General features: G+C 70.4%; 39 protein-coding genes and 2 pseudogenes (1 of these 41 running past the window's edge). 20 read left to right on the forward strand and 21 right to left on the reverse strand.

Annotated features, from left to right (window positions below; all coding sequences use genetic code 11):
• Positions 1-26: the start of a saccharopine dehydrogenase NADP-binding domain-containing protein gene (locus ABZX85_RS21220; RefSeq protein WP_355870620.1), read on the reverse strand. 1,156 nt of this gene lie to the left of the window's left edge; 26 of the gene's 1,182 nt are visible here — the first part of the coding sequence; its start codon is at positions 24-26; the stop codon falls past the left edge of the window.
• Positions 27-220: 194 nt separating this feature from the next.
• Here ABZX85_RS21220 and ABZX85_RS21225 point away from each other — a divergent pair, with 194 nt between their 5' ends.
• On the forward strand, positions 221-808 hold the full coding sequence (locus tag ABZX85_RS21225; protein ID WP_355870622.1) for a TetR/AcrR family transcriptional regulator C-terminal ligand-binding domain-containing protein: 588 nt from the start codon (positions 221-223) through the stop codon (positions 806-808).
• A 35-nt stretch (positions 809-843) separates the two neighbouring features.
• Here the strand turns inward: ABZX85_RS21225 and ABZX85_RS21230 are convergent, their stop codons facing one another.
• Positions 844-1,317 carry a helix-turn-helix domain-containing protein gene (locus tag ABZX85_RS21230; protein ID WP_355870741.1) on the reverse strand — a complete coding sequence of 158 codons (474 nt, stop codon included), beginning with the start codon at positions 1,315-1,317 and terminating at the stop codon, positions 844-846.
• Positions 1,318-1,463: 146 nt separating this feature from the next.
• Here ABZX85_RS21230 and ABZX85_RS21235 point away from each other — a divergent pair, with 146 nt between their 5' ends.
• Complete coding sequence (locus ABZX85_RS21235; RefSeq protein WP_355870625.1) at positions 1,464-2,477, forward strand: NADP-dependent oxidoreductase; 1,014 nt, start codon at positions 1,464-1,466, stop codon at positions 2,475-2,477.
• Positions 2,478-2,785: 308 nt separating this feature from the next.
• Positions 2,786-3,697, forward strand: coding sequence for an alpha/beta hydrolase (locus ABZX85_RS21240; RefSeq protein WP_355870627.1), 912 nt, complete (start codon positions 2,786-2,788; stop codon positions 3,695-3,697).
• A gap of 212 nt (positions 3,698-3,909) precedes the next feature.
• Here ABZX85_RS21240 and ABZX85_RS21245 read toward each other — a convergent pair whose 3' ends face one another.
• On the reverse strand, positions 3,910-6,417 hold the full coding sequence (locus tag ABZX85_RS21245) for an FtsX-like permease family protein (protein WP_355870630.1): 2,508 nt from the start codon (positions 6,415-6,417) through the stop codon (positions 3,910-3,912).
• A gap of 37 nt (positions 6,418-6,454) precedes the next feature.
• A complete protein-coding gene (locus ABZX85_RS21250) occupies positions 6,455-7,228 on the reverse strand; it encodes an ABC transporter ATP-binding protein (RefSeq protein WP_355870633.1) in 774 nt (257 codons plus the stop codon).
• 456 nt (positions 7,229-7,684) lie between these two features.
• On the opposite strand from ABZX85_RS21250, the gene ABZX85_RS21255 reads away from it, so the two are divergent.
• The 3 genes from ABZX85_RS21255 to ABZX85_RS21265 all read left to right on the forward strand — a co-directional run bounded on the left by ABZX85_RS21255 (position 7,685) and on the right by ABZX85_RS21265 (position 10,152).
• Positions 7,685-8,164, forward strand: coding sequence for a VOC family protein (locus ABZX85_RS21255; RefSeq protein ID WP_355870636.1), 480 nt, complete (start codon positions 7,685-7,687; stop codon positions 8,162-8,164).
• Positions 8,161-9,189, forward strand: coding sequence for an alcohol dehydrogenase catalytic domain-containing protein (locus ABZX85_RS21260; protein WP_355870639.1), 1,029 nt, complete (start codon positions 8,161-8,163; stop codon positions 9,187-9,189). Before ABZX85_RS21255 ends, ABZX85_RS21260 begins: the two co-directional genes overlap by 4 nt.
• Positions 9,190-9,387: 198 nt before the next feature.
• Positions 9,388-10,152, forward strand: a complete 765-nt coding sequence (locus tag ABZX85_RS21265) for an IclR family transcriptional regulator (protein ID WP_355870642.1) — start codon at positions 9,388-9,390, stop codon at positions 10,150-10,152.
• Positions 10,153-10,162: 10 nt separating this feature from the next.
• Here the strand turns inward: ABZX85_RS21265 and ABZX85_RS21270 are convergent, their stop codons facing one another.
• The 3 genes and pseudogenes from ABZX85_RS21270 to ABZX85_RS21280 all read right to left on the reverse strand — a co-directional run bounded on the left by ABZX85_RS21270 (position 10,163) and on the right by ABZX85_RS21280 (position 14,115).
• The gene (locus tag ABZX85_RS21270; RefSeq protein ID WP_355870645.1) at positions 10,163-10,612 is read right to left on the reverse strand and encodes a cupin domain-containing protein; all 450 of its coding nucleotides are present in this window, start codon (positions 10,610-10,612) and stop codon (positions 10,163-10,165) included.
• Between the two features lie 178 nt (positions 10,613-10,790).
• Positions 10,791-10,927: pseudogene (locus tag ABZX85_RS21275) on the reverse strand (IS5/IS1182 family transposase); the annotation flags it as partial.
• Positions 10,928-11,220: 293 nt separating this feature from the next.
• On the reverse strand, positions 11,221-14,115 hold the full coding sequence (locus ABZX85_RS21280) for a glycosyl hydrolase (protein ID WP_355870648.1): 2,895 nt from the start codon (positions 14,113-14,115) through the stop codon (positions 11,221-11,223).
• A gap of 217 nt (positions 14,116-14,332) precedes the next feature.
• On the opposite strand from ABZX85_RS21280, the gene ABZX85_RS21285 reads away from it, so the two are divergent.
• The 3 genes from ABZX85_RS21285 to ABZX85_RS21295 all read left to right on the forward strand — a co-directional run bounded on the left by ABZX85_RS21285 (position 14,333) and on the right by ABZX85_RS21295 (position 18,839).
• Complete coding sequence (locus tag ABZX85_RS21285) at positions 14,333-16,012, forward strand: CocE/NonD family hydrolase (RefSeq protein ID WP_355870651.1); 1,680 nt, start codon at positions 14,333-14,335, stop codon at positions 16,010-16,012.
• Positions 16,013-16,665: 653 nt separating this feature from the next.
• Positions 16,666-17,484 (forward strand): LuxR C-terminal-related transcriptional regulator, encoded by an 819-nt coding sequence (locus ABZX85_RS21290; RefSeq protein ID WP_355870654.1) that lies wholly within the window; start codon positions 16,666-16,668, stop codon positions 17,482-17,484.
• Between the two features lie 134 nt (positions 17,485-17,618).
• A complete protein-coding gene (locus tag ABZX85_RS21295; RefSeq protein WP_355870657.1) occupies positions 17,619-18,839 on the forward strand; it encodes a histidine kinase in 1,221 nt (406 codons plus the stop codon).
• Between the two features lie 312 nt (positions 18,840-19,151).
• Here the strand turns inward: ABZX85_RS21295 and ABZX85_RS21300 are convergent, their stop codons facing one another.
• Positions 19,152-20,444 carry a family 1 glycosylhydrolase gene (locus ABZX85_RS21300; protein ID WP_355870659.1) on the reverse strand — a complete coding sequence of 431 codons (1,293 nt, stop codon included), beginning with the start codon at positions 20,442-20,444 and terminating at the stop codon, positions 19,152-19,154.
• A gap of 579 nt (positions 20,445-21,023) precedes the next feature.
• Here ABZX85_RS21300 and ABZX85_RS21305 point away from each other — a divergent pair.
• A complete protein-coding gene (locus tag ABZX85_RS21305; RefSeq protein WP_355870662.1) occupies positions 21,024-21,980 on the forward strand; it encodes an alpha/beta hydrolase in 957 nt (318 codons plus the stop codon).
• Positions 21,981-22,386: 406 nt separating this feature from the next.
• Here ABZX85_RS21305 and ABZX85_RS21310 read toward each other — a convergent pair whose 3' ends face one another.
• A complete protein-coding gene (locus tag ABZX85_RS21310) occupies positions 22,387-23,403 on the reverse strand; it encodes a LacI family DNA-binding transcriptional regulator (protein ID WP_355870664.1) in 1,017 nt (338 codons plus the stop codon).
• 98 nt (positions 23,404-23,501) lie between these two features.
• Positions 23,502-23,705: a hypothetical protein gene (locus ABZX85_RS21315; RefSeq protein WP_355870666.1), complete on the reverse strand. Its 204-nt coding sequence runs from the start codon at positions 23,703-23,705 to the stop codon at positions 23,502-23,504.
• A gap of 190 nt (positions 23,706-23,895) precedes the next feature.
• On the opposite strand from ABZX85_RS21315, the pseudogene ABZX85_RS21320 reads away from it, so the two are divergent.
• Positions 23,896-24,431, forward strand: a pseudogene (locus ABZX85_RS21320) (DUF6745 domain-containing protein); the annotation flags it as partial.
• 14 nt (positions 24,432-24,445) lie between these two features.
• On the opposite strand, the gene ABZX85_RS21325 reads toward ABZX85_RS21320, so the two are convergent.
• The gene (locus ABZX85_RS21325) at positions 24,446-24,970 is read right to left on the reverse strand and encodes a hypothetical protein (RefSeq protein ID WP_355870668.1); all 525 of its coding nucleotides are present in this window, start codon (positions 24,968-24,970) and stop codon (positions 24,446-24,448) included.
• 357 nt (positions 24,971-25,327) lie between these two features.
• Between ABZX85_RS21325 and ABZX85_RS21330 the strand changes: the two genes are divergently transcribed.
• A complete protein-coding gene (locus tag ABZX85_RS21330) occupies positions 25,328-26,272 on the forward strand; it encodes a GNAT family N-acetyltransferase (RefSeq protein ID WP_355870671.1) in 945 nt (314 codons plus the stop codon).
• Between the two features lie 131 nt (positions 26,273-26,403).
• On the opposite strand, the gene ABZX85_RS21335 is transcribed toward ABZX85_RS21330, so the two are convergent.
• Both ABZX85_RS21335 and ABZX85_RS21340 read right to left on the reverse strand, forming a co-directional pair.
• Entirely contained in the window at positions 26,404-28,680 is a 2,277-nt protein-coding gene (locus ABZX85_RS21335; RefSeq protein WP_355870673.1) for a M4 family metallopeptidase, read from the reverse strand.
• Positions 28,681-28,974: 294 nt separating this feature from the next.
• Positions 28,975-29,244, reverse strand: coding sequence for a hypothetical protein (locus tag ABZX85_RS21340; RefSeq protein WP_355870675.1), 270 nt, complete (start codon positions 29,242-29,244; stop codon positions 28,975-28,977).
• 164 nt (positions 29,245-29,408) lie between these two features.
• On the opposite strand from ABZX85_RS21340, the gene ABZX85_RS21345 reads away from it, so the two are divergent.
• A complete protein-coding gene (locus ABZX85_RS21345; RefSeq protein ID WP_355870678.1) occupies positions 29,409-33,065 on the forward strand; it encodes an SdrD B-like domain-containing protein in 3,657 nt (1,218 codons plus the stop codon).
• 65 nt (positions 33,066-33,130) lie between these two features.
• On the opposite strand, the gene ABZX85_RS21350 is transcribed toward ABZX85_RS21345, so the two are convergent.
• The 7 genes from ABZX85_RS21350 to ABZX85_RS21380 form a co-directional block, all read right to left on the reverse strand.
• On the reverse strand, positions 33,131-35,170 hold the full coding sequence (locus tag ABZX85_RS21350; RefSeq protein ID WP_355870680.1) for a discoidin domain-containing protein: 2,040 nt from the start codon (positions 35,168-35,170) through the stop codon (positions 33,131-33,133).
• 195 nt (positions 35,171-35,365) lie between these two features.
• Complete coding sequence (locus tag ABZX85_RS21355) at positions 35,366-37,048, reverse strand: helix-turn-helix domain-containing protein (protein ID WP_355870682.1); 1,683 nt, start codon at positions 37,046-37,048, stop codon at positions 35,366-35,368.
• Positions 37,049-37,177: 129 nt separating this feature from the next.
• Positions 37,178-38,092, reverse strand: a complete 915-nt coding sequence (locus ABZX85_RS21360; protein ID WP_355870685.1) for a YceI family protein — start codon at positions 38,090-38,092, stop codon at positions 37,178-37,180.
• Positions 38,093-38,177: 85 nt separating this feature from the next.
• The gene (locus ABZX85_RS21365) at positions 38,178-39,242 is read right to left on the reverse strand and encodes a maleylacetate reductase (protein ID WP_355870687.1); all 1,065 of its coding nucleotides are present in this window, start codon (positions 39,240-39,242) and stop codon (positions 38,178-38,180) included.
• 5 nt (positions 39,243-39,247) lie between these two features.
• Complete coding sequence (locus ABZX85_RS21370; protein WP_355870690.1) at positions 39,248-40,138, reverse strand: intradiol ring-cleavage dioxygenase; 891 nt, start codon at positions 40,136-40,138, stop codon at positions 39,248-39,250.
• Positions 40,139-40,151: 13 nt separating this feature from the next.
• Positions 40,152-41,894: an FAD-dependent monooxygenase gene (locus tag ABZX85_RS21375; RefSeq protein WP_355870692.1), complete on the reverse strand. Its 1,743-nt coding sequence runs from the start codon at positions 41,892-41,894 to the stop codon at positions 40,152-40,154.
• Between the two features lie 120 nt (positions 41,895-42,014).
• On the reverse strand, positions 42,015-42,530 hold the full coding sequence (locus ABZX85_RS21380) for a MarR family transcriptional regulator (RefSeq protein WP_355870695.1): 516 nt from the start codon (positions 42,528-42,530) through the stop codon (positions 42,015-42,017).
• A 145-nt stretch (positions 42,531-42,675) separates the two neighbouring features.
• Here ABZX85_RS21380 and ABZX85_RS21385 point away from each other — a divergent pair, with 145 nt between their 5' ends.
• Complete coding sequence (locus tag ABZX85_RS21385; RefSeq protein ID WP_355870698.1) at positions 42,676-45,711, forward strand: beta-N-acetylglucosaminidase domain-containing protein; 3,036 nt, start codon at positions 42,676-42,678, stop codon at positions 45,709-45,711.
• A gap of 60 nt (positions 45,712-45,771) precedes the next feature.
• Here ABZX85_RS21385 and ABZX85_RS21390 read toward each other — a convergent pair whose 3' ends face one another.
• Positions 45,772-46,548 carry an SIS domain-containing protein gene (locus ABZX85_RS21390; protein WP_355870701.1) on the reverse strand — a complete coding sequence of 259 codons (777 nt, stop codon included), beginning with the start codon at positions 46,546-46,548 and terminating at the stop codon, positions 45,772-45,774.
• Positions 46,549-46,702: 154 nt separating this feature from the next.
• Here ABZX85_RS21390 and ABZX85_RS21395 point away from each other — a divergent pair, with 154 nt between their 5' ends.
• The 6 genes from ABZX85_RS21395 (at position 46,703) to ABZX85_RS21420 (ending at position 56,096) form a co-directional block, all read left to right on the forward strand.
• On the forward strand, positions 46,703-47,587 hold the full coding sequence (locus ABZX85_RS21395) for a MurR/RpiR family transcriptional regulator (protein WP_355870704.1): 885 nt from the start codon (positions 46,703-46,705) through the stop codon (positions 47,585-47,587).
• Positions 47,588-47,684: 97 nt separating this feature from the next.
• Entirely contained in the window at positions 47,685-51,944 is a 4,260-nt protein-coding gene (locus ABZX85_RS21400) for an NEW3 domain-containing protein (protein ID WP_355870707.1), read from the forward strand.
• Positions 51,941-52,675, forward strand: a complete 735-nt coding sequence (locus tag ABZX85_RS21405) for a peptidyl-prolyl cis-trans isomerase (RefSeq protein WP_355870710.1) — start codon at positions 51,941-51,943, stop codon at positions 52,673-52,675. Before ABZX85_RS21400 ends, ABZX85_RS21405 begins: the two co-directional genes overlap by 4 nt.
• 150 nt (positions 52,676-52,825) lie before the next feature.
• Positions 52,826-54,199, forward strand: a complete 1,374-nt coding sequence (locus tag ABZX85_RS21410; protein WP_355870713.1) for an extracellular solute-binding protein — start codon at positions 52,826-52,828, stop codon at positions 54,197-54,199.
• Between the two features lie 2 nt (positions 54,200-54,201).
• Positions 54,202-55,212: a sugar ABC transporter permease gene (locus ABZX85_RS21415; protein WP_355870716.1), complete on the forward strand. Its 1,011-nt coding sequence runs from the start codon at positions 54,202-54,204 to the stop codon at positions 55,210-55,212.
• Positions 55,209-56,096: a carbohydrate ABC transporter permease gene (locus ABZX85_RS21420; protein ID WP_355870719.1), complete on the forward strand. Its 888-nt coding sequence runs from the start codon at positions 55,209-55,211 to the stop codon at positions 56,094-56,096. The genes ABZX85_RS21415 and ABZX85_RS21420 overlap by 4 nt, the downstream gene beginning before the upstream one ends.
• Positions 56,097-56,225 lie beyond the last annotated feature (129 nt).

Raw genomic sequence — 56,225 nt, forward strand, 5'->3', positions numbered from 1 at the left:
CCGGCACCAAGGAAAAGGACCTTCATGAGCTTCTTTCCGTAGCTGGAACCCTTACTAATGGCACGGTAGGAGTCATTAAGGCGCGGACACAACCGACCGGGAGACCATGGAGGCGTGCTTAATGTCACACCACCTGCCATTTGCTCGACTGCGTCAACCAGCGAGTCGCCCGCGCCACCCCTCGCCGAGTGGGAGTGCGAACCGTCCTTACGATGGGGTGGTGGACCAGAACGCAACGCCAGCGCCCGCGACCCAACGTCCCGGCGGCCGGACGGAACGCAACCGGCAAGCGGTCCATGGCGCGGTCCTCGAACTGCTCAAGGACCACGGGCCGTCGTTCACCTACCACGACCTCGCGGAACGATCCGGCGTCAGCCGACGCACTCTGCACCGCCGATGGCCGGATCGCACCGAGCTGATCGCCGAAACGTTGCGTGCGGACTACGGCCGGCTCGAGGTGCCCTTCACCGGCGACGTGGCCACCGACCTGCGCGAGTACGCACTCCGCTTTCGCGACTTCGCCGCTCGGCCGACATCGGTACTGGTCGACGGGCTTGCCGCTCTCGCTCCCGACGCCGAACTGGCGCACCTGAGCAAAGCGTCGTTCGAACAGTCCACGGCTGATGTACGCGCGATCCTCGCCGACGCCGCACAGCACGGCCGGCTCTCCGCGGAGGTCGACCTCGACACCATCCTGAACATGCTGATGTCGCCGATCGTGGTCAGCTGCTCGATACTGCGCGAGCCGCTGACCGACGACGAGGTCACCACCCTCGTCGAACACGTGCTGCGCGCCGCCAGCGCCTGAGCCGGACCTGTCGGGGAGCGCATACCGCGCTCAGCTCATCCGGCGGGCTTCATGCGAAAGGCGGGGCCGGGAACGCTTTCGATGTCTTCCGCCTGCACCGCATGGCCTTGTTCGCAGCGGATCTCGACGTCGACGTGCGCGCCACATGCGCGGTGCCTCGCGAGCACGGCGGGCCCTTCAGGGTCGGCACGGTATCGGTCACCCCACTGCAAGAGCCCCAGCACGGCTGGGACCAGATCCATGCCTTTGGGGGTGATCACGTACTTGGGCCGGCTCCGGGAGCCAGGCTCCTGGTAAGTCTCGGTGGCGAGAATCCCCTCGTCCACGAGCATGCGCAGCCGCGCCGCGAGGAGGTTGCGAGGACAGCCGAGGACCCGTTCGAAGTCGCCGAAGCGGGACGAGCCGTACCAGACCTCGCGCAGGATCAGGATCGTCCATTTCTCCCCCACGACCTCAAGGGTCCGCGCGATCGAGCAGTTGGACACGTCCCGGTCGAGACGGGGGTCCATTCCGGCATCCTGAACAGCTTCGGTCCACGCGCTCATGGGGTGATCCTAGCCCCACCTGAGTTTACTTATACATACTCAGCCAGTAGCGTCATGTCGGCGCGGGACGCGCATCGACCACCGAGAAGACCCCCAGTAAGGCGGCCGGCATGAAGGCATTCGTCGTCGAGAAGTACGGCAAGGACGGCGCACGCGCCGCACAGGTACCCGAGCCCACCGTCCAGGACCGCGATGTCCTGGTGCGAGTGAGCGCCGCCGGCGTCAACCCGCTGGACAAGATGGTCCGCGACGGGGAGTTCAAGCACCTCCTGAAGTACAGGCGCCCGTTCGTGCTGGGCCACGACGTGGCCGGTGTCGTGGTGCGGGTCGGCCCCGCCGTACGCGGCTTCAAGGCCGGCGACGAGGTCTACGCCCGTCCGCGCGACCTGCGGATCGGAGGTTTCGCGGAGTTCATCGCCATCGACGAGGACGACGTCGCGCCCAAGCCGGCGTCACTCACCCTCCAGGAGGCAGCCGCCGTGCCTCTGGTGGCCCTGGCCGCCTGGCAGATCCTCGTCGACCGGGCTCACCTGAAGCCGGGCCACAAGGTGCTCATCCACGCCGGCGCCGGGGGCCTCGGATCGACCGCCGTCCAGCTCGCCAAACACCTCGGCGCCACGGTGGCAACGACAGCGAGCACCGACTCCGAGAAGCTGGTCAGAAGCCTCGGCGCCGACGTCGTCGTCGACTACACCAAGGAAGACTTCTCGAAGACGCTGTCCGGCTACGACCTGGTACTGGACTCCCTGGGCGGGGCGAACCTGGAGAAGTCGCTGACCGTGCTGAAGCCCGGCGGCCTGGCCATCGGGGTCGCCGGCCCGCCGGACGCCGATTTCGCCAGACAGCTGGGAGCCCCTTTCCCCCTGGGTGCCCTCATGAACGCCCTCAGCCGTAAGGTCCGAAAGCAGGCCGAGGCACTTGGCGTGCACTACGAGTTCTTCTTCATGCGGGCCAACGGCTCCCAGCTGCGCAAACTCAGCGCCCTGTACGACAGCGGGGAGCTCCGTCCGGTCGTCGACACGGTCTTCCCGTTCGACCGGATGCCCGAGGCGATGGCATACGCCGAGCAGAGCCGAACCAGGGCCGGCAAGGTCGTGGTCTCCATGACACCCGACCACGACTGACCGGACCGTCCACAGACGTCTACCCCACCTTGTCGCCTCCGGAGCACCGCGAGTCGTTTCCCTGCCGGGTGATGCCCTGCTCCGCACCAGGCGCTCCCCACCCGCCTCCTCGCCGCACGACCTCACACATGAGTTCCGCGCGGTGGGACCCGGCGTGCCGGAGGTTCCGGGAATCGCGACCAGCCCCGCGTGATTCCGACCTCATCTGAGTTTACTTTTCTATACTCAGCTCATAGCGTCGTGACCGGCACAACAACCGGTCCCCCGCGAGCAGCGAGCGTGGCACCGAACCGCGAAGGAGCACCTCCATGGGAGCAAGCCCGCAGGCACAGCAGTTCGCGCAGTTCCTCGAAAGTGTGAGCGCGAAGGCCGCGACGCCGGGCCTCGACCTCGCCGTGATCCGCGACATCGTCGAGACGAACCACCGGGCATCGGCCGAACCGGAAGGCGTCACCTACGCCGAAGTCGACGCGGGCGGTGTCCCCGCCCTGTGGTGCGTTCCCGAGGACGCCCACCCCGACCACGCGCTGCTCCACTTCCACTTCGGCGGATCGGTCACCGCCTCGATGCACTCGGACCGCAAGGCCGCCGGCCACATGGCCAAGGCCGCCGCCGCCCGCTCCCTCGTCGTGGACTTCCGCCTGGCACCCGAGAACCCCTACCCGGCACAGCTCGACGACGCCGAGACCGCCTACCGATGGCTGCTCTCACAGGGATACGAGCCGCGGAACATCGGCAGCACGGGCCACTCGATCGGCGGCACTCTCGCCGTGATGCTGCCGCTGCGCCTGCTCGCGAAGGGTGAGGCGACCCCTGGCGCGGTCGTCAGCGTTTCACCGTGGACCGACCTCACCCTCCGGAACGCGTCGGTGGACGAGAACGAGGGCAACGACAAGATGCTCAGCAGAAGCATCCTCGAACTCTTCCGGGCATCGTGGCTGCAACAGCCCGGAGTGGACTTCGCCGCCCCCGAGATCAGCCTCGTGAACGCCGACCTGACCGGTCTGCCGCCCACCGCTGTCCACTACGGCGAACACGAGACCCTCGCCGATGACGGCGCCCAGCTCGCCCGCCGCCTCGCTGACTTCAAGGTCACCTCCGAGGTCCACCCGCTCCCTGAGGGACAGCACTCGTTCATCCTGGGCGCGGGACGCGTGCCCGAAGTCGACCTGGCCATCCAGCAGATGGGCCAGTGGCTGCGCCGGCACCTGGGTGCCTGAGCAGGGCCGAATGCGGCGGCGGGGCCTGTCAGCCGGAGCACTCGTGCAGCTCGGCGTGGGGCACGGCGACCGTGTGATCGCACACCCCGCCCTGCACAGCGCCTCGACACCCTGTACCGGCATCGCCCGGTAGGCCGGCGAGGCCCGCCCGAGCCACGACCGTACGGCCGTCGACGGTGTGTCTACGGCCGTACGGAGACTCGCTCGGGCTCCTACTCGGTCTTGATGGCGGTGAGCATGTTCATCCGGGCCGCGCTGCGGGCCGGCCACATGGCGACGAGCAGGCCGACGAGGGCCGCCAGCAGCAGGAAGAGTCCGAACCGGTCCCACGGCAGGGCGAAGGCGTATCCCGGTATCTCGTTCTTGGTGACCTCGCAGACCGCCCAGCCCAGGAAGGTTCCGACCGTGATTCCGACCGCCGCGCCGAAGAGGGAGATGACCACGGACTCCAGCTGGATCATCCGCGTCACACCCTGCCGGTCGAGTCCGACGGCGCGCAGCATGCCGACCTCCCGCTGTCGTTCGAAGACCGACATCGCGAGGGTGTTCACGACCCCGAGCACCGCGATGACCAGGGAGATCGCCAGCAGTGCGTACAGGACGTTCAGCACGGTGTCGAAGGCTCCGCTGAACTCCTCGCGGATGGCCTGCCGGTCATCGATCTTGATGCCCGGGCGTCCGGCGAGGGCGTCGGCAAGCGCCTTCGCGTTCGTGCTGCCGTCCGCCTTGAGGTACGCCTTCGAGAAAGTCGCAGAGGTGGCGTTCGGATCGATGACGTCGGCGGAGACGACGAGCGGCATGACGACTTCGTTGGACTCGAAGACGGCTCCGACGGTCAGCTTGCGGCTCTTGTCGGAATCGCCGTACACCGCCGACAGGGTGTCGCCCACTTTCCAGCCATGAGCCCGTGCCTCGTCCTCGGCGACGGCGACCTGTCCCTTCGCGAGCGCGTCCTGCGAGCCTGAGACGACCGGGAGACGGAGGGTCTTGTCGAAGTCCGCCGGGGTGACGGCGGAGACATCCTCCTGAACGCCGTCGAGTTGCATCCAGGACTGCTGTTCCCGCGACACCGTCGTGACGCCGGGGACCTTGCGCAGTGCGGCAGCCACCGAGGTGTCCAGGCCCGTGCCGCTGTCCGTGACCATGTAGTCCGCCTTCACGATGTCCGTGGTCATCCTGTCCGTGGACTGGCCGACAGTGGTGGCGAGTACGGTCAGGGCGCTGACCAGCGTGAGGCCGATGGCCAGCGCGGAGGCGGTGGCGCCGGTGCGGCGGGGGTTACGTACGGCGTTCTGGCCGGCGAGTTTGCCGGCGACCCCGAAGCCGGCCCGCAGCAGCGGCTGTACGGCCGCGATGACGGGCCGGGACAGCAACGGGATCAGCACGAGGACACCGGTCACGGCGAGGAAGGCGCCGAACCCGACGAGCGCCCTGCCCTGGGAACCGCCGGCCCCCGCACCGGCGACGACGATCGCCATGCCGAGCAGTGTGATGACGCCGCCGAACAGGTTCCGTATCAGCAGGGACCTGGTGGCGGCGGGCAGATGCGCGCTGCCGATCGCCGCGACCGGCGGGATCTTCGCGGCGCGGCGCGCCGGCAGCCAGGCGGCCAGCATGGTGACCAGGACACCGACAACGGCCGCGACCAGGAGGGTCGTGGACGTCACGACCAGCGGCCCGTCCGGGTTCTTCGTGCCGAAGACACCGACCGTGGAACGCGCCACGGCGGCCATGGCGGCACCGAGTCCGAGCCCGGCGGCGGCGCCCGCGGCGCCGACCACCATCGCCTCGATCAGCACGGACCGGGTGACTTGCGTGCGGGATGCGCCGACCGCGCGCAGCAGAGCGAGTTCACGGGTGCGCTGGGCGGCCAGCATGGTGAAGGTGTTGGCGATCAGGAAGACGCTGACGAAGAGCGCGATGGCGGCGAAGGCGAGCAGCATCGTACTGAGTGTCGACGCGTCGCCCGCACCTCCCTTGGCCCTCTCGTCGGCGAGTTGCCGGCCCGTCTTGACGTCCGTGTCGTCCGGAAGCAGTTTCCTCAGGGTGGAGGCGAGTCCGGTGTTCGACGTACCCGGGTCGGCGGTGACGGTGACGTACTCGTAGAAGCCGGGTTCGAGGAAGAGCCGCTGAGCGGTCGGAGTGTCGAACAGCGCCAGACTGTCGCCCAGGGCCACCCCGGTGTCGTCGGTGGTGAAGATGCCAGAGAGTTCGTACGTCTTCACCGGCCCCCTGGAGGCGACGCGCACGGTATCGCCGACGTGGTAGCCGCCCTTCTCCGCGGTGTCCTTGTCGAGAGCGACCTGGCCGGGTTCGGTGGGCCCACTGCCGTCGGTGAACGCGTAGAGCGGGTCCTTGCCGTCCTTCCCGGGCGCGAAGTTGGCGCCCATGCCGGACGATCCACTGCCGATGAACTCGCCGTCCTTGTCCGCGACTCCGGCGATCCCGTCGACCCGCCCGGCGGCTGCGGCGACCCCGTCGAGCCGGGCGATCTCGTCCAGCGCTTTCCCGCTGAAGCCGGGGAGGGAGGGGTCGTAGGAGCGGACCTCGACGTCCACGTGGGCGTAGCTCTTGGCCGCCTGGTCGCGGTAGCCGCCGCTGAGGGTGTCTTTGAAGATCAAGGTGCCGGAGACGAAGGCGACGCCGAGCATGACGGCGAGCACGGTCATCAGCAGTCTGGCCTTGTGCGCGAGGACGTTGCGCAGGGCTGTGCGGAACATGGTGATGTGATCCTGATGAGGTGAGGGGAGGGACGGCTCAGGTGGTGCGGAACCTGGGGGCGTCGAAGGACTTCATGAGTTCGAGGACCCCGTCCGCGGTGGGTTCGTGGATCTCGTCGACGATCCGCCCGTCCGCGAGGAAGACGACCCGGTCCGCGTAGGAAGCGGCGACCGGGTCATGGGTCACCATGACGACGGTCTGCCCCAATGCCCTTACGGAGTCACGCAGGAACCCCAGGACCTCGGCACCCGCACGCGAGTCGAGGTTGCCGGTCGGCTCGTCCCCGAAGACGATGTCCGGCTTCGACGCAAGCGCCCGGGCGACGGCCACGCGCTGCTGCTGGCCCCCGGAGAGCTGGGCGGGACGGTGAGTGAGGCGGTCCGACAGGCCGACCATCCGGATGACGCTGTCCAGCCATTCCTTGTCCGGAGTTCGGCCCGCGATGTCCATCGGGAGCGTGATGTTCTCGAGCGCGGTAAGGGTCGGCAGCAGGTTGAATGCCTGGAAGATGAAGCCGACCCTGTCCCGGCGGAGTCTGGTGAGCTGCCTGTCCGTCAGGGCTCCCAGCTCGACGTCGCCGATGCTGACAGAGCCGGAGGAGAAGCTGTCCAGCCCGGCCACGCAGTGCATGAGCGTGGACTTCCCGGACCCTGAGGGCCCCATGATCGCGGTGAACCGGGACTGCCCGAAGCCGACACTGACCCGGTCGAGGGCGACCACTTGGGTATCGCCCTGCCCGTAGACCTTGGACAGGTCGGTGGCGCGGGCGGCGAGGGTGGGAGTGCGGGGAACGGGTGGCGACGTGGTCACGAGGTGGTGCTCCGATCGGGGACGCGGACAGCCAGAAGCGCGCCTGCGGCGTGTCTGGTGGGGTACTCCTTCATCCTCCGGTCCGTGACGGTCCGCGCGTATCGGCCGAATGACCGACTACCTGAAGCTGACGGCCGAACGGGTCTGGTAATCCTCAGGTATAGCCATGCGTCAGCTCAGAGGATGACATGCAGGAGGAGCCGCTCAGGAAGGGGGAAAAGTCTCCGGCAACGCCGAACACGCCGCAAGGTCCACATAGTGGCTACTGACGTGTCGCTTTCTCACCCTCCGGTCGATTCACCGGCAGATGAACGCGAACCGTTGCAGAATCCGACGCCGGAGGGCTAAAAGATATAGCGCCATGGAGTGACGCAAGATCACATGCCTCTCCGTGACCCCGAATAGAGACGAATACGAACAGCGGGAACCAACGTTCCAGCGCACAGGAGAAAGAACATGCCAACCGCACACATCTCACATGTCGCCCTAGGAGTTCGTGACGTCAGTCGCACGCTGCCGTTCTGGACCGAGGTCGTGGGATTGCACGTGACACTGGACACGATCGAGGAGGCCCCCGGTATTGACGGAATCGTCCGGCGCCGAGCGGTGTACCTCAGACAGCGAGAAGGCGCTCGCGAACCGTTCATCGTGCTCGATGAGCTCCTGGACAAAACCGCTTCTGGGGAAGCCAGGGCGATGTTCGACATCGGGGTGCATCACTTCGGCTTCTGGGTGGACGACGTCGACCGGATCGCACAACGGATACACGCGGCGGGCATCAAGCCCCTCGCCGGTCCCGTCGACCTCGGCAGCGAGCGGTACGGCGAGAAGACCGGCACCTTCGTGCGGACCCTGCTGGTCGCCGACCCGGAGGGCAACACGATCCAGTTCGATCAGCGGATCGCCGATGACCGGCATGATCGGAGCGCCTCGTGAAAGCGGTACGGACAGGGCCCGATATCGGCATCGCGATACGTGAGGTCCCGATCCCCGAGCCGGGGCCCGGCGAGGTGCTGGTGCGCGTCGCCGGGGCCGGTCTCTGCCACACCGACTGCATGGTCTCCCGCGCGCCGTCCCACTACCGGCCGGACGGGACGTCGTTCACCCTCGGCCACGAGACCGCCGGCACGATCGCCGCGCTGGGTGAGGGTGTCCGTGGTCCGGCGACAGGACAGCCGGTCGTCGTGCACGCCGAGTGGGGATGCGGGCAGTGCGGGACGTGCCGGGCAGGCGGCGAGCGGTTCTGCCCTGCGGTGCGGCCGGCGGCGGGGGCGGGCCTGGGATTCGACGGGGGTCTGGCCGAGTACATCCTCGTCCCTGCCGCCCGCAACGTCGTGCCGATCCCCGAAGGACTGGACCCGGTCGACGCCGGTCCGTTCGACGACGCCGGCCTCACGCCGTACCACGCCATCCGCACCTCGATGCCGTGGCTGGAGGCCGGCTCGGTCGCGGTGGTCATCGGCGTCGGCGGCCTGGGGCATGTCGCCGTCCAGATTCTCCGCGCTGTTTCGACCGCCAGGATCGTGGCCGTCGAGAAGGACGAGCGGCGTCGTGAGTTCGCCCTCGAACTCGGCGCCGACCTCGCGTTCGACCCTCTCGATGACGCAGCAGCCCGGATCAAGGCCATGAGAAGGGACGGAGCCTCGTTCGTGATCGACCTGGTCGGCACCGACGAGACGCTGTCGCTGGCCGGCAGCGCGGCGGCGATACAGGGGAAGGTCGTCTGCATGGGCGCCGGATTCGGCTCCTACCCGTTCTCGATGACGACGTTCCCGTGGGAGTGCGTACTACAGAGCACGTACGCCGGCGAGGCATGGGAACTTGAGCGACTCCTGCACATGGCCGCCGCCGGCCGAGTGCGTATCCACGCCGATCACATCACGCTCGACGAGGTGCCGGACGCGTACGGCCGACTCGAGAAGGGGGAGCACGGGATCGGTCGGACGATCGCCGTACCGTGATTCCGTCCCGGCAGTGATCGCTGGGGGCTCGGAGCCCGCTCTGCACTCGTGCCCCGCCTTCAGGTCGAGGCGCCGTGCGGTCCGGGACCGATCCGCGCCGTCGCTCGATGCCGCCGCAGTTGCTGAGGCGGCTCCGGCGGCATTCACATGATCGACTATCGTTCGGCTATGAGTAATCCTGGTCAAGGGACTCAAGTGGTGGCGCGTGTCGCACAAGTGCTGACCGCCATCTCGACCAGCGGAAGCCAAGCGCCGCGGACGGTGGACGTCGTCGAGCGGACCGGCCTGTCGCGCCCCACTGTTCACCGGTTGCTGACGTCGTTGCAGGAACTGGGCTATGTGGATCGCGACGAGGCCGACGGGCGCTGGCACCTGGGTCCGGAGCTCTACATCATGGGAAGAGTGGCTGCCCGGCGCTATGCCATGTCGTACGCGGCACGTCGGCTCGTGGCCGAGCTGGCGGAAGCGACCGGCGAGAGCGCCTTCCTCTCGGTTCGTCGCGGTGACGAACTCGTCTGTCTCCTGCGGGAAGAGGGCAGCTTCCCCTCGCGTTCGCTGGTCCTTCAAGAAGGGGTACGGGTACCCCTCGGAGTGTCCGCAGGCGGTGTGGCGCTGTTGGCGTACCAGACGGACGACTACATCGACAGATACCTCGAACGGGCGGATCTCGCATCGGCCCTGGGCCCGCAGTTCTCGGCCGCTTCCATCCGTGAACGAGTGCACGAGACCCGCGAGTCGGGGTATTCCATCAACCCGGGCTTGATCGTGCAAGGCAACTACGGAATGGCCGCTGCCGTGGTGAGTTCGACCGAACCGGCGAATTGGGTCCTGACCATAACGGGCGTCGAGCCAAGATTCAGCCCCGACAGACAGCGCGAACTGGGCACGACTCTCCTGAAATTCGCACACAGACTCTCGAAAGCGACACGAGGCACGCGAGCGGGCTCGGTGAAGGTTCCTTAGCCTCGATTTTTCAGGAGGTTCCCGTCAGAACCGCGACCAGGCGAATGGGCTGATCACCGTGATTTCGCCAAGCATGATTGGTCCCGCGTTGGACCACGCAGTCCCCCGGTTCCACGATCACGGAACCCTCGTCGAGAACCAATTCCACGGGTCCGTCAAGAACGAGCACGTAGTCGATGGTCTGTGTGCGGTGAAACCCGTCGGCGTCGATCGAGTCCTGCGGGCCGGCCGCAAACGCAGCACGCATGACCTTGTCGGGCGGAAGGTGACAGATCCGGAAAACCGAGTGACGGGGCGGGACATTCACGGACGGCAGGTCCTGCCCCGGGTCGAAGCCCATCGGTTCGTCGGGGGTCGCCATCCAGAGTTCGTCGAGCCAATGCTGCGAATCGACCTTCGTGTCGGAAAGCAGTCTGGAGCGACCGTCGACTTCGTCGGTGACAATTCGGCGAGTGACCATACTTGCTCCTCCTGGTGTTTGTGACTGCTGCACTCTCCAACTTCTTTGCCGACCACGGCAAGGCAACAGCGAGATTCCCGTCCGATCGACCAGCACATGAGCATGCGGGACTTCAACGTCCACCATGTGAACGGTCTGGGAACACCGTCACGTGTCCAGCACCAGGCCGTTTCTGACAGCGGGTGGCCACGGCGCGGAACTGTTTCCACTTGTTCACGCATCGCTCGACGGCGTTGCAGCGGCGGTACTGGGTCTTGTCGAAGGCCGGGGCCGGCCGCCGGCTCGTCCACGGCGTGTGCGGCGAGCCCGCTGGTCGTGGGCCCGGTTGTCGCGGCTGTTGTCCCGCCTGCCGGGCGAGGGGAGCCGGGTCAGCGGTCGGGCCTGGCCGTCGGACAGCAGCAGACGATCGGCACCGTCTCCGTCGGCACCTCACCCACCCTCTTCGGCTGCATCGGCATCGACACCCTCCCCGTACGACAACGGCGGTCCCCCGGACCACAACCGGGTCCAGGGGCACGTCGAGGCGAGGTCTTGTGCCACCCCGGATGGGGAGTTCGAGCGGCAGCCGACGCAGAAGCTGCGAGATCCCTCAGGGCGTCTTGGGCGAGTCAGTCCAGGACGGGGGTCTCGCGGTACGGGACAAGGCTGACCGGGCCGATGAGGCCGTACTCCTGACGGGGCATGTCGGCCTGCCCGGGGAAGCCGTCGGTCACCCGTAGCCGGTTGCGGAGCGGGGTGGCCACCCGGACGGTGATCGTGTTCGTGCCCTCCCGGAGACAGCCTGCGAGGTCGAGCCTGTGGCTGATCTGGTCCGGCGGCGGCAGGCGGCGGCCGTTGACCGTCACCTCGCAGGTGTCCGTGACCCGGCCGAGTTCGAGGCGGGCCCCGTCCAGCCGGCCCAGGCGGACGGTCGTGGTGTACGTGCCGATGCCGGACGCGTCGTGCAGGCCAGGGAGGTCCGACCAGGGTCTGAGCACGTCGAGGTCGAGCTCGTGCAGGGTGATCTCACGCTCCCCGTCCGGACCGCGATGCCAGTCCTCGACGGTGAGGTGCCAGGAGTCCAGCCGCTGTTCCTTGCCCGGGGGCGGTACGACGACGTGCCGCTCGCGGCCGTCGTCGAGGGTGACCGTGTGGCTGCCGGCGGTGCTCGCCCGCAGCCGCAGGCGTCCGTTCTCGCTCACGGTCACGGTCCCGCCCGTGGTGGCCGTGGCGTGACGGGCATGGCGGCCGTCGAGAGCGATCACCGTGGAGCCTCCGGGGGCGAGGTGGACGGGCAAGGTGATGTGGCTGCGACCGGCTCTGTAGAGGCCGAGGGGCGTCACTTTCCCTGACCAGGCGTCGAGTTCGTACGGCCGGCCCGTTCCCTCCACCCGGATTTCGGCGGTGACGGGGGCGGACGTGGGGTTGTACACGTAGTACAGCTCTCCCTGCGGGAGAGTGCGGCGCACGGTCAGCAGGCCCGGAGCGGCGCCGACGTCAGCGCTGGGCCTGACGCCGAGGGCCTTCAGCGCGCCGGCGAGGTCACGCCGGCCGGCGACCCGGCGCACCGAAGGCTGGTCGAGCAACTGGTCCAGCAGGCGGGTGAGCAGGGCGGTCTGGTGGGCGGCCCGGTGGGCACCGGGGGTTCGCGTCGGCAGGTTCCCGACGATCACCACGGGCAGTCCGGCCCTGGCGTGGGAGAGGAGGAGCCGGGCGGTGGACACGGGGAGCGTGGGCTGGCGGTCCAGGATCAGCGCTCGGTAGGCGGGCCCGTTCGGAGCGAGGCGGCCACCACCGACCCGGGTGCCCTCCAGCTGCGCGGGGCCGGTGAAGTCGTAGGTGAACCCGGCCGCGCCCTCGGGCACGCGCACGTCGTGGCCATAGCTCTGGCGGTAGACCGCGAGGTCCACCGAGGGGCGGCCCTGTCGCAGGGCCCACTGCATGCGTGCGGTCCAGTCCGTGATCTTGCCGGTGTCGGCCCAGGTGGGCTGGCGTGGTCCCCACGCTTCGGAGAAGCCGTTGCCGCTCTCCATCGTGAAGGGGGAGAATCCGGGCCAGCCCGTGACACCCATGCCCGCTCCGGTGGCGAACCCGTGGTAGACGATCTGGTTGACGCCGTGCGCGAAGGCGGTGTTGAAGTGTTTCAGCATGTCCGGCCAGGTCTGCCCGTACGCCTCGTTGAGTGTCGCGCAGCCCTCCAGCGAGAAGATCTTCTGGCCGGACAGGTGTACGGAGCCAGAGGAGATCCACCGGGAGGGATCATCGTCGTAGCCGGCGTTGACGCCGAGCGACTCGGTTTCGTTCACGTCCAGCGCGGTGGCCACGGTGGGGGTGTCGATGGTCGTCCCGTAGGGCTGAGCGCGCAATCGCAGGCCGAGGGAGTGTGCCCAGTTCTTCAGTGGCTCCACGTGGTCGCTGATGTAGAGGTCCGTCAGCGTCTGGCAGTAGTCCTCGCGGACGCGCGCGCCGCCGCCGTCGGTGAACTCGAAGTCCGGTGTGGCGTCGAGGGTCACCGACGTGTACTGCCGGTGGATGCCGTCGATGAACAGGACTGGCAGGTGGGGGCGGAGCGAGTAGCCGCGCAGCTTCTCGAACCGCTCCGGCAGGTCCCAGGTCCAGTGCAGGGCGGAGTCCAGTTCCAGGGAGTCCTCGAACAGGTCGCCGCCGCTGTCCCGGAGCAGACGGCGCAGCCGGGGGGTGAGCACGTGCCGGTCCCAGTGGTCCGTCGCCGCGCGGATGCCCGCGGAGGCGAAGTGGTCCGGGACATGAGCCGGTTGGGCGGAGACGGTCTGCCCGGTCACGGCCGCCTGTCCGGTACCGCGCTGCCAGAACGCGAGGACCAGCCACTGCCCGCCTGCCGGAGCGGTCCAGGAAAGGAGCCCGTCGCGCACAGCACCGGTCAGGTCCACCCGCGAACCGCGTTCCAGTACAACGGGCTTCGCCCCTGCGGAACCCGTGCGGCGGAACGCCTGTACGGCCACGAGCGTCTGCCTGGTTACGCCCGGGTGCGGTTCGGGAGCCGCCGGCACCGGACCGGAGTACGTACTGCCGCCCGCGACGGCCGCCCTGCCGTAGGCCAGTTCCTGTGCGGCCCGCCGGCTGTCCGGGCCCAGCCCGGGCACCACCAGGGGCCAGGCCGGACCGACGGTCAGATCGATGCGCAGCCCATGGCGCCGGCCCGCTGCGACGACCTGCTCCAGCCGCTGGGTCAAAGTCGCGCTGCCCCATCCGTACCGGCCCGGGTCGGCGGTGAAGATGCACTGGATCTCGGCGGCGGCGAAGCCACGGCCGGCGATCTGACGGATCTCGGCCTCCACCGCCTCCGCGGAGATCTCACCGCACGGCCACCAGTACCGGATCTTCGGCCGGTCGGCTTCGCCGATCGAGGCGAACCCCCGGGCGATCGCCGGGACCGTGGGGTGGTTCGCGGACGCGGCCGGGCCGGTCGCAGCGAGGAGTGCGGGTGTGGCGACCGATAGTGCCACGGCGTCCCGGCACAGGCGTCTGCGGGAGATGGGGGTCATGTCGACTCCATATGAAACGTTTCATCGGGCGAGGGGTGAAGCGAACCTAAGGGGCACCCCGGTGGCCGTCAATACAAAAACCGAAGAATATTTAGCGTTGGGCGGGCATGGCCGCCTGTCCGGTCGGGGGGACCCCCTCTTCCGGGGGTGCCGGGGCGTGACGTGGCCTGCGAGAGTCCGGAATTCCTCGGTACGGCACGACAGGAAGATCCGGTACATGCCCGACGTGATGGCCCGCTACGACGTTCCCGCCACCATGCGTGACGGCACCGTGCTGCGGGCGGATGTGTATCAGCCCGCCGAAGGCGGACCGTGGCCCGTACTCCTCACCCGCCTCCCCTACGGCAAGAGCACTCCGCCCCTGCTCGGCGCCGTCGATCCGACGGGCCTGGCACGCAGAGGATTCCTCGTCGTGATCCAGGACACCCGAGGCCGGTTCGCCTCGGACGGAGCGTGGGACCCGTGGACCCATGAGGCGGACGACGGCTACGACACGGTCCGCTGGGCCGCCGCCCTCCCGGGTTCCAACGGCCGCGTCGGCATGTTCGGGCAGAGCTACTTCGGCAACACGCAGTGGATGGCCGCCCTGTCCGGGCCGCCGGAGCTGAAAGCGATCGCTCCGCTCGACACCTTCTCCGAACCGGACGACGGACTCTTCGCGCGGGGAGGGGCCCGCGAGCTGGGCATCGCGCTGCCCTGGTCCCTGTTGCAGGGGATGGACACCGTCCTGCGCCGGCACGCCGCCGCCCCGGCCGCACTGCCGTCGGCGCTCCTGGCGCTGGTCCGCGATCTGGACATGGCCGCGACGTCCGGATACCGGGAACTGCCCGCCGGGCACCATCCCGCCTTCCGGCGCCACGACATCCCGGACATCGGCTACGAGCGCTCCCGCCGGGAGCCCGAGTGGAGCGCGGCCTGCCGGGTCGCAGGACGCCAGGCGGAAGTCGACCTGCCGAGCCTACAGACCGGCGGCTGGTACGACATCTTCAGCCAAGGCACCCTCGACAACTTCGCCGCGAGCCACGCGGCGGGGCGGCCCAGCACTCTGATCATGGGCCCCTGGACCCATGTCGACCACGGCCATCAGATCGGTGACGTCGACTTCGGTATGGCGGCGAGCGCGGAACTCCTCGGGTTCCGCGGCAGGTTCACCGATCTCCAGAGCACATGGCTCCGGCAGTGGCTCACCGACGAAACCACGCCGGGGCCGGAACTGCCCCCGGTGCTGCTCTTCGTCATGGGCAGGAACGAGTGGCGCGAGGAGCAGGAGTGGCCGCTGGCCCGCGCCGTCGACACAGACCTGTTCCTGCGAGCGGACGGGGCGCTCACCTTCGCCCTCCCGCAGGCAGGTGAGGAGATCGACGCCTATGCCTACGACCCCGCCGATCCCGTGCCGACCACGGGCGGCCCGCTCCTGATGACGGAGAACTTCCGGCCGGGCCCACTCGATCAGGCCGTGGTCGAGGCACGGCCGGATGTCCTCGTCTACACCACGGAGCCCCTGACCGAGGAGTTGGAGGTCACCGGCCGCGTCCGCGCGATTCTCCACGCGGCGACCGAGGCCCCGACCACGGACTGGGTGGTCCGGGTCTGCGACGTCGACACCGCGGGCGTCTCCCGGAACATCGTCGACGGGATCGTACGGTCGGTCACCACGCCGGGAGAGTTCGCCGAGCACGTCGTAGACCTGTGGTCGACGAGCCATGTCTTCCTCGCCGGGCACCGCATACGCGTCCACGTCACCTCCAGCAACTTCCCCCGTTGGGACCGCAACCTCAACACCGCCGACTTCCTGGACGGCGGAACGGACTCCTGTCCGGCCCGCCAGCAGGTCGCCCACGACGCCGCGCGCCCCTCCCGTATCGTCCTGCCCGTCGTCCCCACGCCCGCGGGCTGAAACAGCAAGCCGACCGACCGCCCACGCCGGTCCGGCGGCGGAGGCGGTCCGGCGGCGGAGGCGGTCCGGCGGCGGTGCGGCTTCTCCGCCGTCCGGCTCGGAGGGACCCCGCATATCCGTCGGGCCCCGGACGATGACGCAGCGCGCAGGCGATGACCTTCCGCCGAGAACCCGCCGGAGAGAAGCGGTAACGCATGTGGGCGACGAATGCGGCGATGGCCCGCTCCGGGACTCCCACCACGAGTCCGTCCCATTCCTCTGCCGCATCGATCACGTCCGTCCCCGGTGCGGCGAGGACCATGAGGAGGGGCACATGGACAGCGCCGGTCGGCCACAACGCGAGCAGGACGACGGGCAGCGCGCGCCTCTTGCCCATCAACACCCCGCCCTTGTCCCCCGTCCCCCGGGCTGATCCCCCGCACACGGAGCGCAGCGGCGAGGCTGCGCGACGCGTCTACAGGTTCGCCGAAGGTGAGACTGCGGCCAAGGGGTCGGGCACTTTACCTCCGTGGGTCTGGTATCAATGTCAACAACGCCCGCGCGCCCCAGTCTTCGTCACCGGCGGCCTGGCCTTCGCTGAGAATGGCCGTTCCTGTCTTCCCTTCGCCATGACGTCCGGCCAGCACGGCAGGCATGTACGAAGAAGGGGATCAATGAAGATCACCGACGACCTTCCCCACCGGCTCGACCGAACCGCCGAACGTGTCCGCAGGGCAACAGGGGTTTCGCTGGCCTTCGCCGGCTCCGTCACACCGGCCAACGACCTGGTCCTCGGCAACTTCGCGGGACCGACGGTGGGTGCCCTGCCCGGAGTGACCCTGCGTCATGGGGAAGGGCTGGGCGGCCGGGCAGTGGCCTCACGCCGGCCGATCGCGGTGAACGACTACTTCTCCTGTGACCAGATCACCCACCGCTACGACGTCGTCATCCGCGCCGAAGGCATCCGCGCCATCGCAGCCGTACCGGTAGTCGTCGACCGCAGGCCCATAGCACTGATGTACGCGGCGTTTCGCACTGACGAGATCGTGGGCGACCGAATCCAGGACGGGCTCAAGGACGAAGCCCGTGCACTGGAACAGGAACTCGTCACCCTGCACGCCCTGCGCGGCAGCCGGGAGGAGAAGGACGCGGATCTCGGAAGCCTGCGTGAACGCGTCCGGGAGGCGTACACCGAGCTACGGACTCTCGGTCGACGTGTTTCGAACCCCGCGCTGGAACGGGCGCTCCACGACATCGCTCGACGGCTCACCGAGCCCGACACCGATGGACGCCCCCTGGAGAACCTGACCGGGCGAGAGTTGGACGTGCTCGCTCTCGCGTCCTCCGGGCTGTCCAACAAAACCATCGCCGACCGGCTCGGACTGTCATCGCAGACCGTGAAGAGCTACATGAAGTCCGCGATGTCCAAGCTCCACGCCACCACCCGCCTCGAAGCCGTCGTGCTCGCCCGCCGCGCCGGCCTTCTGCCCTGAGACCCCCGCCCCGCGCTGCGGGCCGAGCGAACTGAGCTCGTGCTTCATGGTCCGCCTTCATCGGATCATGTGCTCCGACCAAGGTGCACCGACCGACCGAGGCGGCTCCGCTCCTTCTCTCTACAGTGACCGATGTGAATCTCCTGCCCCCGACGGACGACATCCCCACACCGCCGACCCGTCGGCAGGGCTGCCTGCGTGCGACGGGCATCACCACGCTGGCCTTGCTCACAGCGGCGGACCCGCTCATCGCCGTCGCGGGCGGCAAGACCCTCTGGCCGGTGCTCCTGGTCCTGTCCCTCGGCCTCGCGGCCGTTGTCTGGCCCTCCGCCCGGCAGCCCATGTGGCTCACCCCCCAGCTACGTACCGCCGTACCAGCGGGCGTTTCGCTGGCCTTGACCGCCGTGGCTGCGACAAGCGAGCGCATACGGACACTCGGCCCAGGTGAAGTGGCGGTCCTGCTCTGTCTGTTGTTGATCGCCGTACGTACCTGCTCACCCCGGTGGGCATGGCTGTGCGCCGTCCTCACAGGCGGGGCGATCCTTGGGGTGCTGCTGCGCTTCCACGACGTCATCGTCAAGGAAGACGCGTTGCTGTTCGCGCTGCCGTTGGCGCTGCTGACCGGCGTTTTCGCCGGCCTCGGCGGCTATCTGCGCTCCATGGACCACAGGCGCGGCGTCGCGGTCGCCGAGACCCGCCGCGCCGAACGCCTCGCGATGGCGGCCGACCTTCACGACTTCGTCGCCCACCATGTCACTGGCATCATGGTCCAGACACAGATGGCTCGCATGATGGCCGCCACCGAGCCCGGCCGCCTGGACCCGGTTCTTGCGGGAATCGAGCAGGCCGCGGCCCAAGCGCTCCAATCCATGCGCGTGACCGTCGGTCTCCTGCGCGGTGGTCCACAGGAGACGGCCCTCCTCGATCCGAGCCACAACCGCTCGATGGGCGACCTGACAACCCTTGCGGAACTCGTGGATGGGTTCGGCGGTCCAACCGGTCCGAAGGCCGAACTGCACGGCGACACCTCAGTACCCCGGAATCTGCCCCACGAAGTGCAGGCTGCCGCCTACCGCATCGTCCAGGAAGCCCTCACGAACGTACGCCGTCACGCCGCCGACGCCTCCGAAGTCACCGTCGCCCTCGCCCACGCCGACAACACCCTCTGTGTGACAGTGCACGACAACGGCCGCGGAGGCGCCCAGATGCCGTACGCCGCCCGCGGCGGAGGCTTCGGCATCGTCGGCCTCACCGAACGCGTCACCGCCCTGGGCGGCACGCTTCACGCCGGCCCACGCGATGACCACGGCTGGGAGGTCGTCGCCCTGCTCCCCACCGCGAGACGGGCGGACTGACCCGCGTGCGGTCGCAGAGGAGACGGCGGCGCCCGTCTGAGCACCGATGTGGGGTTCGGCGAACGTGACTCCCAGGCCGCCGGGTCGGGGGTGCTCGATGCCTGCGGCACCTGCCCTGCCGGAGTCGCAATCGGCATCGGGCGACAGGACTGACCGCCAGGGACGACAAGGTGCCGTGTCTCGCCGGCGACCGCCTCGGCTCACCCGCCTCCCGCGATTTCGTACTCGAAAGCAATTCTCGGCCGCCCTCGGCGTTTCACCGCTCCAGGTCCGATTTCTCGACCCTGGTGGCGTCTTCCGCCGGCCAGTGGATCATGCCGGCACCCGGTTGGTGCGGGCCACGTCGCCGTACCAGTGGGCCGATGGCTTGACGGTCCGTTCCTGAGTGGTGCGGTCGACGGCTACGAGCCCGTACGTGGGCCGATAGCCGTCCCACCACTCGAAGTTGTCCAGCAGCGACCAGTGGACGTATCCGGTGACGGGCAGTCCGTCGCCGATCAGCCGGTGCACGACACGCAGCCCCGCCCTGAGGTACTCGACACGGTCGGCGTCGTCGCCGGTCGCGACGCCGTGCTCGGTGATGACGACCTCCTTGCCGGGGAAGAGGCGCGCCACTCGCCGGATCGTGGCCTCGACCGCCTCCGGCGCCCACCGGTAACCCATCAGGGTTCGGCGGATTCCGTCGTCGGGCGCTCCTTCCACAGGTACGGCGGCTGCGGCTTGGCGGCGCAGGTACGGAAGTACGAGTGACTGCGTCAGGCGGCGGCTGCGCAGAAGAGCAGCACTGACGTGTCCGAGGCTCCGGGGAGCCTTGACGTCGAGGCGGGTGTAGGTCTGGACGCCGAGGAAGTCGTCCTCAGCGGTTTCGGCGAAAAACCGGTCCTCGTGAAGCTCCCGCGCCCATTCCAGGGTCGGGACTCCGCCCGAGTTGGCATGCCAGTCCTGAAGTGCATGCGCCATACCGACCTTGACTCCGGGCGCGAGTTCACGAATGACCTCCCGGGCGTTGCGATGTGCGGCGTTCACGCCTGCCGCCGCAGCGTCGAACGCGTCGAGGTTCCGCACGAAGGGCGGCGTCGGGAAAGTGCCCAGATACCCCCGCGTGATCATGTTGCCGGGTTCATTGATCGTGCAGATGTAGGGAGCACGGCTCTGCATGTGCTCCATCACGCGCGTGGTGTAGCGCCGGAACCAGGCCGGGAGGCTGGGGTTCGTCCAGGCGCCTGCCCGGGTCACCCAGGCGGGCAGCGTGAAGTGCTGCAACGTGATGATCGGGGTGACGCCGTGGTCCAGGCAGGTGTCGGCCATGTCCACGTAGTGCTGGAGCGCCTTGGGGTCGAATTCTCCTTGGCGGGGCTCGATGCGTGCCCATTCCACGGAGAAGCGGTAGGTGTTCAGCCCGAGTTTCGCGAGCAGCGCGATGTCCTCCTTGTAGCGATTGAGGTGATCGCAGGCGGCACCGGAGGGCTCCGCCATCGGCGCTTTGGGAGACGGGTCGGTCTCCCATTCCCACCAGTCGCTGGTCGCGTTGTCGCCTTCGACCTGGTGCGCGGCGGTCGCGGCGCCCCACAGGAAGCGGTCGGGGAAGATGAGCGGTTGGGACACAGTCGGCTCCTGAGGGTCTGTGCTCGCAGGGATTGGTCCAGACGGTGTGGCAACTCGGCCTTCGGCCGGCCGCCGGACGAAGGGGTCGAACGAAGGCATAGGACGACGAGGCCGCGCGCGGACATCGAGCCGAACGGGTCCGTCCGCGAACGCCCTGGACTTCGTGCCGGCGGGCTTCTCGCCATCACTAACGCGCGTTAGCGATGTGGGCGGGATCGTATCCCAGGCGTGGCACACCCACAAGGACGGAAGAACGGAAGAGCCACTTGCACACCGATCACTAACGCGCTTTAGTGAGTGTCGGCGAACCAACACCGAACCGCAAGAGGGTTTGGCGATGGCCCCACGTACCGCACAGTCCTCACGGAACCCGACATGCCTTGGTCAGTAACGGGCTCCTCGCCGAGCGGGGGCGGATCAGCCCGGTCGAGCGACGACCGCCACACAAACGACCAGACCGCTTGCCGCAGCTCCGACGGCGCCCTGTCACCCCGACCGCGCGGCGCGATCGTCGAGCCGAACGAACCGCTGACCGCTACCTCCATTCTCGCAAGAATCGTCTGCCCCCAAGGAACCTCTGTGACGCACCAGGACGCCACCGCCTCCGCACTCGTAGCCCAGCGCCCCAGCCTCGCCATGCGGCTCGTCGGCACGGTGCTCAGCCGACGGGCACGCCGCAAGGAAGGCACGCCCGCCGACCTGGCCGCGGATCGCCGACTGTTGCGGCGACTCGCGTCCGTGGTCCGCGCACCCCGAGGCGTGAAACTGACCGAGGAGGTGATCGCGGGTGTCCCTGTGCTTCGCGCGTCGTCCGGAGCACGGGCCCGTGGCACCGTCCTCTACCTGCACGGCGGGGCCTATATGGCCGGCAGCGCCCGGGACGGCGTCAACGCGGCCCATCTGTCCGCCGACGGCGGTCCCGACCTGGTCAGCGTCGAGTACCGGCTCGCACCCGAGCACCCTTACCCCGCAGCGCTCGAAGACGCGTTGGCCGTCTACCGGGAACTCGTACGCGCTCCCGGCCCCGATCGGCTGGTCGTCGTCGGCGAGTCGGCAGGCGGGGGCCTGGCGCTGGTGCTCCTACAGAAAGCGCGCGAGGAAGGTCTGCCGATGCCGGCCGCCGTCGTGCCCGTCTTCCCCTGGGTCGACCTGTCTCCCAGCGGCGCGAACAGCGCGGCCAACGCCGGACGCGACATGCTCGTCCGCTCTCATCTGCTGGAGGCGGCAGGCTGGTACGCCGGCGGACGTGATCGGCGCGACCCCGGACTGTCACCGCTGTTCGGAACCTTCCGCGACTTCCCGCGCACATACGTTCCGGTGGGCCGGTACGACCTCGTGCTCGACGACGCACGACAGCTGGTGGCCCGGATGCGCGCCGAGGACGTCCCCGTCGTCCTCGATGAGTGGCCAGGGACGATCCACGGTTTCCTCCACGTGCCCTCGGCGGAGCGCAGGCAGTGCCGTCGGCGGATACGAGCCTTCACACATGAGGCTCTTCCTGCCGTGACAGCCGAAGCCGATGCGGAATGCCCATAGGCTCTGCGCCGCCCGGCCGGCCCACGACGCGAACAACCGCAACCCGGACACTCGACCCCGCCCACTCCCAGCCGGGTCTCGCCCCTGACCGCACCCGCCTCTACGGTGAGCACCGGCGCGCCTTCGCGCACTCCACGGCCCTGCCGAACTCGGCCAAGAGTTTGCCGGGAGGGCCTTCACGTGCGCTCCTCAACAGGAAGCGCAGGATCATGTCCTCGACCGCTTCTACGCGGCACCGGCCTCGGGCTGTCCCTCGTCGCCGAAATCGCCGAACTCCATCACGCCCGCATGCACCTCGACAGCACACCCGGCCACGCCACCACGATCAGCGTCTTCTTCTTTGAGTCAGCCATCGATCGGGGGACGGGTCGTCAAGCGCGACGAGCGAGGCCCCCGAGCCGTCGATTCAGACCGAGCGACGCTCGATCACCTCGGTGACTTCAGGGCCGACCGGTAGGGGCCGGCCTTCGAGCAGGCTGGTGACGGCCTGGACGAGGTGGCGTGCGGTGCCTCGCATGTCCACCGCCACCATCGTCAAGGGCGGAGCGGCAAGACGAGCAGCCGGGGAGTCGACGGCGCCGATCACCGCAAGGTCCGCCGGTACGGTCAGCCCGAGTTCACGCAAGCCCGCGAGGACGGCCAGGGCTGCCACGGCATCATGGGCGCAGACTCCGGTGACGGCCGGGGTCATCTCACGCCAGGCCGCGACGGCGTCGACGGCGGCTCCGGCTCCTTCGTCATCGCTTGGGGTTGCCATAGCGACAGGAGCCGTCACGCCGTGCTCGGCGCACACTCGCTCCAGCGCGTCGAGGCGTCTCTCGCTCGCCTCGGCCAGGCGCTCGTCGTGAGGGCGGGCGTAGCCGAGCCGACGGTGCCCCGCCATGAGGAGGCGCTCGACCTGGAGCCGGGCGATGCTGTGCTCCCGGGCTCCCCAGACCCACTGCGCGACGGGGTCGGACTCAGCAGTCAGAGAAACCACCGCACGCACCCCGTTGCGCCGCATCGCGGCGACGTCGCTGTCCGGCAGGTCCCAGGCGAGAACGGCCACGGGCGTGATAGCGGTCCACACGTCACCGGCGGGCTTGGGGGACCATGGGTGGATCACTGTCGTGAGTCCGACCGCGGCGAACTCCGCCGACAGGAACTCGGCCAGTGCCCCGAGGTCGGTCAGCGGTAGCTGAGGTGGCTGGTGCAGGAGTACGACGTCGCTACGGCCGCGGCTGAGGGTGCGGGCTTCCGCCGAGGGGGCGTAGCGCAGCCGCGTGGCCGCTTCGAGGACGCGCCGCCTCGTCGGCTCGGGGATCGTCTGCCCCTTGGTGCCGTTGAGCACGAAGCTCACGGTGGTCCGGGAGACGCCGGCCTCCCGGGCGACGTCGGCACTGGTGACCCGGCCTCCCGACCGAGCAGCAGCCTGGCCCTCCATCCGTCCCCCTTCCGTTCCTGAGGGTGTACTACGCCTGAGGTACTGTACCGCCCACGCCACTAACAGGCGTTAGTGAACCGACCGGGAGCCGCAGTCGTTCACACACGGTGACGATGTGGTGGGTGCGGGCCTCGGTGTTCGCCGGCCGGCCCGGTCACCGCCTGGATGTTGACGCCGCGCCGTCCGGCCGTGCCGGAGCAGTCCCGCTCACGGTTGGCGACGCGGTCGCACTCGGCGAGGTCGGCCGCGAGCGGGCGTCCCAGGCCCGCCTGATCCTGCTGGACGCGATGCTGGGCCGGCACGCCTGCGGACGACGGCCCGGAGCCCTCGGCGTCTGCCGGCGGCGGACCGCGTGCCCGTGCGGACGGCAGCCCCCGGCCCCCGGTGCCCGTCGGCGGCGAGGAGCCCGGGCTTTCCCGCGGCGCCTCAGACCTGGCGGCGTCCGCCGAACACTCGGGCGACGAGCCGCTCTCCCCCGCCCCCGCAACCCCCTTGGCCGGGCTCGCCGAGGTCTGTCACAGTGCCGGCTGGTGGTGGGCCTACGAGAAGGTCGCCGTCGTGTGCGAGCGGCCGGTCGAGCTGCACCGGGACGAGGCGGGGCGGCTGGACCGGGGGGACGGTCCGGCGCCGGCGTTCCCGGACGGGTTCGCGCTGTGCGCGTGGCGCGGGATGCCGGTGCCGCCGGCGTTCCTGGAGGAGCTGCGGACGCTGGTGCCGCAGCGCGTCCAGGCCGAGGAGAACGCGGAACTGCGGCGCGTGATGCTGGAGTTCTACGGCTACGAGCGGTATCTCGCCGACTCGGGCGCGCAGCCGGTGCACCGGGACGAGACGGGGTGCTGTGGCGGATCGAGATGGGCATCGACGAGCCGGTGGTGATGGTGGAGGTCGTCAACCCGACGCCGGAGCCGGACGGTTCGCGGAACGTGTACCGGCTGCGGGTGCCGCCGCGGACGCGGACCGCGCGGGAGGGGGTGGCCTGGACGTTCGGGCTCGGCGCCGAGGCGTACGCGCCGCTCCAGGAGACCTGACCACCCCCGCCGGGTCAGCTCAGGCCGAGGTTCGCCAGGGCCGTCGTCCAGTCCGAGGCGATCGCGTCCCGGGCGTCGGCGAGGCTGACCTGCCCGGCGCAGACGGCCTTCTTGAGCTTGTTCTCGACGGTGTCCTTGTTACCGGCGGTCTTGTCGCCGTACTCCGGCTCGGGCCACAGGTTCTCGGGGTCCTTGGGGGCGCCGCCGAGTTCGAGGGGGATGAAGTGGTCCTCCTCGTAGTCGGAGGTGCTGGTGTCGCTGTAGCCGTACTCGACGATCTGCTGTTTCTTCAGGGCGGTGGTGTAGGAGCTGGAGGGGCGGACGGTCGCGGTCCAGCCGGAGACGCAGATGGTGGAGCCGATGGTGCTCTGCGTGACGTCGGGGTTGAGGGCCCCGGGCTGGCAGGAGGGGTCGGGCAGGGGGAGGTACGCCTGGCTGCACGACTGGGCGTGGGCCGTGCCCGCCGTGAGGGTCAGGCCGGCGGCGGCGAGGGCGAAGGCGGAGAGGGTCGTCACCACGGGGCGGGTGGTACGGGACATGGGGGGTCTCCCGATGAGGGCCCGGCAACGGTCCGGGCGGTCGCGCACATGACAGCACCTGGGGTTCTACGCGGATAGACGTCTTTGCCGAAGGAGGTGACGGCTTGGGGGACGAATGGCCGGGGACGGGCAGGCGGATGGCAAGGGCATTGCCGCGCCTTGTGGTTCGGGGCGAGGGAGGCCGTCCGGGGCTTCGGGAAGGGGCGGACGGAGGGCTGTCGAACCGCTCGCCGTGGGCCCGCCGGGAGTTCGTCCGGCGCCGCTCCCGAGTTCGCCCACATCACGCCCGCAGTTCTCTCGGCCCCGGCCCCCGAAATTCGTTTGCGGCCCCCCTGCGCTCCCCCGGACCCTGACGGCATGTCCTATGTCCTGCGCCCGGCCACGTTCGAGGACGCCCCCGCCGTCACCGCCCTGCTCAACGCGATCGACGTGATCGAGGTGGGCCGCCCGGAGACGGACCAGCACACGGTCGAGGCCGACCTGAAGCATCCCGACACCGACCTCACCCGCGACTCCTGGCTCGCCTTCGACGGCGGACACCTCGTCGCCTACGGCCTGTTGTGGGACGAGTCGGAGGGCGAGCGGATCGACATCGACCACTACGTCCTGCCCGAGCACCAGGAGGTGGGCCTCACCGTCCTCGCCGCGATGGAGGCACGCGCCCTGGAGAGGGCCCGCGCCAACGGGGCCGAGCGAGCCGTCGTCCACCTCTATCTCAACGTCCGCGCCACGCTGGACCCGGCGTCGCTGACGGCGCGCGGCTGGGGCGTCGTACGCCGCTATCACGTACTGCACCGGCCGCTCGACGCGGACCGGGACCGGGCCGTCGTCCTGCCGGACGGGGTGCGGCTGCGGGCCTGCGCGTCGGAGGAGGACCGGCGGATCGTCCACGCCCTCTACCAGACCACGTTCGCAGCACACTTCGACCACCAGCCGCGCACGTACGAGCAGTGGTTCAACGACATCGACGGCGAGCGCGTCGACTGGTCGCTGGTGTGGATCGTCAGCGCCCCGACCACGAACAGCACGGGTGACGCGCCGGACGCCGGTTTCCTGCTCGCCCGCAACGACCGTACGGCGATGGGCTGGGTCCGCAGCATCGGTGTCCTGCCCGAGGCCCGGGGTCAGGGGCTCGCCGGCCTGCTCCTGTCCCACGCGTTCGCGACGTTCGCCGAGCGGGGCCGGGACACCGTGGGCCTGGGCGTGGACACCGGCAACGAGACGGGCGCTCCGGCGCTGTACGCGCGCCACGGCATGACGGTGCACTTCGCGGTGGACACCTGGGAGGTCACCCTCACCTGAACCCCGCAATTCGCGCGTCCGCACACGACCGCGCCCGGCCCCCGAGGCAGAGGGGCCGGGCGGAGTCGTATCAGGGTTGCCGTGCGGTCCGGGCCCCGGGTGGTTCACCCGGGGGCGTCATGCCCGGAGCGTCACGGAGTGATCTGCCACCGCTGGATGTAGCCGGTGTCGATCGCCGCCCGGTCCTGGACCCGCAGCTTCCAGGTGCCGTTGATCGCCTTGGCGGAGGCGTTGACGGTGAACGTCTGGTCGACGTTGTCCGCGGAGCCGCCGGAGCGGTTCAGCAGCGAGTAGACCGTGCCGTCGGGGGCGACCAGGTCGACCGTGAGGTCACCGCGGTAGGTGTGCACGATGTTGACGTACACCTCGGTGGTCGCGGAGGCGTTGCCGTCGCGGCCGGTGATGGTGACCGGGGACTCGACGGCGGCACCGTTGTCGGGGATGTCGACGCGGGTGGCGTTGGCGTAGATGTTGGCGATCCGCCAGCTGAACGTCTGCGAGACGGAGGCGCCGGTGGCGTCGGTGACCTTGACGGTCACGTCACCGGTGCCGAGCGTCGTCGGGACGCCGGAGATCAGGCCGGTGGAGCTGATGGAGAGCCCGGCGGGCAGGCCGGTCGCCTCGTAGGTCAGGCCGGCACCGGTGTTGGTGGTGTAGGCGTCGACCTGGAGGGAGACGCTCTGCCCGACGCCGGAGACCTGGGCGGAGATCGGCGCGACGTTGACGCCGAGCGCGATCCGGCTGCCGACGTTGATGCCGGCCCAGGCGTCGGCGACGGCCAGGTAGGTCGGGCTGTAGGCGCCGAACAGGTCCGTGGCGGCCGACAGGGTGGCGGTGCGGGCGCCCGCGTAGTTGGTGGAGGACGTCATGTACGTCGTCAGCGCGCGGTACCAGATCTTCGCGGCGTTCTGGATGCCGATGCCGGTGACAGACTTGCCGTCGAACGTCGGGCTGTCGTAGGCGACGCCGTTGACGGTCTTGGCGCCGCTGCCCTCGCTCAGCAGGTAGAAGAAGTGGTTGGCCGGGCCCGAGGAGTAGTGGACGTCGACGCTGCCGAGGGAGGAGCTCCAGTTGTCGTACGAGGAGCCGTCCTTGGAGGGCTTGTCCATGTAGCGCAGCGGGGTGCCGTTGCCGTTGATGTTGATCTTCTCGCCGACGAGGTAGTCGCCGGGGTCGGCCGGGAGGTTCTCGTAGAACTCGACGGCGGCGGCGAAGATGTCGGAGGTCGCCTCGTTGAGGCCGCCGGACTCACCGGAGTAGGTGAGGTTGGCGGTCGCGGCGGTGACGCCGTGCGTCATCTCGTGGGCGGCGACGTCGAGCGAGGTGAGCGGGTTGTTGTTGCCCGAGCCGTCGCCGTACGTCATGCAGAAGCAGGAGTCCTGCCAGAACGCGTTGACGTAGGAGCTGCCGTAGTGGGCGCGGCTGTAGGCGGCGACGCCGTCGTTGCGGATGCCGTTGCGGCCGTAGACCTCTTTGTAGTAGTCCCAGGTGGCCGCGGCGCCGAAGGCGACGTCGACGCCGGCGGTCTGCCGGTTGCTGGGCAGGCCGTTGCCCCAGACGTCGTCGGCGTCGGTGAAGAGGGTGCCGGTGCCGGAGGTGCCCTGGTTGAGGTCGTAGGTGCGGTGGCCGGCGCGGTCGCCGTCGACGAGCTGGTACGTCGAGCCGGAGAGCGTCGAGCCGAGCGGGACGGTGCCGCTGTACTGGCCGGTGCCGGTGCCGGTGTGGACGCCCTCCTCGGCGAGGAGCTGCTTGCCGGAGGTGGCGTCGCTGACGACGCGCAGCTCGCTCGGGGTGCCGTCGGCCTGGGTGCCGTGGACGGTGGTCTCCCAGGCGAGGACCGGCTTGCCGTCGCTCGCCCAGACGACGAGGCGGGGCGCGTTCTCGGTCTCGCCCTTGGCGACGTCGGCGTTCTTCGCGGCGCCGAGCGCCTTGCCGGAGGCGGTGGCGGCGGTGATCTTCGGCGTGAGGGAGGGCACGGCGAGCGTCGCGTCGCTGGCCTTGGTCGTCGTCGTACGGCCGCTGGTCGCGGTGTGCACGACGAGGTCGCCGCCGAGGACGGGCAGGCCCGCGTAGGTGCGCTCGTAGCGGGTGTGGACGGTGCCGTCGGCGTCCTTGATCACGTCGCGGACGACGAGTTTCTCCTGGCCGCCGAGGGCGAGGCTGCGGGCGGTCGTCGCGGCCGAGGCGGTGGCGCTCTTGAGGAGCGTCGTGCGCTGAGCCGGCGTCAGGGCTATCTGGGCGGCGCCCGCGCGGGGGGTCGCGCTGATCTTCTTGGCGGCGGCGCCCGGGTCGGGGGCCGCGGTGGCGCCGCCGGTCTGGGTGCCGACGGCCAGCAGGGCGCCGGCCGCGGTGAGGGCGAGCAGTGCGGCGCGTCTGCGCCGGGGGAGGAGGCGGGATCGCCGGGGCAACGGGGTCTCCTTCTGCGTTCGGCCCCTGGTCGAGGGGCCGGTGAGGGCGCGGACGGCGAGATGACGCCGGTCCGGAGCGCTGCACAGGGGGGTGGCGGGCAGGTGGGGGGTGTCGCCTGGTGTGTGCGTGAAGAAATGGTGAACGCGAGACAGAAGAGTGACACCCCGTGCCGTTGATTGTCATGGGTACGTCAAGTCAACGGCTTGAACTAGCCCTTGTTTACTGGGAGTTCAGACTTTCAAGAGCGAGTTTTCGGACGCGCCTCGTCTTACCCGCCCCTTACCCACCACCCGTCACGCCACCCCCGGCAGATCCCCCCGCCACTCCAGCCGCCGCGCGTCCCCCGCGCCCCACGCGTACACCGCCCGGCCGCCCGCGCCGTACCGCCCGATCTCCGTCGCCAGCACCACCTCCCGCGCCTCGCCCACCCCGTCCGTCACATCGAGCAGCAGCCCGTCCAGCGGGCCGCCCACCAGTTCGGCGTAACGCCTGCCCGGTCGCGGTCCCGCGTCCTCGTGGTCCGCGCCGTAGACCCTGCCCCGCATGAACTCCGTCTCGTCCATGGTCAACAGCCTCCCACCCGGCACTGACAACGGCCCCGGAGCGGCCCTCGACTGACGGTCACTCCGATGCGAACGTCACGGTTTTTACTATTTGCCCGAATTGAGCATATTTGATCTTTATGTAGAGATATGGGGTGGTGGTACTCCATGAGACGAGGAGCAGCATGCGCAAGGAAACACTCCGGAGACGGGTACGCCGGCGGCTCGCCGTCGGTCTCGTGCTCGCCGTGTGCGCGGCCGGCCCGCCGGTCGCCCAGGCGGCCTCCGCCGCGCCGGGGCTGACGAGGGTTCAGGGCTCGGGCGACGGCACCGTGACCGTACGGGTCGTCACCGACGTGGACGCGGACGGCGCCTACGACAGTGTCCTGGAGCCCGGGATGTCGGGCGTGACCGTCACGCTGACGGACGACGCGGGGAACACGCTCACCGCGACGACCGGCGCGGACGGAGTAGCGTCCTTCACCCCGGCCTCCTCGACGCTGACCGGCGGCAAGTACCGGATCGAGGTGAAGAACCCGGACACCTCCGCCTACCAGCCGGCGGTCGCGGGCCTCGGCACGGGCGCCGGGGTGATCCGCTCGAACACCGGCTTCGTGGACGTCTCGGGCGGCACCGACGTCGTGTACACGACCGGTTTCCTGGAGCCGGACGTCTACTACCCGGAGACCCCGACGCTGGTCACGGCCGGGCTCGCCAAGGGTGACGCGACCGGCATGCAGGGGCTGATGCGGTTCGACGGGAACCTCACGAACACCTCCCCCGGCGGCACGTTCACCCAGCTCACCGACAACACCGCCCAGCAGGCCGTCTTCGGCATCGGCACCGACCGCTCGGGCAACGTCTTCATGGGCACGTCGGTGAAGCGGCACACCACGTACGGTCCGGCGGGCCCCGTCAACGCGATCTACCGCTACAACGACACCAGCAAGGCCGTCACGACGTTCGTGACCCTGCCGGGTGACCTGACGGCCCACGACGCCACGAACAGCTACCTCCACGACGACGTCATCTACAGCAAGGTCGGCCGCGAGGGGCTCGGTGACGTCGACGTCACCGGCGACGGCAAGACGCTGTACGCCGTCAACCTCAACGACTCCAAGCTGTACAGCGTGCCCGTCGACGGCACCGGGGACGGTGTCACGGCGGGCACGCCGGCGTCGTACGCCATCCCGAAGCCGGACACCTGCGTCGGTGACTGGCATCCGTACGGCATCGGGGTGCGCGGGAAGCGGGTGCTGGTCGGCGGGGTGTGCGGGGCGGAGTCGTCCGTCACCGACACGGCGCCCTGGGGCGACCCGTCGAAGCTGAGCGCGCACGTCTACGAGTTCAAGGGGGGCGCGTTCAGTGAACTCACCTCCTACGCGCTGGACTTCGCGCGCGGCTGCGCGTACCGGTTCACCGGGACCCCGGACACCCTGTACCGCTGCGACGACACGACGACCGTCGGCGGGAAGATGAGCGCCGACTGGGAGGCGTGGAACGAGCGGGTGCCGGGGCGCGAGGAGCACAACTTCGTCGCCGCGCCGCAGCCGATGCTGTCCAACATCGAGATCGCCGACAACGGCGACCTGATCATGGGTTTCCGCGACCGGTTCGCGGACATGCAGGGCAGCCAGACCTACGCCTTCGGCTCGACGACGCAGCAGGTCATCTCGATCGCCGCCGGTGACGTCCTGCGGGCGTGCGTGTCGGGGTCGACGTACACGCTGGAGAACAACGGCTCCTGCGGCTCGTTCACGGGCGCGAACCCGGGGGACAAGCAGGGTCCGGGCGGCGGCGAGTTCTACGACGACACGACCGTCCTGGCCGACGCCCACCACGACCAGATCACCGAGGGCGGGCTCGCGCTCCAGCCGTACCGCAAGAAGCTGTGGTCGACGGCGTTCGACCCGTGGACGAACCAGGCGTTCGAGCAGGGTGTGCGCGAGTGGGTCGCGGACGGTTCCGTGCCCACCCGCAAGCGGGCCGACCAGAGCGGCACGATCATCGGGAACCTGCTGCTCAAGTCGACCTGGAACGACCACGCGAACCTCTTCGGCAAGGGCAACGGCCTCGCCGACCTGGAGCTGATCAGCTCCCCGCCGCCCGTCCAGATCGGCAACCGGGCCTGGTACGACGCGGACGGCGACGGCGTCCAGGACCCGTCCGAGGCACCGCTCCCGGGCGTCGTCGTCACCCTGACGGCCCCCGACGGGACGGTCCTCACGGCGACGACCGACGCGAACGGCGAATACTACATCGGCACCGACCAGGGCCTGAAGCCGAACACGACGTACGACGTCACCTTCGACTACTCCGGCGCCGACACCTCCGCCCTCCCCGGCTCCCCCACCCCCGCCGACCTCCAGTTCACCAAGGCGAACGCGGGCACCGACACCCACGTCAACTCCAAGCCCGACAGCACCGGGAAGACGACGGTCGCCGTCGGCGACCCCGGCTACGTCAACCACGACGTGGACGCGGGCGTCACTCCTCTCAACAAGGTCGGCGACTACGTCTGGTACGACGCCAACGGCAACGGCATCCAGGACACGGGCGAACTCCCCGCCTCCGGGATCACCGTCACCCTGATCGACACGGCGACCGGGAACACGGTCAAGACCATGCCGACCGGCGCCGACGGCAAGTACCTCTTCGACAAGCTCCCCGACGGTACGTACAAGGTCTGCTTCAGCAAGCCCGACGGCTACCAGTTCACCCAGCAGAACGCGGGCGCCTCCGGCAACGACTCGGTCGTGAACCCGGCGACCGGCTGCTCCGAGCCGGTCACCCTCGGCCCGTCGAACCGTGCGGACCTCACCCAGGACGCGGGCCTCACCCCGCTCAACAAGCTGGGCGACTACGTCTGGTACGACACGAACGGCAACGGCATCCAGGACACGGGCGAACTGCCCGCCTCCGGTGTCCCGGTGAAGCTGATCGACCCGGCGACCGGCAACACGGTCAAGTCCACGACGACCGACACGAACGGGAAGTACCTCTTCGAGGACCTGCCCGACGGCTCGTACAAGGTCTGCTTCACGGCCCCGGCCGGCTACCAGTTCACCAAGCAGAACGCGGGCGCCAGCGGGAACGACTCGGTCGTGGACCCGAAGACCGGGTGCTCGGCGCCGGTCACCATGGGTCCCCTGAACCGTACGGACCTGACCCTGGACGCGGGGCTGACGCCGCTGAACCGGCTCGGTGACTACGTCTGGTACGACGACAACGCGAACGGCATCCAGGACAAGGGCGAGAAGGGCGCGAAGGGCGTCACGGTCAAGCTGATCGACCCGGCGACGGGCAGGACGCTGAAGACCACGACGACCGACGCGAACGGGAAGTACCTGTTCACGGATCTGCCGGACGGGAAGTACAAGGTCTGCTTCACGAAGCCGGCCGGGTACGACTGGACGAAGGCGAACGCGGGCAAGGTCGGTGACGACTCCGTCGTCGACCCGAGGAGCGGCTGTACCGGGACCACGACCCTCGGTCCGGGCAAGCGCTCGGACCTCACACTGGACGCGGGTCTGGTCAAGCAGCTGAACCTGACCGTCCTGACGACCGACGCCAAGACGGGCAAGCCGCTCGGCAGCGTGGTCGTGCAGCTGTGGAAGGAGAAGGGTCCGAAGGTCGGCGAGTGCGCCACCCCGGCCGACGGGAAGTGCGCCTTCAAGCCGCTGCCGCCGGGCGTGTACTACGCGGTCGTCACGGACGTCCCGGAGGGCTACGAGAAGCCGGCGAAGCCCAGGACCACGACGTACAAGCTGACCGTGACGAACAACGGTCTCGTCATCAAGATCCCGATTCCGCGAGGGGAGCCCTGCAAGGGGAAGTGCTGACCCCTTGAACGGCTGAAGGGCCGCGCACCGGAGTTCACCGGTGCGCGGCCCTGACGTTTCGTCACTCAGCCGCTGTAGACGCCGACTTCACGCAGCGAGTAGCCCCACTCGGTGCCCCGCTGGACGCCCTGGACGCGGACGTAGCGGGCCGGGGTCGCGGTGAAGCGGGCGGTGTCGAGGCCGCCGTCACCGGCCGTCGTGGACCAGGCGGTCCGCCAGGTGCCGCCGTCCGAGGAGACCTCGATCCGGTACGACTTGCCGTACGCGCGCTCCCAGTCCAGCGTCACCCGGCTCACCAGCTGCGTGGCGCCGAGGTCGACCTGCCAGGACTGCGCGTCGCTCCAGTCGCTGGCCCAGCGCGTCGAGGTGTCGCCGTCGACGGCCCGGCCGGGCTGGTAGCTGGTGAAGGGGTTGGACTCGGAGGAGCTGGCCGTCGCGGTGCCGGTGCGGGCGAGGTTGACGCCCGCCTGGTGGCCCTCGGTGGCGCCCCAGGTGCCGAGGTAGGACTCGGCGCCCCGGAACAGGTCGCTGACCGCGTCCTGGCCGCCGACCTTGCGGATGTCCTCGATCCAGTCGGGGATCAGCCCGGAGTGGGCGGCGCCGTCGGTGTTGATGTCGAAGGTGCGCTGCCCGCTGGTCTGCCGGTCGATGACGGAGCCGCCGTCGACGCTGGTGAACGGGTACGTCACCTTCGTGGCCGTGTCGCCGCGCGGGGCGGGGTGGTCACCGATGCCGTTGAAGTCGGTGCCGTAGCCGTAGCCGACGCCGTACTTCGTGCGCAGCGCGTCCGTGCGGTTCGCCTCCTTCACGAACTCCTCGGAGCCGTGCATGTACTGGGCGACGAACCCGCCGAGCGCGTAGACCCGCTCGGTCCACTTGAGGTCCATCCAGCTGTGCGAGGAGAGGACGCCCGGGTAGGACGCGGCCTCGAACATGTCGAGCACCCGGCCGGTGGCCTTGACGCTCATGTGGTCGATCTCCAGCATCATCTTGCGCTGCATCATCCCGCGCACGGCGTACTCGCCGAGTTCGGTCAGCCCTCGCTTGTTGCACTGGGCGTCGGACACGTAGTCCGGGACCTCGACGCCGTCCGGCAGTTCCTCCTCGGCCTCGGAGGTGGCGCCGTTGATGGGGTTGTCGTGCATCGCGGTGGTGCACTTCTCGGTGGACCAGAACGTGCCGGTGGACAGGAACTGGCCGACGTTGATGGCGGTGCCGAGGCCGCCCTCGTCGAAGCGGACGCCGCACAGCGCGTTGTCGAACTTGTGGCACAGGAACATCGAGCGCACGCCGAGCGCGTACAGCTCGTCGAGGCCCTTGTCGATGTCGGCCTTGGAGCACTGCGCGATGTCGAGAATCTGCTTGCAGCCGAACGGCTCGGACGTCTCGACGCCGAGGATGACGGCCAGCTTGCCCTGCTCGATGACCGTGCGGGCCTGCGCGCTGTCGGTGACGATCCGGAACCAGCCCTTGCCGGTGCCGCCGTACTGCTTGTCGATGTACGCCTGGAGGTCGTACGTCAGCTTCGCCTGGAGGCGGATCGACGTCATCTCGTCGCAGGAGCGGTCCTTGAAGAAGTAGACCGAGCAGATGACGCCGTTGGTGACGAGGTCGTTGACCAGGACGCGCTGGCCGCCGCGCCAGGCGCGCTCGACCCAGGCGTAGTAGTTGGCCTGGTGGGTCATCGAGTCGTAGGCGGGCCAGTCCTTGAAGGTGGGCCAGCCGTTCGGGTCGTGCTTGCCGTCGCCGCCGTGGGTGATGTAGTCGAAGATCGCGAGGGTGCCGTCCGGGTAGTGCTCGGGACAGTCCTTGAGGGCGTCCGCGACGCCCGCCTCGGAGAACACCTTGCCGCAGATCAGCCGGCCGCCGAACGCCTCGTTGGAGAAGAGGTGGTTGTGGGCGTCGACGAAGCCGCGCACCTCGCCGGCCGCGTTCGTGCCCTTGAACGGCTCACCGGTGACGTTCACCTGCACGTCCGGGGCCGGGCGGGCGGTGGGGGTCCACCAGTCCGTGGCGGCCGAACTCGGCGTCGGCACCAGGGCGGTCGTCAGCAGGAACAGCAGGAGGGTGAGCAGGGTGACGCGTCTGCGTCTGGCCGTCGTCATGTGGCGGTCCCTCGGGTCGGCGGGGGGCGCGGTCGACGAGCCGGGTTGTGCGGCGTTCCCCTCACCGTTCCACGGGATTGTCATGACCGTCGCAAGATCTTCATGGATGAGGATCGGGGCGGACCCGGCGCGGAGTCAAGAGTTGGGAAAGACCGACTGGTCGGAATCGCCTTTCAGGCGGGGGGACTTGACGGGTCAGAGGCGGTAACTGCGCAGTTTTCGGTAGAGAGTTGCCCGTCCTATGCCGAGCGCCGACGCCGCTCGCGCCTTGTTCCCGCCGTGCCGTTCCAGGGCCTGGAGGATGGCCGTGCGCTCGGCGTCCTCCATCGGGCTGAGCGGGCGGTGGGCGGGGCCTTCCCTGACCGCGTCCGGGAGTTCGGCCCTGCGGACCGGGCCGGTGAGACGGCGTTCGTGGGCCAGCGCGTGGACGACGTGGGCGAGTTCGGTGAGGTTGCCGGGCCAGGGGTGGCGTTCCAGGGCGCGCAGGGCGTCGAGGGACCAGGTGAGCGGGGGCTGTCCGGGCGGTGGCTTCGGGGCGACCTCCTTGACCAGCTCGGCGATGTCCGCCGGGCGTTCGCGCAGGGCGGGGAGGGTGACCGAGCGGGCGGCGAGGACGTCGAGGAGGCGCTGGAGGCAGGGTCCCGGGGGCGGGCCGGGGGTGTAGGTGACGTAGAGGGGGGCGGCGGGGTGGGTGTCGAGGAGGGAGTTGAGGGCGGCGGTGTCGGAGGGGGCGAGGCGTTCGGCGTGCCGCAGGAGCAGGGGGTGACCGTCCGTCAGTTCCGCGAGCGCGTCGCCGAGTTCGCCCTCGGCCGCGTCCACCGCCTTTATGCCGGGGGCGAGTTCGCGGGCCAGCGCGGTCTTGCCGGTGCCGCGTTCGCCGGTGATCAGCAGCGGGGGCTGGGTGCGGCAGGGGGCGGGGACGTGCTGGGCGGGGAGCGGGCCGAGGACGGCGACGACCCCGACGGTCGTCTCGCCCTGGCGTACCGGGGTGAGGTCGACTCTCCGTCCCGCGACCGTCAGCCGCCGGGCCTCGGGGTCGCGCAGGGCGGTGCGTTCGAGGTGCTGGAGGTCCTCGGGGGTGAGGGCGCGGGCGGCCGTGTCGTCGACGAGCCGGCTGTGACCGCCGAACGCCGCGACCGGGCGGTCGCCGGTGCGGGTGGCTGAGTGGGGGGCTGCGTGGGCGCCTGTGCGGGCGGCCAGGTAGGCGTCGAGGAGGAGGCGTTCGGGGGTGGTGGAGCGGGCGACGAGTTCCGCCTCGATGGCCGCGGCTGCGGCTTCGGTGAGGGCGGCGGAGGGGTGGGGGGCCGGCGGGTGGAGGGCCGGCGGGTCGGCCTCGGAGAGGCACGTGCCGCAGGGGTGGGCCGCGCAGCCCTCGCGGAGCCGGGTGGCGACCGTGACCGTGCCGGTGGGGCGGGTGGTGCCCGGGGCGTGGACGGGGGTGCTGACCGCCGAGACGTCCTGCCAGTCGTCCAGGAAGTGTTCGGGGCCGTGCACCTCGGCCCGCCGGTCCGTGCGCAGGGCGAGGGCGGCACTGTTGGGTCCGACGCGTTCCTCCGAGAGGTCGGCGTACGGAGCGTGGTGGTCACCGGCGCTCCACAGCACGCGCAGCCGGTTGTCCGTGAGGATCAGCGCGGAGCGGCCGTCGAGGGCGGGGGCGAGCCGGTCCAGCACGGGCCGGGCCGCCGCCAGCAGCGGGCCGGCGCCCGCGGGCTGCGGCTCACCGCCGGTCGCGTCGTGCCGTACCCCGTGGAAGCGGGCGCGGCGCCAGGCGGAGACGACGTCCTCCGGGAGACCTTCGGGGACGGGTCCGCCCGCCAGGAATCGCTCCCGGGCGTCACGGAGCCGGGTGAGGGGCGGGAGGTGTTCTGCGGTCGTCATGGCACTGTTCACCGTACCGGGAACGGTTGAAGGAGCAACGAGTGGTGCCGAACGCCGTCCCGGGGCGGATTCCGGCGGCACCGGATGCTGGAGCCCTCGCGCACAGCTCCGGTGCCGCAGGACGGGTCCTCACTCCGGCGGAGTGGGCATGTCCGGTGACCGGTACATCGCCTGGACGTCCAGCTCCAGCTGGACCGTCGGTCCCACGACCGCGATCCCCCGGGCCAGCATGGAGCGCCAGTTGAGGGTGTAGTCCTCGCGGTGGAGCTCGGTCGTGGCGAGGGCGGCGCAGCGCAGTTCCTCGCCGTAGCCGCCGTTGACGGTGCCGAGGTAGGTCGTGTCGAGGGAGACCGTGCGGCTGACGCCGTGCATGGTGAGGGTGCCCTGGAGGACCCACTTGCTGCCGCCCCGGTAGGCGAACCGGGTGCTGCGGTAGTCGATGTACGGATAGCGCTCGACGTCGAGGAAGTCCGCCGACCGCAGATGGTTGTCCCGCGTGTTGTTGCCGGTGTTGATGCTGTCGGCGTGGATACGGACCTGCACGCTCGACTCGCTCATGTCCGGCGCGACGCGTATCGCCCCGTCGAACCGCTCGAACCGCCCGTGCACATGGGCCATGCCGACGTGCTTGGCGATGAAGCGGATCGCCGTGTGGGGCGGGTCGAAGGCCCACCCGCCGGGCGGCGGCAGCGGCAGCTGGCGCGCGGGCTGGAGCCGGACGAGGCCCGGCGCCGGACTGTGCCCGCCGACCACGTCGACCGTCTCCCGGTGCGGGCTCAGCCCCTCCGCGATCGCGAGCATGCTGTAGCGGCCGGGCGGCAGCACGGCGACGAAGAACCCGTACGGGTCCGTGATGCCGCGCGCGGCCACCTGGTGCGTGTCGAGCGCGGTGATCGTCACCTCGACCGCGCCCATCGGCTGGTCCACGGGGTCGACGACCGTCCAGCCGACCGAGCCCGCACCCGCCGGCAGCGCGAGCCTGAGCCCGGCGTCGGCCGCCGCCGCGCCCTTGTCCCGTCGGCGCCGGAGCAGTCCGAGGGCCATGTTGTGTCACCTTCCTGAGTTCCTGAATGTGTTCCGCGAGCCCGTCACGGCGCTCCCGGTCCCGCGAGCGCGCCGCGCCCCCCTCTCACGGCACGCGAGGCTCCCGCCCCTCGAACGCGCCGCGCAGGATGCCCAGCACGCCCTCGGCGGTCACCGCGCGCGGATTCGGTACGGCCGTCCCCACGGCCAGTTCCGCCGCGCGCCCCAGATCCCCCTCGGCCAAGCCGAGTTCACCCAGTGACCTGGGTGCCCCGAGCCGGCCGCACAGTCCCCACAGCGCCCCCACCGGGTCCGCCGACCCGAGCGCCCGCCCCAGCCGCTCCGACGCCTCGGGCGCGGCGGGGAAGTTGAAGGCGAGGACGTACGGCAGCAGCACGGTGTGCGTCTCGGAGTGCGGCAGCCCGAAGCTCCCGCCCAGCACGTGCGCCAGCCGGTGGTGCAGCCCCATGACGGTCGCCCCCAGCACCGCCCCGCACAGCCACGCCCCGTACAGCGCCCGTCCCCGCGCCGCCGAGTCCCCGGGGACGGCGGCCACTTCGGGGAGCGCCCCGGCCATCGCCCGCACCCCCTCCTGCGCCGTCAGCAGCACCAGCGGCGACACCCCGGGCGAGTAGAGGCCCTCGGCGGCGTGCGCGAGCGCGTTCACGCCGCTCGTCACCGACAGGGCCACCGGCATGCCGACGGTCAGTTCGGGGTCGTACACCACGCTGCGCGGCAGGACCGCCGGATCGCGGCCGGTGCGCTTCACGCCGTTCTCGGTGAGACCCCACACGGGCGTCATCTCGGAGCCGGAGTACGTCGTCGGCACGGCGATCAACGGCAGTCCGGCCCGCAGGGCGAGCGCCTTGCCGAGGCCGATCGCCGAACCGCCGCCCACGGCCACGCACCCGTCCGCGCGGAGGCGTTCCGCCGACTCGACGGCCCGTTCGGCGACGTCGACGGGCACATGCATCCGCGCCTCGGCGTGCACCCCCACGCACACCGGCCCGAGCGCCCCGGCGACTCCGTGCGCCACCTCCGCCCCACGCGGCCCGCTCACCACCAGCACCCGTTCCAGGCCGAGGCGTTCGACCTCGCCCGGCACCGCGCTCAGCGAGGCGCCGGAGCGCAGCACGACCCGCGACCCCGGCACGTCGTGCACGAACTCCACGCCGCTCACCCGGCGTTCAGCACGAGGTCGAAGCGCGCGTGCCGGAAGGGGTTCGCCACCCCGAACTCCCCGGCGAGTACGGGGTCGTCGGTCTTCGCGAAGTCCTGCACGAGGCTCGACTTCACCGCGAACACCGCGTCGGAGTCCAGGTATTCGCCGTCCGCGACGAAGATGTGCGTGGTGACCGGCGCGTGTCCTTCGGCGGAGGCGATGAAGTGGATGTGCGCGGGCCGGTACGGGTGCCTGCCGGTCGCCCGCAGCAGCGCGCCCACCGGTCCGTCCGTCGGGATCGGGTACGCGTTCGGCACGCACGTCCGGAACCAGAACCGTCCCTCGCCGTCCGCCGTGAACAGCCCGCGCCCGTTGCCCGGCGGCTGGACGTCCGGCTGCTGGACGTCGTAGAAGCCCTCGGCGTTCGCCTGCCACACGTCGAGGACCGCGCCCGGCAGGGGGGTTCCGTCGGCGGACAGCACCCGGCCGCTCACCACGCACAGTTCGCCGGTGCCCGACAGGTCGATGTCGGCGCCCAGTTCGCGTACCGGGGACTCGGTCATGTGGAACGGGCCCAGGACCGTCGACTCGGTGCCGGGTCCGGCGGCCTCGTTCACCGTCTCGACCAGCATCGACACCCCGAGGACGTCCGAGAGCAGGATGAACTCCTGCCGGGTGTCCGTGCACGCCTGCCCGGTCGCCGTGAGGAAGCCGACCGCCCGTTCCCACTCCTCGCCGGTCAGCCCTGTCTCCCGCACGAACGCGTGCAGATGCCGGGTGAGGGAGCCGAGCAGCTCCCGCAGCCGGGGATCGGGCGCAGCGGCGAAGCTCCCGACGACGGCACTGGTCAGTTCCTCGGCGGGAACGGACGGCTCGCCCGCCCGCGCCCCGGATTCCGTACTCATACGACCGACTCCCTCAACGCCGCCCGAGCACCCGCCCGAGCGCCTCCGACAACCGCCGTCCAGCATCCTCCGCCGCGCCCGCGTACCGGAACGCGACATACCCGTCGGGCCGCACCAGCAGCACGCCCGCGTCCGTGATCTCCCGCAGCCGCGCCCAGTCGCCGTACGGGTCCTCGTACTCCCGGCCGGGGCCGATCACGACGCAGGCGAGGCCCAACTCGGCCGCCGCGTCGGCCCAGTTGTCGCCGCCGATGCCGGTGATCACCGTGAAGCGGCCCTTGCCGACGGTGTCCAGGGTGGAGAGGGTGCGGGTGCCGGAGGTGAGCCAGGCGTGCGGGAGTTTCGCGCCGGGGCGGGAGGACGGCTGGTGGTGGAGCTCCGGGTCCCGGTCGAAGCCGGGGTCGGGGGTGCCGTCCGGGACGACCGCGTCGGACGTGTAGCGCTGGTTCAGGTCGACGCCGTGCGCGTTGAACTCGTACGCCTTGAACGCGATCGCCTCGCGCAGCCGTTCCCGGCGTTTCTCCGCCGCCGCGCCCGTGTCCTTGCGGGAGTCGATGTTGGCGCGCAACTGCTCCGGGGTCTGCGGGGCGAGCAGGTCGAGCGCCTCGAAGACGGGGGCGGTCTCGCCGATCGACTTGTTGGCGCGGGTGACGATCTGCCGCCCGACCGGGGCGCGTTCGGCGCTGTAGGTGTCGAGGAGCGCCGGGCTCGCCGTGCCTTCCAGGACGAGCTTCAGCTTCCAGGCCAGGTTGTAGGCGTCCTGGATGGAGGTGTTGGAGCCGAGGCCGTTGGACGGCGGATGCCGGTGCACGGCGTCCCCGGCGCAGAACACCCGCCCGCTGGAGTAGGTCTCCGCGTACAGGTCGTTGACGGTCCACGCGGACGACGACTTGACCGTCACCGGTATCTCGTCGTCGCCTATCAGCTTGCGGACGACCGACTCCGCGTACTCCGTGGTCAGGTCGGGGGCGCCCGCTGTCACGTCGTACCCCCACACGATCATCCACTCGTGCCACGGCCGTACGCAGCGCACCAGGCCCGCGCCGATGCCGCCGACCGTGGCGCCCGGGGTGAGGACCCAGTACAGGGTGGAGGGGCGGTGGGCGGTGTACTTGGTGAGGTCCGCCTCGAAGACGATGTTGACGCTGCCCGCGACGCCCATCCGGCCGACCGTCGGGAGCCCGGCGTCCTCGGCGACCTGCGAACGGCCGCCGTCCGCGCCGATCAGGTACTTCGCGCGGATCGTGTACTCGTCGCCGCGCACCCGGTCCTCGACGGTGACCGTCACGCCGTCCTCGTCCTGCGTGAACGACTTGTAGACCGTGCTGTACCGGAAGACCGTGCCCCGGGCGATCGCCGCGTCCACCAGGACCGGTTCCATCAGGTGCTGCGGCATGTCGCACATGCGGGTGGGGCTCGCGAGGTCGTGGGCGGCCTGGACGAGGGGGTCGTTGCCCCAGGAGCGCAGGCGGCCCAGCTCCTCGCCGGCGAGGCTGGTGCAGAACGTCGTGTTGCCCATCAGGTGCTGGGGGGTCGCCTGCGCGATCACCTCGTCCTCGACGCCGAGATCCCGCAGCACCTCCATCGTGCGCTGGTTGGTGATGTGCGCGCGGGGCGTGTCCGCGAGGCTCGCGTACCGGGTGACGACCATGTTCGCCACACCGTAGGTGCTCAGCGCGAGGGCCGCCGAGGCGCCGGCGGGGCCGCTGCCCACGATGAGGACGTCGGTGACGACATCGGGCTCGACGGTGTGCACGGGGACGCTCCGGGGAAGTGAGGGGGATCTTCCAAGATCATGAACCGGAGCGGGGACGGGTGGGTGTCTCAATGCGAGACAGTGAGCGGGCCTGCGGCACCGTGGTGCCGGGCGCCTCGGTCAGGTCCGCCGGGGCGCCTCCCCCTGGATCTCCGCCTCCGAGTGCGTCAGGAAATCGCTCACCATCCGCCCGAACAGCGCCGCGAGCCGCCCCCGGTCCTCGGGGGACCACTCCGCGAGGGCCTGGTCGATGCTGCGGCGGCTGACCTCGCGGACGCGCTGGGCCGCTTCGCGGCCGGAGTCGGTGAGGTGGACGCGCTGGGCGCGGCGGTCGTCGGGGTCGGGGGTGCGGACGAGGTAGCCGGCCTTCTCGAGCTGCCCGAGCTGGCGGGTGACGTGGGACGCCTCGACGGAGAGGCGGGCGGCGAGGACGCCGGGGCGCTGCGGGGCGGGGTCGCTGGAGAGGTGCCGGAGGATGCCGGCCGCCGCCCGGTCCAGCGGGACACCGCTGGCGGCCATGATCTTCTCGTGCCTGCGCATCCGCCCCGAGTGGACTGTGAGGCGGTTGAAGTGGCGCTCGATCTCCGTGACCTCTCCGGAGGCCGGGGACGGGGGTGCGGGCGGCGTTGGGGTCATGCGGGCAGTCTACCCGTTAGTTGCGTAACTTAAGCAACACATACACCGCCCGGCCATCACCGCCACCCGCACTCCTCACCCGAATCACCCATACTCCACGCGCGCCCCCATTGAATGATTGATTCAACGTCAATACCATGCGTCGATGGATTCATTCACCCATGCGCTACGCAGGCGACTCCCCCTCGCACTGCTGCTGGCCCTCGGGCTGACCCTCCCCACCACTCCCCCCGCGTCCGCGGCCCCCACCCCGCTCCCGCAGATCTGGCCCACCCCGCAGCACCTCACGGCCGGCCGGGGTTCCCTCACCGTCCCCTCCCGGGTCGTGGAGGTCGTCGGCGAGCACACCGACCCCGCCGCCCGTCGCCTCGTGGAGGCGACCCTGCGCAAGGCCGGCGCCGACCGCATCCTGACCGTCACGGCGGGAGAGCGGGTCCCGCAGGCCGCCCTCACGGTCTACCTCGGCGGCCCCGCCGAGAACCCGGACACGGCCCGCGCCCTGCGCCGCCTGCACGCCCCCTCCCCCACCGGCCTGCCCGCCGAGGGCTACGTCCTCGCCTCGGGCCGCGGCACCCTCGCCCTCTCCGGCGTCTCCACCGCCGGCACGTTCTACGCCGCCCAGACCCTCCGCCAGCTCCTCACCGGCAGCCGCCTCCCCGACGTCACGGTCCGCGACTGGCCGACCGCCAGACTCCGGGGCGTCATCGAGGGGTTCTACGGCACCCCCTGGTCGCACGCCGACCGCCTGGCCCAACTCGACTTCTACGGCCGCACGAAGCAGAACGTGTACGTCTACTCCCCCAAGAACGACGCCTACTTGAGGGCGCGCTGGCGTGACGAGTACCCGCCCGCGGCCCTCGCGAGCCTCAAGGAGCTGGCCGACCGGGCGGCGGACAACCACGTCCGCTTCACCTACGCCCTCTCCCCCGGCCTGTCGGTCTGCTACTCCTCGGCCGCCGACATCGCGGCCCTGGTGAAGAAGTTCGCCTCGCTGTACGACATCGGCGTCCGCTCCTTCGCGATCCCGCTGGACGACATCAGCTACACGAAGTGGAACTGCGCCGCCGACGAGACGAAGTTCGGCACGGGCGGCGGCGCCGCGGGGACGGCCCAGTCGTACCTGCTCAACGAGGCGTGGGCGGCGTTCAGCAAGGGCCGCTCGGGGCTCGGCCCGCTGGAGATGGTCCCCACCGAGTACTCCGACCTCGCCGACAGCCCCTACAAGACGGCGCTGCGGGAGCACCTCGGCAAGGACGTCGTCGTCGAGTGGACCGGCACCGCCACGATCCCCGCGGTCATCACCACCGCCCAGACGGAGCAGGCCCGCGAGGTGTACGGCCACCCGGTCCTGATCTGGGACAACTACCCGGTGAACGACTACGTCACGAGCCGTCTCCTCCTCGGCCCGTACAACGGCCGCGAACCCGGCGTGGCGAGCGCCGCCGTCGGTGTCACCGCGAACCCGATGGTCCAGGCGGAGTCCAGCAAGCTGGCCCTGTTCACCTCGGCCGACTACCTCTGGAACCCGCGCGCCTACGACCCCCGCAAGTCGTTCCTCGCCTCCGTGCGGGACCTCGCGGGCGGCCCGAAGGCGGAGAGCTGGCTGCGGATCTTCGCGGAGAACAGCTACTCCTCCGCCCTCAACACCGCCGAGTCCCCGGCCCTGACGAAGCTCGTCGCGGACTTCCGCGCGACCGGCGACCGGAAGTCCACCGAGGCCCTGCGCGCCTACTTCACCGCCATGGCCGCCACCCCGGCCCAGTTGCGCGCCCACCTCGCCAACCCCGGCTTCCTCAAGGAGAGTTCGGCCTGGCTGGACAAGCTGGGCGCGTACGGCACCGCCGGGCTCACGGCGATGGACCTGCTGGCGGCGCACCAGGCCGGTGACGCCGACGCCGTGTCCCGGTACTGGAACCGCCTCCAGGACGAACGCAAGGCCCTGGACGCCGTGCCCCAGCAGGTCGCGCCCGGCGTCATGGACCAGTTCCTCTTCCGCGCGACCCTGGACAACGCCCCCGACCCCGGCCCCGACGCCGCCTTCTCCCCGACGTCCCTCTCCCTCAAGCCCGGCGCGACGGCGACGGTGAAGCTGACGTTCTCCGAATCGGGCCCGGCGAGCTGGAAGCTGACGGTCCCGGCGGGGCTCACCGCGACCCCCTCCAGCGGTACCGGCGCCACGGCCACGATCACCCTCACGGCCAGCACGGACGCCGCCCCGGGCGTCCGCTCGGTGAACGTCTCCGGCGCCCTCCCCCGCACCCTGCCCGTCCGGATCACCGACGGCACGGGCACCTCGCGCGCGCTGACCGCCAACTTCAGCGGCGCGTCGGTCAGTTCGATCGACCTCGGGTCCGGGAAGAGCACCGAGATCAAGACCGGCGCCAACCCCGGTGAGGTGATCGTCGGCCCGGACGGCCGCACGGCCTACGCGGCGAACCAGGGCGCGAACACGGTCAGCGTCATCGACGTCTCCACCGGCACGGTCACCGCGACCGTCCCCGTCGGCAAGGTCCCGGCGGGCCTCGCCCTCACCCCGGACCTGAAGACCCTGTGGGTCGCCAACTACACGGACGGCACGGTCCAGCCCGTCGACACGGCCACCCTGAAGCCCGGTACGCCGGTCAAGGTGGGCAAGGGACCGGAGAACCTCGCGGTCACGCCCGACGGCAAGACCCTCTACGTCCCCAACATCCAGGCCAACACGGTCACCCCGGTGGACCTGGCGACGGGCAGGGCGGGCACGGCGATCAAGGTCGGCCCCCGCCCCTTCAACGTCGTCGCGTCCCCGGACGGCGGAACGGTCTACGTCTCGAACTCGGGCGGCTCGTCCATCACCCCCATCGACACCGCCACGAACACCGCCCGTCCCACGTTCCTGGTCACCGGCCAGGCGTACGGCCTCACCCTCTCCCCCGACGGCCGCACCCTTTGGGTCAGCGCCAGCACCGGTGACACCGTCACCCCGGTCGACACGGTGACCGGCGCCCCGGGCACCCCGGTGACCGTCGGCCGCTCCGCGTTCGACGTCACCCCCGACTGGAACGGCGCCACGGTCTACGTGACCACGGCGGACGGGAACCAGCTCGTCCCGGTCGACACGAGCACCGGCAAGCCGGGCACCCCGCTGCCGACGGGGGCGTACCCGTTGGCCGCGGCCGTGACCGGGGTTCCGGTGAAGTAGGCGCACGCAACAAGGGGGGCGCCTTCTCCGAAGAGAAGGCGCCCCCCTTCTGTCATCCGGTCAGCTGGCCGTCCGCCGAATCCGGCCCTCGTACCGCTTCTCCAGCTCAAGGTTCCCCTCGAAGCCCCCGGGCACGTTCGCCGAGACGTACACCGGCGGCCGGTCGCCCGACGCGATGAGCTGCCCGGCCGCCTCGGCGACGGCCATCTGGACGAGCATCACCCCGGTCAGCGTGGACAGCGCGCAGACCGCGCCGCCGTCGGGCAGCGGCAGCAGCGCGTCACCCCGGGGGGCCGCGTTGTCCAGGACGACGTCGGCGAGATCCGCGAGCTTCTTGCCGCTGGGGTGCTTGGCCGGAACCGCCCGGGTGTGCGCCAGGGACGTGATCGCGAGGAGCTTGTGGCCGTGCTCCTTCGCCTGGAGGGCCATCTCGACGATGACGTTGTTGACGCCGGAGTTCGAGACGACGACGAAGAGGTCCTGCGGCCGGGGTGCCGCGAGGCCGTACAGGCGGGCGGCGATCCCGGGCTCGCGTTCGAGCAGCGGGTCGTCGAGGGCGCTGGGCGCGTCCCCGCCGAAGAGGACGAGGTCGGGGACCTGGAGCCGGTTGGTGGGCACGAACCCGCCCGCGCGGCCCGCGAGTTCGAGGACGAGCGCCTGGGAGTGGCCGGTCCCGAACGCCTGGATCACCCCGTCGGCGCGGACGCAGTCGGCGATCAGGCCGGCGGCCCGGGACACGTCGGGCCCGGAGGTCTCGACGAGGCGGGAGAGGGTGTCGAGCCCCTCCCTGGCGAAGCGTTCCGCGTTCACGGACTCGTTGGCGGACTCGACGGTCACCTGGGCACTCCCCACTGATTGATGGCTCAAACCACCCTGTGATAGCAAACAGGTGAATCAATAAATCACAGAGACCGGCTCACCGGCAATGAGGCGTCCCGCTCGGTCCTGGTATTCATCCGGCCGTCCAGTCGGTGGCTGATACCTTCTCCTCATGCCCACGACCGACGTCACCACACTGATCCGCACCGAGTTGCCCCGGCTGGCCGGTTCCCTGAGGAAGGTCGGCGAGCTGATCCTGGAGGACCCGGCCGCCGTCACGCACTGCTCGGCGGCCGAGCTGGGCCGGCGCACCGGCACCTCGCAGGCGACGGTGACCCGGTTCTGCCGGGCGATCGGCCTGGACTCCTACCAGCACCTGCTGATCGAACTGGCCCAGGAGCGCGGCCGGGGCGAGGCGTCGGACTGGGGGACGGCGGAGATCGGCCCGGACATCTCGCCGGACGACAGCCTGGAGCGGGTCGTCCAGGTGGTCGGCAGCGCGGACCTCAGGGCGATCCAGCAGACGGTCGACCGCATCGACCTGGACGCCCTGGAACGCGGCGCCCAGGCCCTGGCCAAGGCCCGCCGGATCGACGTGTACGGCGTCGGCGGCAGCGGCGCGGTCGCGCAGGAGACGGAGACGCGGCTGTTCCGCATCGGCTGCGCGGTGCGCGGCTGGACGGAGGTGCACGGCGCGGCGACCTCGGCGGCCCTGCTGACCCCGGCGGACGTCGTGATCGGCATCTCGCACTCGGGGTCGACGCGGGAGACGCTGGAGCCGTTCGAGATGGCGAAGGAGCGCGGCGCGACGACGATCGCGCTGACCACGGACCCGCGTTCGCCACTGGCCCGCGCCGCCGACATCCGGCTGATCTCGGCCACGTCCGAGACGAGCTTCCGGACCGGCTCCATCGGGGGCCGGCACTCGGTCCTGATGATCGTGGACTGCCTGTACGTCCGGGTCGCGCAGCTCTCCTACCAGCGGGCCAGCGCCTCGCTCGCGCTGACCGACCACATCGGTCCGCAGCACGCGGTGAAGGTGCGCCGCGCTCGCTGATCATGCATGGATGAACCATCATTGGCGCCAGGAAGTGGTTGATTGAACCACCGCTCGATGCCACTATGAGGCTCCCTCGATCTCCCGTAGGAGCCCCATGCGTGTCATCTCCGCCGAGTCGACCGAGCTGTTCACCGGTACCGCCGAGCATCCCCGTCAGGTGGTGGCCGTCGAGATCGGGCACGAACCCGGGCGGCAGGTCCGGCTGACGCTGGCGGGCCCGGACGTCCGGGCGGCCGAGGAGCCGCTCGTCACCGTCGGCGAGGACGGCACCGTACGCGCCGAGATACCCGTGCTCGCCGAGGGCCTCGCACCCGGCGACCGGCGGGAGATCACGGTCACCGCCGAGGACGGCGGGCTGAGCGCCGAGCACACGGCCGAGTTCACCGCCGCCGAGCCCGGCTGGACGATGTTCATGGTCAGCCACTTCCACTACGACCCCGTCTGGTGGAACACGCAGGCCGCCTACACGGAGACCTGGGACGTCGCCGACGACGCGGCGAGCGGCCTGCCGGCCCGCACCTTCGACTCGCGCGGCCAGTCCGGGATGAGCCTGGTGCGCGCCCACTGCGACCTCGCGCGGCGCGACCCGGCGTACACGTTCGTCCTCGCCGAGGTCGACTACCTCAAGCCGTACTGGGACTCCTTCCCCGAAGAGCGGGCGTTCCTGCGGGAGTTGATCCGCACCGGGCGCATCGAGCTGATGGGCGGCACCTACAACGAGCCCAACACCAACCTGACCGGCGCCGAGGCGACCGTCCGCAACGCGCTGTACGGGGACGGCTTCCAGCGCGGGATCATGGGCGCGGACCCGGACACCGCCTGGCAGTTGGACGCCTTCGGGCACGACCCGCAGTTCCCGGCCCTGATGGCGGACGCGAACATCTCCACCAGCTCCTGGGCGCGCGGCCCGTTCCACCAGTGGGGTCCGACGCTGTCGGTGTTCGGCGAGGAGCCGCGCGATCCCCAACGCATGCAGTTCCAGGCGGAGTTCAACTGGATCGCCCCCTCGGGGCGCGGCCTGCTGACCGCGTACATGGTGAACCACTACGGCGCCGGCTGGGCCATCGACAACGCGCCCACGCTCCCCGAGGCCGAGCAGGCGGCGCTGAAGCTCTTCAAGGGGCTGAAGAAGGTCGCGCTCACGAAGAACGTGATGCTGCCGGTCGGCGGGGACTACGCGCCGCCGTGCCGCTGGGTGATGGGCATCCACCGCGACTGGAACGCCCGTTACGTCTGGCCGAGGTTCGTCAGCGGCATCCCCCGCGACTTCTTCGCCGCCGTCCGCGCCGAGCTGGAGAGCGAAGGCCGGGTCGCCTCGCCGCAGACCCGGGACATGAACCCGGTCTACACCGGCAAGGACGTCTCCTACATCGACACCAAGCAGGCCCAGCGGTACGGCGAGTCGCTCCTGTCGGACGCCGAGTCCTGGGCGACCCTCGCCACCCTCCTCACCGGCCGGCCCTACCCGGACGCGGCCCTCGACAAGGCGTGGCGCCAACTGGTCTACGGCGCCCACCACGACGCGATCACCGGCTCCGAGTCGGACCAGGTGTACGTCGATCTCCTCACCGGCTGGCGGGAGTTGTACGACCTCGCGCGCGACGTCCACGCGGACGCGACCGACGCCCTCGCCTCCCAGGTCGTGTCGCTGCCCGGCGGCGCCCCGGACCTCGTGGTGTTCAACTCCTCGACCTGGAGCCGGCACGACGTCCTCACGGTCGACGACCCGGGACTCGTCCCGCTGGACGTCACCGGCCTGCCCCTGCCCGCCGTGCGCGGGAACGGCGAACTCAGCGTCGTCGTACCGGACATCCCCGGGATGGGTCTCAAGGCGCTCTCCCTGGCGGAGGGTTCGGTGCCGGGCTGGACGGCGGCAAGCGGGACGACGATCCGCAACGCCCACTACGAGGTGACCGTCGACCCCGCGCGCGGCGGCTGCGTGTCCGGTCTGCGGGCGCTCGCCGAGGGCGGGCGGGAGCTGCTGCGGGCCGGGGACATCGGCAACGAGCTGGTGGTGCAGGAGGAGTACGCGCGCCATCCGCGCTTCGGCGAGGGGCCCTGGCATCTGACGCCGACCGGCACGACCGTCGCGCGGAGCGGGGACGTCACGGCTGACATCGATGTCGAGACCTCGCCCGCCGGCTCCCGGATCACCGTGCGCGGCGACCTCGGGCTCTTCCGGTACACGCAGCGCATCACCCTGTGGACCGGCGTCGACCGGCTCGACATCTCGACGACCCTCGACGGGTACGACGGCGCCGACCGGCTGATCCGGGTGCGCTGGCCCTCGGACGTGCGGGGCGGGCTGCCGGTGCACGAGGTCGCCGACGCGGTCATCGGGCGCGGCTTCGGGTTCGTCGACGTGGACAGCGAGCGGTTCCCCTGGACCCTCGACAACCCGGCCAACACCTGGTTCGGCCTCGGTGCGACGGCCCGGGTCGCGGTCCACGACACCGCGGGGCAGCTCCTCGGCGAACGCGCGATCGGCGTCGCCGAGCTGGTCCACCCCGACTGGGACACCGCCGGCGAGCTGGGGACCCCGCTCGCGGCGGCCCTCGTCCGCGCCGGGGTGACGGCGACCTCGACGGTCGCGGGCGGGCAGCGGTACGGCGATCTGGAGGTCGACTCGAACCTCCCGGACATCCGGATCGCGGTCGGCGGGCCCGAGCGCAACGCGCTGGTCGCCGAGGCGCTCGGCTGGGACCCGGCGGCGGCCCGCGAACTGCGCCGGCAGCTCGCCGAGGAGGGGCTCGCGTCCGTGTGGGTCGCGCCGCGCGCCTCCCTGCGCGAGGAGTGGGTGCCCGGCGCGGACCTGCGGGACCTGGAGCGGCTGCCGCTGCTGGTCGTCGCGGGCCCGGACGCCGAGCAGGACGCGAAGGCCGTCGACGCGCTGGTCACCGACCTGGAGGACGCCGTCGTCCGGGCCACCGCCGCCGGGAACGGGGAGGCGCTGCCGCCCGGGGACGCGTGGGACGGGCGGAGCTTCGCCGTGCTGAACCGGGGGACGCCCGGGTGTGTCGTCACCTCCTCGGGCGATCTGTACATGTCGCTGATGCGGTCCTGCACGGGGTGGCCGTCGGGGATCTGGGTCGATCCGCCGCGCCGGACCGCACCCGACGGGTCGGGGTTCCAGCTCCAGCACTGGTCGCACACCTTCGAGTACGCGGTGCTCGCGGGTCCCGGGGACTGGCGTGCGCGGCGGCTGCCGCAGGCCGGGCACGCGTTCAACCGGCCGCTGACCGGGCGGGTACGGACGGCCTGCGAGGTCGTCACGGGGCTGCCCCGGGCGGCGACGCTGTTCGCGGTCGAACCGGAGGGGCGGGTGGTCGTCGACGCGGTGAAGCCCGCCGGGTCGCCGCTGGCCCGGGGCGGGTCCGAGGCCGTCGATCCGGGGCGGGGCGTGGTCGTGCGGGTGCACGAGGTGGAGGGGCGGGCCGTGCGGGCCCGGGTGACGGGGCCCGTGGAGTGGGAGTCCGCCGTCCGGTCCGACGTGCTGGAGCGGGCGGGGGAGGAGCTGGAGGCCGACTGGGGTGTCGGATTCGGGCTCGGCGGGTTCGAGGTGGGGACGGTGGTGGCGGTGCCCTCGGCCTCGGTACCGGACACGGGCGCCGAGCCAGTCGCCGGGCACGAGCCCGCACAGCCCGTCTACACCCGGTACTGGCTCCACAACTCCGGCCCCGCGCCGCGCGGCAACTTCCCCGTCGCCCTGTACCTCTCCCCCACGGCCCTCACCGTCTGCGGCCCGGTCACGACGACGGTCCGCGTCTCCTCGGAACTGACCGACGCGCCGGCCTCCGGCACCGTACGGCTGTCCCTGCCGGACGGCTGGACCGCGTCCCCGCCCGAAGTCCCCTACGACCTGGCCCCGGGCGGCTTCAGCCTCGCGGAGGTCACCGTCGTACCGCCGCCGGACCCGGCTCCCGGCCGGCACTGGCTCGCCGGGCGGCTGTCGTACGGCGGGCAGGTGTACGAGGACGTCGTCGCCCTCGACGTACCGGGCGAGGTGCCCGCGGGCGAGCCCGACGGCCGCACCGGGCCGACGCTGGTCACGTCTCTCGGTGTGGAGCGGGTCCGGGTGCGGCGGGGTGAACGGGTGACCGTGCCGGTGCGGCTGCGCAACACGACGCGGGGGACCGTGAACGGGCAGCTGTGGGCGGTGTCGGCCTGGGGGACCTGGGCGGGGGTGTCGCCGGGGCTGCAAGGGTTCGCGGTGCCCGCCGGGGAGAGCGTGGAGGCGGGGATCGAGGTGGACGCGTCGGCGGTGGCGCCGGGGGCGTACTGGCTGATGGCCAAGGTGGGGTGGCACGGGTGCGTGGCGTACACCGAGGCGGTCGTGGTGGAGGTGACGGAGTGAACGGGGAGGCTGTGGCGGCGGAGGACGCCCAAAACGTCGTCCCGCCCCCGGGAGGCCCCGCCGGCACGCCACCCCGGCCCCATGCCCCGCACCCGCACGACCACCACCCCCCGCACGCCGCCACCCTGGCCGGGGACGCCGTTCCCGTCGCCCGGGTGGACGCGCTGCTCGCGGCCGTGCCCGCGCGGGACCGGGTGACCCGCCCGGAGGGCCTCGCGCGGGACGAGCGGCAGCGCAGGCGGTGGGCGACCCAGGTGGTCGTCGTGGACGAGCTGGCGCGGCGGGCGTGCGAGGAGCGGGGGCTCGCGCCACCGGCGGAGCTGGCGCCCGGGCGGGTGCACGGGGTGTCCGGGACCGATGTCGCGGACCTCGGGAGCATCGTCGCCGTGGCGCTCGCGCACTCCGCCGCCGCGCGGGCGCTGCTCGCGGCGCTGGAGGGCGAGCAGCGGATCGCGGAGCCGGCCGTGCGGGCGTACTACGAGCGCAATCCGGACCGCTTCCTGACGCCGGAGGCGCTGCGGCGGGGCGTCGATCCGTTCCGGGGTGCGAAGGCGCGGGATCTCGTGCCGTACGCGCGCGTGCGGGACGGCATCGAGGCCGAGCTGCGGCGTGCGCGGGGCCGGCAGGCGTTCTTCGACTGGCTGGACCGGGAGCGGGCCGGCGTGGAGTACACGCACGGCCATGAGCACCCCGGCGACCCCGCGCACCCGGACCACGAGCACCGGCACTGACGGGCCCTCACCCGCCGCACAGCGAACGCCCCGGTAACGCACGGAACCGAAACGCAACACGCAAACCATTGACCTCCGATGAATTCTGGTCCACCTTTTCATCATCCGGAGTCGAACTTGGTGATTTGAACCAGCAGGAAGGCCCAGGCAATGCGCGCGAGAACACTGACCGGAACCATGACGGGCGTCGTCGTCCTGGCCCTCACCGCCGCGGGCTGCGGCCTCTCCGGCGGGGGCTCGGACGACAGCGGCGCCAAGGCGGGCGACTGTAGCGTCGACAAGGCGAACGTCGGCTCCGGGAAGCTCACCGGCGACGTGAAGGGCGAGATCACCTTCCAGACGACGAGCCTCAAGAAGGACTTCTCGAAGTACTTCAACGGCGTGATCGCGGCCTTCGAGAAGGCCAACCCCGGCGCGAAGGTCAAGTGGATCGACGACCCGGGCGACTCGACGTTCACCCAGCGCCTGGTGTCGGACGCGCAGGCGTGCACCCTCCCGGACGTCGTCAACATCAACGTCAACACCGCCGAGGCCCTCACCAAGACGGGTTACCTGCTGAACCTGGACCAGAAGGCGCCGGACGCCGGGAAGCCGTTCGTGCCGGGCCTGTGGGATTCGAGCACGTACACCGACGCGGCCGGCCAGAAGGTGCACAGCGTCCTGCCCTGGTACTCGGGCGGCATCGTGCAGACCTTCAACACCGACCTGCTGAAGAAGGCGGGCCTCGACCCGGCCAAACCTCCGACCACCGTCCTCGGCATGTTCGCCGACGCTGAGAAGATCGCGAAGGCGTCGGACGGCGACTACTACGCATTCCTCGCCAACCCGCAGCTGCGCATCCCGGCCGACTGGCAGCAGATGGGCGTCAAGGTCCTCTCGGACGACGGCAAGAAGTTCACGTTCGCCGACGACCCGAAGGCCGTCCAGTGGGTCGAGGGCATGACGAAGCTCTACAAGGCCGGCGCGATGCCGCGCGACTCGCTCTCCTCGAACCAGGACCCGTCGACGGTCTACGGCCAGGGCAAGCTGGTGTACGGCTCGTCGAACCCGAACTTCCTGCGGTTCATCGAGCAGAACAACCCGAGCGTCTACAAGACGACCGGCGTGGCCCGCTACATGCTGGACGGCCTCGGCCACACGGTCGGCGCCCCGCAGTACATCGGCGTCGCCTCCACCAGCAAGCGCGCGGCCACCGCGCTGGCCTTCGCGCAGTTCCTGACGAACGCGCAGAACCAGCTCACCTGGGCGAAGGACCCCAACGTCGTCATCTTCCCCTCCACGACCGCCTCCCTGGACGACCCGTTCTTCCAGTCGGTCACCGGTGACGACCCCTTCTCGCAGGCCCGCAAGATCGTCGCGACCGACCGCAAGACCGCCACGGCCGACGAGATCGCCCTCACCCCGGGCGAGCTGAACGCGGCGACCGCTCAGGTGCAGCTCGCGATGCAGGGCAAGAAGAGCGCCCAGGACGCCCTGAACGACGCGCAGAAGAAGATGAACGAGCTGATCGCGCAAGGTAGCTGAGCATGGCGTCCAAGACCCTGACCCCGGTGCCCGTCGCGGCACCGGGCCGTCCGGCCCCCGAACCCCCCTCCGGGGTACGGCGGCTGCTGCGCCGGATCAAGCCGGGCCCCACCGACGAAGCGGGCGGCGCCGCGCTGTACCGCCGCTGGTGGCTGCCGTGGCTGTGGATGTCCCCGGCGATCGTCGGCGTGACGATGTTCGGCGTCTACCCGTTCCTCAACACGCTGCTGCTGTCCTTCACGAACGCCAAACCGCTGGGCGGCGCGGCGGACTTCGTGGGCCTGGACAACTACACACGGATGCTGGACGACCCGGACTTCTGGCTCGCCACCCGCAACAGCCTGCTGTACGCGGTGATCGTCGTCCCGCTGATGGTGCTGCTGCCGCTGATGCTCGCGGTGCTGGTGGAGAAGAACCTGCCGGGCATCGGCTTCTTCCGCTCCGCCTTCTACACCCCTGTCCTCGCCTCCAGCGTGGTCGTCGGCCTGAGCTGGCAGTGGCTGCTGTCGGACCAGGGCCTGGTCAACACGTGGCTGGAGAAGGGCCACCTCATCAAGTCGGCGATCCCCTTCCTCTCCGACTCGTGGCTGATCCTGTTCTCCGCGATGGGCCTCACGATCTGGAAGGGCCTCGGCTGGTACATGATCTTCTACCTGGCCGCCCTCGGGAACGTCCCGAAGGAGCTGCACGAGGCGGCCTCGGTGGACGGCGCGGGGGCGATCCGCCGCTTCTGGAACGTCACGGTGCCCGGGGTGCGCACCTCGATGATGCTGGTCGGCACGCTCACCGGCATCGGCTCGCTGCGGGTGTTCACCGAGATCTACATGCTGGGCGGCTCGACCGGCGGCCCCGGCGGCGCCGACCGCACGCTCCCCTTCTACATCCGGGACGTCGCCCTCGACCCGCTCACCGGGAACGCCGGCTACGGATCGGCCGTCAGCGTCGCCCTGTTCGTCCTGACTCTCGGCCTCACGCTGCTCTCGCAGCGCCTCACGAAGGAGGACGAGTCATGACGACGGCCGTCACCCCGACCACCAAGCGCCGTCGCCTGATGCCCCGTTGGCGCGACTACGGCCGCCCGCGCGAACTGATCGTCCGCTACCTGCTCCTGCTGTTCGTCCTCGGCATCACCGTCGGCCCCCTCGTGTGGCAGCTCCTGTCGTCGCTGAAGGGCGCGGGCGAGGACGTGTTCGGCGCGAGCGCCTCGCTGTTCCCCCGGCATCCGACGCTCAACGCCTACAAGCAGGTCTTCGACCAGGTGCCGGTGTGGACGTACATCCGCAACAGCATGATCATCGTGGTGCTGTCGGTCGGCAGCCAGCTCATCTTCTCCACCCTCGCCGGCTACATGCTCTCCAAGCCCGCCTGGAAGGGCCGGGGGCTGGTGTGGGTGCTGCTGATGGCGTCCATGATGTTCCCCTTCGAGTCCATCATGGTGTCGCTGTTCCTGAGCATGCGCGACCTCGGGCTCGTCGACAACCTGGTCGGCGTCTGGCTGCCCGGCTTCGTCGGCACGATCAACGTCCTCATCATGCGCGCCGCGTTCCTCGCGGTGCCCCGCGAGATCGAGGACGCGGCGATGCTGGACGGCGCGGGCGAGTGGAAGCGGTTCCGGCACCTGTACCTGCCGTCCGCGTACGGCGCGATCCTCGTCGTCACCATCAACACGTTCATCAGCGCCTGGGACGACTTCCTGTGGCCGTTGATCGTGCTGCGCAGCGAGGACCACTTCACGCTCACCCTGGGCCTCTCGCGCCTCCAGTCGTCCTCGTTCGGGTACGACCAGCGCCTGGTGATGGCGGGGTCCGTGATCTCGGTGGTCCCGGTGCTGGTGCTGTTCGTCATCACCCAGCGCTGGTTCTACAAAGGCGTCTCGTCGGGCGCGGTCAAGCTCTGACAATCAAGGGGACGACGCTCAGCGCCTCGCGCGCGGAGCCGGCGACCCTGATCTCGATCTCCTCCGGCACGAACGCGTGGACGGACACCGCGTTCAGCATGACGAGGCACTCCCAGGAGGAGATCGTGG

Source organism: Streptomyces sp. NPDC004539, assembly GCF_040610055.1.
GTDB lineage: Bacteria > Actinomycetota > Actinomycetes > Streptomycetales > Streptomycetaceae > Streptomyces.

What these genes read in the sequence shown, in the direction of transcription:
- ABZX85_RS21230 (WP_355870741.1), bottom strand. Translation starts at nt 1,317, where the DNA reads ATGGACCCCCGTCTCGACCGGGACGTGTCCAACTGCTCGATCGCGCGG.
- ABZX85_RS21235 (WP_355870625.1), top strand. Translation starts at nt 1,464, where the DNA reads ATGAAGGCATTCGTCGTCGAGAAGTACGGCAAGGACGGCGCACGCGCC.
- ABZX85_RS21240 (WP_355870627.1), top strand. Translation starts at nt 2,786, where the DNA reads ATGGGAGCAAGCCCGCAGGCACAGCAGTTCGCGCAGTTCCTCGAAAGT.
- ABZX85_RS21245 (WP_355870630.1), bottom strand. Translation starts at nt 6,417, where the DNA reads ATGTTCCGCACAGCCCTGCGCAACGTCCTCGCGCACAAGGCCAGACTG.
- ABZX85_RS21255 (WP_355870636.1), top strand. Translation starts at nt 7,685, where the DNA reads ATGCCAACCGCACACATCTCACATGTCGCCCTAGGAGTTCGTGACGTC.
- ABZX85_RS21270 (WP_355870645.1), bottom strand. Translation starts at nt 10,612, where the DNA reads ATGGTCACTCGCCGAATTGTCACCGACGAAGTCGACGGTCGCTCCAGA.
- ABZX85_RS21280 (WP_355870648.1), bottom strand. Translation starts at nt 14,115, where the DNA reads ATGACCCCCATCTCCCGCAGACGCCTGTGCCGGGACGCCGTGGCACTA.
- ABZX85_RS21285 (WP_355870651.1), top strand. Translation starts at nt 14,333, where the DNA reads ATGCCCGACGTGATGGCCCGCTACGACGTTCCCGCCACCATGCGTGAC.
- ABZX85_RS21290 (WP_355870654.1), top strand. Translation starts at nt 16,666, where the DNA reads ATGAAGATCACCGACGACCTTCCCCACCGGCTCGACCGAACCGCCGAA.
- ABZX85_RS21310 (WP_355870664.1), bottom strand. Translation starts at nt 23,403, where the DNA reads ATGGAGGGCCAGGCTGCTGCTCGGTCGGGAGGCCGGGTCACCAGTGCC.
- ABZX85_RS21325 (WP_355870668.1), bottom strand. Translation starts at nt 24,970, where the DNA reads ATGTCCCGTACCACCCGCCCCGTGGTGACGACCCTCTCCGCCTTCGCC.
- ABZX85_RS21330 (WP_355870671.1), top strand. Translation starts at nt 25,328, where the DNA reads ATGTCCTATGTCCTGCGCCCGGCCACGTTCGAGGACGCCCCCGCCGTC.
- ABZX85_RS21340 (WP_355870675.1), bottom strand. Translation starts at nt 29,244, where the DNA reads ATGGACGAGACGGAGTTCATGCGGGGCAGGGTCTACGGCGCGGACCAC.
- ABZX85_RS21345 (WP_355870678.1), top strand. Translation starts at nt 29,409, where the DNA reads ATGCGCAAGGAAACACTCCGGAGACGGGTACGCCGGCGGCTCGCCGTC.
- ABZX85_RS21350 (WP_355870680.1), bottom strand. Translation starts at nt 35,170, where the DNA reads ATGACGACGGCCAGACGCAGACGCGTCACCCTGCTCACCCTCCTGCTG.
- ABZX85_RS21355 (WP_355870682.1), bottom strand. Translation starts at nt 37,048, where the DNA reads ATGACGACCGCAGAACACCTCCCGCCCCTCACCCGGCTCCGTGACGCC.
- ABZX85_RS21360 (WP_355870685.1), bottom strand. Translation starts at nt 38,092, where the DNA reads ATGGCCCTCGGACTGCTCCGGCGCCGACGGGACAAGGGCGCGGCGGCG.
- ABZX85_RS21370 (WP_355870690.1), bottom strand. Translation starts at nt 40,138, where the DNA reads ATGAGTACGGAATCCGGGGCGCGGGCGGGCGAGCCGTCCGTTCCCGCC.
- ABZX85_RS21380 (WP_355870695.1), bottom strand. Translation starts at nt 42,530, where the DNA reads ATGACCCCAACGCCGCCCGCACCCCCGTCCCCGGCCTCCGGAGAGGTC.
- ABZX85_RS21385 (WP_355870698.1), top strand. Translation starts at nt 42,676, where the DNA reads ATGGATTCATTCACCCATGCGCTACGCAGGCGACTCCCCCTCGCACTG.
- ABZX85_RS21395 (WP_355870704.1), top strand. Translation starts at nt 46,703, where the DNA reads ATGCCCACGACCGACGTCACCACACTGATCCGCACCGAGTTGCCCCGG.
- ABZX85_RS21400 (WP_355870707.1), top strand. Translation starts at nt 47,685, where the DNA reads ATGCGTGTCATCTCCGCCGAGTCGACCGAGCTGTTCACCGGTACCGCC.
- ABZX85_RS21410 (WP_355870713.1), top strand. Translation starts at nt 52,826, where the DNA reads ATGCGCGCGAGAACACTGACCGGAACCATGACGGGCGTCGTCGTCCTG.
- ABZX85_RS21415 (WP_355870716.1), top strand. Translation starts at nt 54,202, where the DNA reads ATGGCGTCCAAGACCCTGACCCCGGTGCCCGTCGCGGCACCGGGCCGT.
- ABZX85_RS21420 (WP_355870719.1), top strand. Translation starts at nt 55,209, where the DNA reads ATGACGACGGCCGTCACCCCGACCACCAAGCGCCGTCGCCTGATGCCC.